Below are 57,671 nucleotides of genomic sequence, written 5' to 3'. Positions count from 1 at the left end.
CGATGGGAGTGCCCACCAGGGCCGTCAAGGGGTGGGAGCAGACCATCGAGCTGCTCGACGAACTGATCCCCACGCTCGCGACGCCCGCTGCCGGCTGAGCGCCCACCAGCTCGGTGCGCCTGTGTACCGAAGTGACGCCTGCTGCGACCGCGCAGAGGACCGCACCGAGGAGGGCGCTGAGGGCGGTGCTGAGGACGACGCCGAGACGACGATCAGCGCCGTTGCGACGCATACCAGCGCGATCACTCCTGCGGCGACGGTGAATCCGGTCGCGAGAAGGATCAGAACGCCGATCACGGCCAGCACGGGCGAGACGGATGCCGCGACTCGACTCGTGACACGTGTCGGTTCCGGCCGCGACCGGCCCACGGCCTCCCATCGGCCGGCACCCCAGGTCACGAGTGCGACCGCGACCACCACCCACGCCAGCCACAGCGGCCGCGATTCCCACCATGCCTGGCTGAGCGGCTGAGGGAGCCAGGCGTGGACGAGTAGCAGCCCGCCTGCGGAGAGCACCAGCACCAGCATGTGCCAGAGGTAGATCGTCATAGCCCGCGCATTGATCGCGGTCGTGGCGGCTCCGAGCCACCACAGCCCGTGCATCCTGCGCAGCGTCGGCCGTGCCAACTCGAACAGGGCGAGCTGGCCGACACCGAGCAGCACGAGCGCGCAGGACGGCGGGTTGAGGTCGGAGAGCAGGTCGAACGAGAACACTCCTGCACCGCACAGCACCGCGAGCGTTCCGTACGCCGCGACCGCGATGGCGGCCACAGCGACACGCGAGCGGGGAAGCCGTCCGTCTGCGAGCCAGAACCCGAACTGCTGCACCAGCAGCCACACGAACGCGAGGTTGAGGAAGCCGATCGCCGTCAGCCCGGTGGACGCCCCGAGAGCATCTACCGCGGCCGCCGTCCCGACCAGCGCGACGACGGTGCCCACCGGAGCCCGCCTGTGCGCAGCTGCCATGACGGGAACGAGTGCCGTGGTGCCCGCGTACACCCCGAGGAACCACAAGGGCTGACTCAGCCGGAACCCGGCAATCCCCACCAGGTCGGCCGGCACCCCGAACATCGAGAGCGCCGCGAGCACGACGACCATCGCGCCGATGGCCACGACCGACGGCCCGAGCAGTCGTCGCATGCGTATGCCGACGTAGCCGGACGCCGACATCCCTTGCTCGCTCAGGCGCGACCACTGCGTGAACGCCGAGAAGCCGCCGAGCACGAAGAAGAGGGGCATCACCTGAGCAAGCCAGGTGAAGGGCGCCAGCCCCGGCCAGCCCTCCAGCGCGTTCTCGAGTACCGGACCGCCGGCGCCCACCATCACGCCCACCATGAGTGCGTGCAGTACGACGACGACGCAGAGGCACCACGCCCTGGCGAGGTCCACGGCGGTGTCGCGGCCCGCAGGCCTACGTGGTGCGGCCTGCGGTGCTTGTGATCGGATGTCGACGGACACGGTTCGTTCTCCTCCCGGTCGACCCGATCGGGCCGCCGAGGAGAACGTACGAACGGGGTGTCGTCGCCCGAATCACCGCGTGGAGCCATTCCCCACCCGTACCGCGGTATTGCGCGCGCACCCGCCGAACGAGTACCGCGCCGCGCAGCGGCCCGCACCACCGCCGCTCGAGTAGCGCATCGCGCAGCGGCCCGCTACGAGGCCGGCTCGACCAGCCCTGCGTCGTACGCGAGGATGACCGCCTGCACGCGATCCCTCACGCCGAGCTTCGTGAAGATGCGGCTGACGTGCGTCTTGACGGTCTGCTCGGCGATGAACAGCTGCGACGCGATCTCGCCGTTCGAGAGGCCCTTCGCGATCAGCACGAGGATCTCCCGCTCGCGCTCGGTGAGATCGGCGAGCGCCTGGGCTTTGCGCGGTGCCGACGGCCGCTGCGATGCGAACCGCTCGAGGAGCCGGCGCGTCACGCTCGGCGCGAGCAGGGCGTCCCCTGCAGCGACCACCCGTACGGCGTGAACGAGTTCGTCGGGGAGGGCATCCTTGAGCAGGAACCCGCTCGCCCCCGCCGCGAGGGCGTCGTACACGTAGTCGTCCGCGTCGAACGTGGTGAGCACGAGGATGCGGGGCACATAGGGCTCCCCTCGGCTCGGATTCACGAGCTCGCGAGTCGCATCTATGCCGTTGAGGTTCGGCATGCGCACGTCCATCAGAACAACGTCGGGTCGCAGCTCTCGCGCGAAGTGGACGGCCTCGACGCCGTCCGCAGCCTGTCCGACGACCTGGATGCCCGGCTGGGCGCCGAGGATGGCCGAGAATCCGGCGCGCACCATCGCCTGGTCGTCGGCGACGAGCACGGTGACCGTCATGCGTGTCCTCTCACGGTCGGGTGGGGATGGTGGCGCGCACCGCGAATCCGCCGTCGTGCGTGCCCTCGGCTTCCAGCGTGCCACCGTGCAGACCGACACGCTCGCGCATTCCGCGGATGCCGTGTCCTCCGCCCGTCTCGCTCGCCCCGCCGGCCGCATCCGGCGCCCGATCCGGCACGCCGTTGCGCACTTCGATGTTGATGACGCCGTCGGTCTGCCGCAGCGTCACGAGCGTGTCGGCGCCGGTGGCATGCCGAGCGACGTTGCTGAGGGACTCCTGCACGACGCGGTAGACCGTGAGCGAGGTGACCGGATCGAGCGAAGCGACGTCGTCGGGCGACATCCCGTCGTCCAGACTGACCCGAGCACCTGCGCGGCCCGCCAGTTCGACGAGCCGAGGGATGTCGGTCACGCCCGGCTGCGGCACCGATTCAGTCGTCGTCTCCTCGTTGCGCAGCACGGCGAGCAGGGTGCGCATCTCAGCCATCGAGGTGCGGGCCAGCGCGGCGATCGCGTCGAACTCGGCTGCTGCGTCGTCGGGCAGCGACGGCATGCGGTAGCGGGCTGAGGATGCCTGCACCTGGATGGCGCTCATGCCGTGCGCGACAACGTCGTGCAGTTCACGTGCGAGCCGCGTACGGTCCTCCGCCGCCTCACGACGCGCCAGCTCCGCCGCGGAGACCGCTCGCTCCTGCACCAGCTGTGCGCTCACCGCCGCCCACTGATTGACGAGCGCGCCGACCAGCAGGGATGCCCCGCTGAGCGCCGTGAAGACGATGAGGTCGGCCGTCACCGCGCCCGGTCCCGGGTGCGAGACCACCAGCGCGATGACGAGCGCGCCACCGGCACCGACGACAGCGGCGACGAGGCTCAGCCACCATCCGGTGCGCACGGCCACGAGAAGGATGACCAGACACTGGGCGATCATCGACATGACGGCCACCGGCCAGGGCTGCAGCGGCGTCGACAGCACCGAGAAACCCAGCAGGCCGACGACGCTCAGGATGACCGCGACGAGCGGCTGGATCAGGCTGAGAACGATCGCCGCACCTTGCACAGCCGCCAGAACCAGGGCGATGACGACGGGGACACCGTAGTACGTGGTCCCCAGCGTGGCCTGCACGGGAACGGTCACCGCGAGGCCGCACACGGCGACGGCCCAGAGCAGCGCTCGGGGTGCGTCGAGACGACGCCTCGACCGCACCGTTGTCGCGTTCGTGTCGCTCATTCCACCTCGCTGTATTCCGCAGCACGCGTCGGCCGCACCTCCGCCGCCCGCTCGGGCTCCTCAGCGCGAGCCCGGCGACGGGAGGCGATCCGCATCACCAGATCGATGATCAGACCGGTAGCCACGCCTGCCGCGATGCCGACGAGCATACCCAGGGCAGGGTTGCCGTGAAGCCAGTGGCCGGCGATCAGTCCGATGCCGACCGAGTACACGGCCCAGGTCACACCGGCGATCACCGACAGCCCGAAGAACCGACGACGCGGGAATCCGGAGGCCCCCGCGACCAGGTTGACGGCGACCCGGCCGACCGGGATGTAGCGCGCGGTCATCAGAATCACCGCAGGACGCCTTGCCATCCCGCGCCCGGCAGCGCCGAGAGCAGCCTGCATGCGACGTCCGCGCATCCAGGCGAATCTGTCGATGCCGACCAGGCGGCCGATGGCGAACGTGATGTTGTCTCCGGCGATCGCGCCGATCGCGGCGCACGCGACGACGAGGGCGATGTCCGGCCTGCCGAGCGACACCGCCGCCGCAGAGGCAGCGATCACGACCGACTCGCTCGGCACGGGCGGCAGGAAGGCGTCGACCAACACGAAGAGCACGATCACGACGTAGATCCACGGCGTGCTGACCGCTGACTGGATGAAGGCGTTGACGGCGTCGATGATGGTGTCCCTCCTCGATGTGCCACTCTCTGACGTCATCCAGCCTTCCGAATCCGCACTCCTGAGTCGTCCACCCGTGGTATCAATCGCCCCTTACCTCAGAGGGATCTCTTCGAGGGCGCCGGCGCCGGATACCCTGATCGAATGAGCACGACCGAGGTGCGAGAGGGCATCGCCGACCGACTCTCGCGCATGGTGCAGGTGCCGACGGTCTCCGCACTTCTCGAGCAGACAGGGCCGACCGTCTTCCACGACTTCGAGGCGCTGCTGCGGGAGCTCTACCCGTTGGTCCACGAGCGTCTGGAGCTCGAGAAGGTCACCGACTTCGGGCTCCTCTTCCGCTGGGCGGGCGCGACGAGCGGTTCGCCCGCCGTGCTGATGGCTCACTACGACGTGGTCCCCGTCGGCGACGAAGCTGCATGGAGCCGCCCGCCGTTCTCCGGCCTGATCGCCGACGGCATCGTGTGGGGACGTGGAACGCTGGATGACAAGGGTGCGGTCTGCGTGCTGCTCGACGCAGCCGAGAACCTGCTCACCCAGGACTACACGCCCGCCCGCGACGTCTACCTCTGGCTCGGCGGCAACGAGGAGACGTACGGAACGGCGGCGAAGACTGCGGCCGCGTTGTTCGTCGAACGGGGGATCCGGCCGTGGATCGTGCTCGACGAGGGCGGAGCCGTCGTCGACGAGCCGCTCGCGGGCATCCGCATGAACGCCGCCATGGTCGGGGTCGCCGAGAAGGGCACGGCGACCCTGCGGCTGACGGCCCGATCGCAGCCCGGCCACGCGTCTGCTCCCCCGAAGCTCACCGCGACGGACAGCATCGCCAGGGCGGTCGGCCGCTTGCGCTCGCACCCCTTCCCTGCACGGATGCCCGCGGTCGCCCGCGACATGCTGCGAGCCTTCTCCTCCGGCACCACCGGCATGCGGCGTCGTCTCCTGCGGCTCGCGGCCGCGGCGCCCTGGCTCGGAGCGCGCGTGCTCGCCCTGATGGGCGGCGAGGCTGCCGCCGTCGTTCGCACGACCGTCGCCGTGACCGTGCTCGACGGCGGGACCGCCTCGAACGTGCTTCCCGAGCGGGCGTCGGCCGTGCTCAACGTGCGGATCGCACCGGGCGACTCCACGGCGAGTGTAGCGCGGCGGGTGCGCAGGGTCGTCCGCGACGCCGGCATCTCCGTGCGGGTCGAGGACCATTCCGACCCCTCACCCGTCTCGGCAACCGACAACGAGCAGTTCGCCATCGTCGCCGAGGCGGTGGATGACGCGTATCCGGCCACCCCGAGCATCCCGTACATCCAGCTGAGCGCCACCGACGGCAGGCACTTCCACGCGATCTGCGACGCGACGTACCGGCTCGCCCCGCTGAGCATGACGGGAGCGCAGCGCGAGAGCATCCACGGCATCGACGAGCACGTCACCATCGACGCGCTGCAACGCGGCGAGCGCTTCTACCGCTCGCTGATCCGATCCCTTCCCTCCGCGGGTTGAGGAGCACGCCGAAGGCGCGCGTCCCCCCACCGCCGGTTGAGGAGCACGCCGAAGGCGTGCGTCTCGAAACCCGCCCGCAAACATCGGGGTTTCGAGACGCGCCGCTTCGCGGTGCTCCTCAACCCACGGCAAGACGCGCGCGGCTACCCCGCGAGCTCCTCAACCCACGGAACGCCCCGCACGCGCTGGTACGGCTAGGCTGCTCCGGCAAGCCTCGATCGGCGAAGGAGCCGCTGCATGTCATCCGCGCTTCCCACAACACGGGTCGGAATGCGCTCGATCGCCGCCGTGGTCGGGTTCCTGGTCTTCGTGGAGTTCACCTCGGGCGTGATCCAGGGGTACTACACGCCGCTGTACCACGACATCGCGATCTTCCTCGGCGTGCCAGACCCCGAGCTGAACTGGCTCGAGGCCGCGCAGCTCGCCGCGTCCGCCATCGCTGTGCCCGCGTTCGCGAAGCTCGGGGATCTCGTCGGCCACCGCCGCATGCTCCTCATCTCCACCGGCATCACCGCAGTCGCGTCGCTCATGCTGGCGTTCTCCGGGGTGTTCTGGCTCTTCCTCATCGCCTGGGCCGTGCAAGGCTTCTACACGGTGTGGCTGCCGCTGGAGATCGCGATCGTCTTCACCAGGAGCCAAGGCCACGAGGCGCCATCGGCTCTGACCCGCCGTTCGGCGGGTTTCCTGGTCGGAGCCCTCGAGATCGGCGCGATCGCCGGCGCACTCTCCTCAGGCGCGCTCGACGGGGCGTTCCCGCTGCCCGTGCTGCTACTCGTTCCCGCGGTCGCCGTCGTGCTGTGCTTCTTCGTCGTGCTCTTCGGCATCAAGGAGTCGTCGGACGCCGTCGCACGCCGCGCCGCCAAGGCCCCGTTCGACACCGGCGGCCTCGTGCTGATCACGCTCGCCCTGCTCGGCGTGACGGGTGGCCTCAGCCTTCTGAGACTCGACGGGGTGGCCTCGCCCTGGCCGTGGATCGCGCTGCTCATCGGCGTGCTGCTCTTCGTGCCGTTCTGCATCTACGAGCTGCGTCAACGCGAACCGCTGATCGACGTGCGGCTCTTCCGCTCGGCCTCGCTGTGGCCGGTGTTCGTCACCGCGGGCCTCTTCGGGGTGAGCGTGCTCGGCGCACAGGTCCCGCTGTCCACATTCGCGCGAACGGATGTCGATACGTACGGCTACGGACTGGGAGCGTCGGCAGGCCAGACCTCCATCCTCGTCGGGGTCTATCTCATCGCCCTTGTGGCCGGCGCGATGCTCCTCCCCGTCGTCACGAGGTGGATCATGCCGCGCATCGCCCTGATCGGCGCGAGCGTGCTCGTCGCCATCGGATACCTGCTCTTCATCCCGTTCCACACCGGCTACACGCAGGTGCTGCTCAACATGGTGATCGCCGGCCTCGGCTCCGGAGCGCTCGTCGCCGCGTTGCCGGCCGCTGCGGCATCCGCTGCTCCGCTGCACAGCACGGGCGTCGCGACCGGGCTGACCAACTCGGTGAAGACCGTCGGAGGGGCCATCGCTTCAGCCGTCTTCGGCATAGCGCTCGCCAACCCGAACGCCTCCTCGACCGATACGGCCGGCACCCTCAGCGGGTACTACACCGTGTGGATCGTGTGCGGCCTCACGGCCGCCGTGTGCGCCGTGCTGCTGCTCTTCGTGCCGAGGAATGCTTTCGCGGATACGGCCGACGTGTGACGGCTCGCAGCTTTCCGCCGTACCAGAGTGACCTCGGCATCAGCCATGAGCCGTTATTCTTGATTGGCTCCTCGCCTTCCGCGATCTGATGGGAACCCGGCTTGACACACACATTTGAGAACGATGTCGTCGTCGTGGGCGGTGGTGGGCACGTCGGTCTCCCCCTGGCCATCGCGCTTGCGGACCGAGGCTCGAAGACCGTCGTCTACGACATCAACCCGACCACCGTCGAGACGATCCTCCGCGGCGAGCTGCCGTTCAGCGAACCGGGCGCGGAGCCCGTTCTGCGCAAGGCACTCGACGCGGGCACTCTGACGGCATCCATCGACCCGGCCGTCGTGGCGACGGCACGCAACGTGGTCGTGGTGATCGGCACCCCCGTCGACGAGCACCTCAACCCTGATCCCAACGCCATCCCCAGAGCGTTGATGCTGACGAGCGACTTCTTCCGCGACGGCCAGCTGCTCATCCTGCGCAGCACCGTCTACCCGGGGGTCACTGCTCTGGTCGAACGCACCATCGCGGGGCTCGGACTCGACATCGAGGTCGCATTCTGTCCGGAGCGCATCGCGGAGCACAAGGCGATGGAGGAGCTGTTCTCCCTCCCCCAGATCGTGTCCTCGCACTCGGAGGACGGCCGCCGCAGGGCCGCCGAGCTGTTCTCGACGCTGACGGATGAGATCGTCGATCTCGAACCGGAAGAGGCGGAGCTCGCCAAGCTGTTCACGAACACGTGGCGCTATCTCAAGTTCGCCGCGGCCAACCAGTTCTACATGATGGCCAACGATCGAGGTCTGGACTTCGAGCGCATCCGCAAGGGTCTGACGCACAACTATCCGCGCGCCAAGGACATGCCTGGCGCCGGCTTCGCCGCTGGTCCGTGCCTGTTCAAGGACACGATGCAGCTGGCGGCGTTCAGCGACAACAAGTTCTCGCTCGGGCACTCGGCCATGCTGGTCAACGAAGGCCTGCCGCTGTACGTCGTCACGCAGCTCGAGAAGGCGTACGACCTCGAGAACCTCACGGTCGGCATCCTCGGCATGGCCTTCAAGGCCGGCTCTGACGACATCCGGTCCAGCCTCTCCTACAAGCTGCGCAGGGTGCTCAAGTTCAAGGCGAAGGCGGTCATCGCGACCGATCCGCACGTCACGGAGGAGACCGACGACACGCTGCTGCCGTTGGACGCAGTGCTCGCCAAGGCCGACATCCTCGTGATCGCGACTCCTCATGCCGAGTACCGCGGCCTGCGCACCGAGAAGCCCGTCGCCGACATCTGGAATCTTCTCGGCGACGGAGTGCGGGTGTGACGGAGTCCGCGCGTCCGCGGGTCTCCATCGTCATCCCCGCCTACAACGAGGGCACGGCGATCATCCCCGGCTTGGAGCGCATCGTCGAGGCGGTCACTCTGGACTACGAACTCCTCGTGGTCGTCGACACCCCAACGGACACCACGGTGGAGGCCGTCGACGCCTTCCACACAGACCACCCGCAGGTCTCGATCGCCATCAACGACTACGGCCGAGGTCCGGCGAACGCCATCAGGTACGGAATCGACCACGCATCAGCGAAGACCACGGTCGTGACCATGGCCGACGGGTGCGACGACCCACGGCAGATCGACGACCTCGTGCGTCTGGTCGAGCGAGGTGTCGTCGTCGCTGCCGCGTCGCGCTACATGGCAGGCGGACAACAGGTGGGCGGGCCCCGCCTCAAGTCCTTCCTCTCGCGAACGGCAGGCAAGTCCCTGCATTTCTGGTGCGGCATCGGCACTCGCGACGCCACGAACTCGTTCAAGGCCTACAACAGCGAGTTCGTTCGCGAGGTCGGCATCGACAGCCGCGACGGCTTCGAGATCGGTCTCGAGCTGACGGCGAAGGCCAAGCGACTGCGTCGGCCGGTCGCGGAGATCCCCACCATCTGGCTCGACCGCACGTTCGGCGAGTCGAACTTCCAACTCGGCAAGTGGATACCCAAATACCTGCGCTGGTACCGCTTCGCCTACGGCCCCCAACTCACGCTCGAGGAGTTGAGGGCCAAATCCCAGAACCTCGAAACAAAGGACGACGCGCAATGACGAAAGTACTGGTCACCGGCTCGAGCGGATTCATCGGCGGATACATCGTCGAAGAGCTGCTCTCCAAGGGATATGAGGTCGTCGGAGTCGACAACTACTCCAAGTACGGCGAGGTCAAGAAGTCGTACGACGACCACCCCGACTACAAGCTGGTGGTCGGCGATGTGCAGGACACCGCGCTCATGACGGAGCTGCTCGCGGATGTCGACCACTTCATCGCGGGAGCCGCGCTGATCGGCGGCATCTCGTACTTCCACACCTACGCGTACGACCTGATCGCCCAGAACGAGCGCATCATCGCCTCGTCGGTGGATGCCGCGATCGCCGCGCGCAAGAAGACGGGCCGCCTGCAGAAGGTCACCTACATGTCGTCGTCGATGGTGTTCGAGTCGACCGACCGTTGGCCGAGCAAGGAGGGTGACGAGCGTGAGGTGCCGCCGCCGCTCTCCTCGTACGGATTCCAGAAGCTCGCCGTCGAGTATTTCGCCCGTGCCGCATGGGACCAGTACAAGCTGCCGTACACGATCCTCCGTCCCTTCAACTGCGTCGGCATCGGAGAATCCCGTGCGCTCGGCGATGTCGAGATCGACTCCGGCAACGTCAAGCTCGCCATGAGCCATGTCGTCCCCGACCTGGTGCAGAAGGTCCTCAAGGGTCAGGACCCCCTGCACATCCTCGGCAACGGAGACCAGATCCGTCATTACACGTACGGCGGCGACCTCGCGCGAGGCATCGTGCTCAGCCTCGAGCACGATGGCGCCTACAACAACGACTTCAACATCTCCACGGCTGAGGGCCACTCGGTGACCCAGCTCGCCGATGTGATCTGGCGCAAGATCAAGGGACCGGATGTCCCGCTGCGTCTCGTGAACGACCCCGGCTTCGAGCACGACGTGCAGAAGCGCGTTCCCGATGTATCGAAGGCCAAGGAGGTTCTGGGCTTCGAAGCGACGACGACACTCGATGAGATGCTCGACGAGGTCATCCCCTGGATCACGAACGCGGTCGACGAGGGCACGATCTAGCACCGCGACGTTCTCTGTCCACCATCAACGTGAGGGCGACGACCAGCGAATGAGCACCGCAACGTCGGAATCGACCGTTCCCCGGGCTACCCGGACCACCGCAAGGTCCAGGCTCCGCACGGTGGTCCAGTGGCTGGGCACCGCCACGGGCGTGCACTACGTCATCCTGGTCGTCGCGGCGCTCTTCCTGCTGTACGAGTCCCGTCATCAGGGGCTGTTCTACGACGACTGGACCTTCGTCGTCGCCGATCATCCGAGCATCTGGGCACCGCACGTCGGGCACTGGAGCACCGTCCCGATGCTGCTCTACCTGGGCATCCGCAACATCTTCGGTCTCGACAACTTCCTTCCCTTCGCGATCCCGGTCATCATCGCGCAGCTCGGTCTCGCGACGCTGATCTGGCGCATCATGCTGAAGGCAGGCGTCGCACCGTGGATCGCGACGGCGGCCAGCGCGCTGATCTGCTTCCTCGGCGCAGGAGGAGAGAACATCCTCTGGGCGTTCCAGGTCGGCTTCATGGGAGCGATCGCCCTGTCCCTGATCGTGATGCTCCTCCTCATGCGCGAGCGCTTCGGGGTGGGAGAGACGATCGGGGTGATCGTGCTGTCCATCCTGGCGCTGGCGACCTCGGGGACATCCCTCCCGATGCTCGTGGGCGCCGGCGTCGTCGCCATCGTCTATCGAGGTTTCTGGAAGGCGGTGCTCCTCTTCGTTCCCGGCGTTCTCGCCTACGGAATCTGGTACGTGGTCGTCGCGCTGCACAGCCCGTCGAACGACTTCCACGCCACCTCGCTGTTCCAGTACCTGACGAAGGGGCCGCCGTACATCCTGAGCATGCTCGCCGGCGGCACCGGAAACGTCGTGGGGATCGCCGCGCTCGGCGAGGTGGTGTTCGGCGTCGTCGTCGCGTGGTCGTTGTTCCGCTTGCCCACCGCTCCTCGACGGTGGACGGCGACCTACGCCTGTCTTCTCGCCGCAGTCCTGTTCGCTGCGCTCACCGCCTACAGCCGGCTGAATCTCGACAGCGCGACGGCCAGTCGGTACGTCTTCATGGTCACCGTGCTGTTCCTGCCCATGGCGATGCTCGCACTGAGCACCCTTCGCGACCGGCTCGGCCTGCCCGTCGTCGGCTTCGTGATGGTCATCGCGCTCGTCGTCGGCTACAACTTCACCGTGCTCATGCCGATGCTTGCCGGTAGGTCAGCGGAGGTCGCCCAGGTGAGGCAGGAGTTCTCGGCGGCCATGGACATCATCAAGAGCGGCCAGGGCGGCTATTCGTCGAGCGCCACCCCTGCAGCGACCTGGGCACCCCAGGTCACGATGGCGGAGCTGAAGCAGATGATGGATCGCGGATGGCTGCACCCTACGGACTTCGACGAGGCCGCACGTCTCACGGTGCAGGCCGCGCTCTTCGTGCAGATCAAGCCGTCGTCGGCGCCTCTCACCACGCTCGGATGCGTCACGGCTCCCGCGAACACCGACAACATCGATCTCGGATCCACGGCCTATCTGCAGGCGCCGGGGCCCAATCAGATCCAGTACACCGTGACCGACGGCGCGAACATCGGACGACAGGTGACCGTCACATTGGCCGGAGGGTGGAACAAGCTCACCTCCACGACGGGGAACGTGCGCCTGCTGGGTTCCGCTGGATCGATCCGGGTCTGTCCGCGCTAGCCCGGAGGACTCAGAGTCGAGCCGGACTGGGCAGAGGCTCCTACGGTTTCGGCGTCGCGGTAGGCGGGCTGACCGCCTTCTTCACCATGGCGTGAATCTGGTCGAAGTCCGGGTTCGCCGGATCCACCGTCGGCGGAACAAGCTCGAGGTTCTGCACGGGCAGCGTGCGGGTCTTCATGCCCAGGTCGACGAAGTACCCCAGCATGGACTGCGGGATGTCGGTCTTCACCACCTGCTGCCCGGCTTTGGCGATGTCCTGGAACTTCGTCACCACGTTGACGGGCGTGAACTGTTTCAGAATCGCGTCCTCGAGAATGCGCTGACGTGCCATGCGGTCGTAGTCGCTCGTCGACTCCCGAGACCGGGCGTACCACTGCGCGGTATACCCGTTCATGTGCTGAACTCCGGGCTCGATCCATCCGGTGACGCCGACGAGGTTCTCATCACCGCCGATCGGAAGCTTCTCCTTCACGTCGATGGTGACGCCGCCCAAGGCATCCACCAGCTGCTGGAAGCCCTCCATGTCGATGAGCACGTAGAACTGGATCTTCAGCCCGGTGACGCCCTCGAGTGCATCGCGCATCGCTTCGATGCCCGGCTGGCTGTTCTGCTTCGTGGCGTTCGGGTAGAGCTTCGGCTTGTACAGCTCGACCTCGGTGTAGATGGAGTTGAGCTGACACACGTCGACGTCGCACGTGTCGTTGTAGCCGTAGCCGTTCGGGTAGATCTTCTGCATCGGCGAACCGTCGCTGAACGGCACCGGATCGAGGTCGCGCGGAACGCCGATCGAGACCGCCTGACCTGTCGCGGCGTCGATGCTGAGAACCGACATGCTGTCGGGCCGCATGCCATCACGGCCCGGGCCGGCGTCGCCGCCGAGAAGCATGATGTTGTAGCGTCCGTCGACGGGGGCCACGGATGCCCCGGCCGAGAAGATCCCGGACAGGGCCCCACGCGCACTGCCTGCCAGCACCGCGCCGTACGCGGCCGTACCCGACACGGCGACGAGCAGCACGACGGCGAAGGCGGCGATACCGGCGCGTGCGGCGGGCCGCGCCCTGACGAGGCGCACAAGTCGCAGTGTGTCGAGAGTCAGCACGATCCAGAGGATCGCGTAGAGCGCAAGCAGAACCTGCAGCACGAACAGCGCGAGGGTCTGCGTGAAGAAGCCGACCACCGCCGTCGGCTTCACGAGATAGAAGATGAACACCACGATCGCGGCGGCCCAGAGCACGAACGTGCAGATCAGTCCGAATCGGCCGAGCTTGCGGTTGCCTGCGAGCACCTGCACGCTTCCCGGCATGAGCAGGTTGAGCACCACGAGCCACCAGCCCCGTCGCGTCATCACGTCGCGAGACTTGACGTTCGGGTACCGCATCGGGTTAGCGATGGTCATAACGTCGCCTTGAGGTCGGCGTTCTTCTGTTCGACCAGTTCGATGAGCCCTGCCGCGTAGTCCGCCAGACGCTCGGACAGAGCGGCATCGCTCGTGCCCAGAATGCGCGCTGCGAGGATGCCCGCGTTCTTGGCGCCGCCGATCGCGACGGTGGCGACGGGGATTCCGGCGGGCATCTGCACGATCGAGAGCAGGGAGTCCAGGCCGTCCAGCTTGGCCAGCGGCACCGGAACTCCCACGACGGGAAGCGTCGTCATGGAGGCCAGCATGCCGGGCAGCGCGGCCGCACCGCCCGCTCCTGCCACGATGACCTTGACGCCCCGAGCTGCTGCATCCTTGCCGAAGGCGATCATCTTCTCCGGCGTGCGATGCGCAGAGACCACCTCGACCTCGTACGGCACGTCGAACTCGGCAAGAGCGTCTGCCGCTGCCTTCATGGTGGCCCAGTCGGAGTCCGACCCCATCACGATGGAGACGAGCGGGGACGCCGGGGAGTTCACGCTGGGCATGCCTTCCAGGCTAGGTGTCAGTCCTGGAAGAACCCCGCTGCGCCACGCGCCTGGTAGGCGACCTCGTCCAGATCGTCGCCGCAGACGGTGACGTGACCCACCTTGCGGCCGGGACGCGACAGCTTGTCATAGCTGTGGAACTTGGCTGTCGGATGCTCCCGCATGGCCTTCTCGTAGCGGTCGACCATCGTGGCGTCATCCGGCCCGCCCAGCACGTTGATCATCATCGACCACGGCTCAAGGGTGCCCGTGGAGCCGAGCGGGAGGTCGAGCACGGCACGCAGGTGCTGCTCGAACTGGCTCGTCGTCGAGCCGTCGATGCTCCAGTGCCCGCTGTTGTGCGGACGCATCGCGAGCTCGTTGACCAGCACGCGGTCATCCGTCGTCTCGAAGAGCTCGACAGCGAGCATCCCCGTGACACCGAGCCCCTCGGCGACGCGCACCGCGATGTCCTCGCTCACCTGGGCGACGTTTCCGGCGGAGTTGGGAGCCGGGGCGACGACCTCGGCGCAGATGCCGTCGCGCTGCACTGTCTCGACAACGGGCCACGCCACGATCTCGCCGGACGGGCGCCTCGCCACCTGCTGGGCGAGTTCGCGGCGGAAGTCGACGAACTCCTCCACCAGGAGGGCTCCGCCGTTGCCGTCCTCGGCGAGCGCGGTGAACCAGTCGTCGACATCGTGCGGGGTGCTGATCACCCGCACGCCCTTGCCGTCGTAGCCGCCGCGGGCGGTCTTCGCCACGGCACGGTCGCCGTGGTCGGCGAGGAACTCGGCCAGCTCGGCCGGCGTCTCGACGGCCGCCCAGTCCGGCACGGGGAGCCCGAGCTCGGAGAGCTTCGCCCGCATCAGCAGCTTGTCCTGCGCGTACAGCAGCGCATCAGGTCCTGGATGCACAGGGATGCCCGCCTCGACGAGAGCCCGAAGTACCGGCTGTGGCACGTGCTCGTGGTCGAACGTCACCACGTCGACCGTGCGTGCGAACGCCAGCACCGTGTCGAGATCGCGGTAGTCGCCGACAGCCGAGGCGGCGATGGCTGCCGACATCCCCTCGGCCTCCGCGAGCACGCGGATGCCCACACCGAGCTCCAATGCAGCGGGGATCATCATCCGCGCGAGCTGTCCGCCACCGATCACACCGACTGTCTTGGCCACCGTGAAAGCCTATCCGGGCAGGGACGAGACGGTGGATGCGCGAGGCGCACCTTAGAATCATCGAGGCCTCCAACAGAAACGATCCCCGATCCATGCGATTCCTCAAGAGCGTCTACGACCGCCTCGTGCGCTATGCGCTGAAGTTCGGCGTCGTGGGGATCATCGGATACGTCGTCGATGTCGGCGTCTTCAACCTTCTGCGTCTGGGGTCCGCGGGTACCGACAACTTCTTCCACAGCCCGCTCGGCGCGAAGACCGTGTCGGTTGCGATCGCGACGCTCGTGACGTGGTTCGGCAACCGCTACTGGACCTTCCGCGAGCACCGCCGCAAGAACTTCATGCTCGAGCTGTTCGAGTTCACCGTGATCTCTGTCGCGGGGCTCGGCATCAGCCTTCTGTGTCTCTGGATCTCGCACTACGTGCTCGGTTTCACCTCGCTCGCAGCAGACAACATCTCGGCGAACGTCATCGGCCTCGCACTCGCGACCCTGTTCCGGTTCGTGATGTATCGGTACTGGGTGTACGGCCATCACCGCAAAGACGGCCTGACCGCCATCAAGCAGCGGGAGGCCGAAGCCGCCGCCCTCTCCATCTATGAAGACGATGAGGATGCCAGCAAGGATGCTGCCGGCCTGAGCTGACGCGAACGCGTCTCAGTGCGCACGCTTAGAGCAGTCTTCGCAAACGCTCAGCAACGCCACCGCGTTCCAAGGCGCCTCATTGGCCGCCTCGATAGGCTCGCCGCTCGGGGCTTGGAATCGCACGCCCCTCTTCAATCGGACGGGTGGACACCATGACAGAAACGGTCGACACCCGCACAGGCGAGGTCGAAGCCCCTCGTCGCGCCGGGTGGCTCGCTCAGCTTCTGCAGCTGATCAAGTTCGGTGCCGTCGGCGGCGTCGGCTTCATCGTGAACTTCGCGGTCTTCAACTTGCTGTGGCTCACGGTCTTCAATCCGTCGCGCATGCCGCACGGCCCGCTTCTGGCCACCGCGGTGGCGACACTGGTCGCGATCGCCGTCAACTGGGTCGGCAACCGCTACTGGGCCTTCGCCTCCGACCGTCAGTCGAACACGACACGCGAGGGCATCGAGTTCCTGCTCGCGAGCTTGATCGGCATGTGCGTCCCGCTGCTGTGCATCGGCGTCTCCCGATACGTCCTCGGGCTGCACTCCCTCCTCTCGGACAACATCGCGAGCAACGTTGTCGGACTCATCCTCGGCACGGTCGTGCGATACGTGCTCTACCGGTTCTGGGTCTACTCACCGCGACGTGCACACCGGTCACCGAGCATCCCGCCGCGGCGCCGCGAGGAGCCAGTGCGGACTACCGCCGACTCAGCGGACCGGGCCTTCTGAGCTCACTTGGCCGCCGGCAGGCCTCGGCGCGAGCTCGGAATCGGACGGCCAGCCGACACCGTACTTCCGTTGGCTGTTCTCCATCAGGTCGTGCAACGCCTCGGTGACCATGTGCGCACGTGGCACGTCGCGCAGCCTCGCAACTGTGGTCTGATCGGTGGCGGTGATGACGATGTTCCCGCTCCGAAACGCCGACTGCAGCCATGAGGTGCGAACGGTCACGCTGTAGCCGCGGCTGTGCAGCAGCTCCCGGCGCTCGCGCACGAAGAGCCCGGTGCGCACGATGAGGCGACGGGTGGTCACGGTGTATCGCGTGGTCAGCCACTCGCCGAGGGGGAGCAGAAAGAGCAGCACCGCGAGCAGTGCTGCTCCCGCCCAGATCGCGATGGAAACCCAACCGTCGAAGACGGTGCCGAAGTAACCTGCCGCACCGCAGATCGCGATCAAGGCGACCGACGGCCAGAACATGTGGCGGGCGTGCCGACGCAGCCTGGCCACCACGCGTTCGGCGGGCGGCACCGCGTACCCGTCGGTCAGTGCCATAAGCCCATTAATACCGCAGGTGAGTCACATCACCCGCGGCAACAGGCGTGCGACGACCATCCACGTTCACGACGATCCGTCCGCTGGTGTCGAGTCTCTCGGCGACGCCGATCACGGGGGCGCCTCCCGGCAGCTCGACACGCACGGTCTGACCGAGAGTGCTGCACGCCGAGCTGACGGCATCGAGCAATCCTGCGTCGTCTGCCGCGCCGGCCGCCGCGGCGAATGCCCGGTAGAGCTCTCGAAGTTCGGAGAGGTAATCGGCGAGCACGTCGTCTCCACTCGCCGTGGCTCCCTCGATCGTCATGGAGGTCGCGGTCGGCACCGGCAGCTCAGCCTCGCTGAGGGTCAGGTTCACGCCCGCGCCGACGACAACCGCACCGTCGCCGTCGCTGACGAGTTCGCTGAGGATGCCGCAGAGCTTCTTGTCACCCACCAGCACGTCATTCGGCCACTTGAGCCCTGCCGCGACTCCGTGCTTACGCACGCTGCGGGTCATGGCGACGCCGGCCATCAACGGAAGCCAGCCAAGGGAATCGGGCCGCGTGATTCCTGCTTCACGCGGCCAGAGCAGCACAGAGATCGCCAGCATGGTTCCCGGAGGAGCGGTCCATGCGCGCCCGAGACGGCCACGTCCTGCTGTCTGCGTGTCGGTCACCACGACACTGAACTCCGGCCACTCGTCACGACCCCCTTCACGAGCTCTTCTCGCGAGCTCGTCATTCGTGGATCCCGCGCTGGCGAGCTGCACGAATCGGGCGGCAAATGGCGTTGATCTGGTGAATTCCATGCTGCAATCTCCTACGAACGTGCTTCGCTACCGGTATCACGCTCAATTCACCCTAGGTTTAACACTGCCGTTCGGGATCGGCATAGGGGGACACTCGTGGCTGTTCGGGGCTCAAAACGTCGCATAATGACACTCGCGTTCGCGTGCTGCAGCGCTGCAGCGCTCGGCTTCGCGCCGACTGCGGCCATGGCGACCACCGCGCATACCGATTCGACGCCACCTGCCGTCTCCTCCACCGACGGTGCTACCAGCGCACCCACCGACACACCGCCCGCCACGGTCGCACCGACCCCGACGCCAACGCCCACCAGCTCCCCCACGAGCACACCAAGCGCGACGGCGACGGCTACTCCCGACGAGACCACTCCGACTCTCGCTGAGATGAACGCGACTCACAACCACACGATGGGGTCGACCATCCCCCGTGATTCGGCTGCGGCGCCCAAGGCGAATGCGAGATTGTTCGCGGCGGCCGCTGCCCCGGCTGGCGTACAGGGGCTCGACGTGAGCGGATGGCAATCGCTGACACGGGCCAATTGGACGACGATCTGGAACAACGGCGCCAGATTCGCCTACATCAAGGCGACGGAGAGCACTGACTACACGAGCGGCGAGTTCTCCGAGCAGTACAACGACTCCTACGCAGCCGGACTGATCAGGGGCGCCTACCACTTCGCAACGCCGAACACGTCTTCCGGCAACGCGCAGGCGAACTACTTCGTCGCACACGGCGGGGGGTGGTCTGCCGACGGCAAGACCCTGCCGCCCCTGCTCGACATCGAATACAACCCCTATGGCGCCACCTGCTACGGCCTGAGCCAGGCGCAGATGGTGTCGTGGATCACCGACTTCTCGAACACGGTGCAGGCGCTGACGGGACGACTCCCTGCGATCTACAGCACCACCGACTGGTGGACGCAGTGCACAGGCAACAGCGCCAACTTCTCGAAGAACCCCCTGTTCATCGCCCGCTACACGTCGAACCTCGCAGGGGGTCCTGGCACCCTCCCCGCCAGCTGGTTCCAGTACACGTTCTGGCAGTACGCCGACTCCGGCACGTTCCCGGGCGATCAGGATGTCTTCAACGGCTCGCTCCTCAACCTGCAGACCTTCGCCAAGACGAATCCGGTCAAGACGACTCAACCCGCCGTCGCGCCGGCAATCGGACGCAACGTCGCCACCGCAGAGACCACTGCGGGCAAGGTGTACGTGTTCTGGAAGGGCAACAACGGCGACCTGTGGATGAAGACGAAGTCCGGCTCGACCTGGTCGAAGTCCACCGATACCGGCAAGTGGATCGGGCCGGGCACCGGCCTCAGCGCTGCGGTGAATGCCTCCGGCGAATTCATCGTCGGATGGCGCGGCGGTGACTCCGGCGTCTGGGTCACGACCAGCACGAACGGCAGCACGTGGACCGCGATCGTCAAGGTCACGGCGCCCGGTGTGGCGGCGACCACGGCCGGCCCGACCTTCGACATCGCGAAGAATGGCACGGCGTACGTGTTCTGGAAGGGCCAGAACAATGGGCTCTACCAGTCCATTCGTACCAACGGCAAGTGGTCCAACTACTACTCGATTCCGGCGGATGTCGGCCCAGGAGCAGCGCTCTCCTCGGGCATCGACGGCGCGGGGTGGACCTACGTCTTCTGGCGAGGCGGAGACAACAATCTGTGGGAAGCCAACTGGACGGGCAAGGCCTGGACGACCCAGCACCGCATCATGACGACGGGTGCTTCCGGCGGGGTGAATTCGGAGGTCGGCGTGGCCGTCACGGCAGGTGCCGTGCAGTACGTCTTCTGGCGGGGCAACGACTCCCGCCTGTACCAGACCTTCTGGGATGGGAAGGCGTGGAGGGGCTACTACCAGCTGCCGGCGAACGTCGGTCCCGGCACGGCGGTCTCTGCTTCACTCGACGCCAAGAACGCGACGTCGGTGTACTGGCAGGGCGGCGACAACGGAATCTGGGGTGCGTACTGGACGGGAACCGCGTGGACGGGCGCCCAGGCCGTCCCGGCCGGCTGACATACGACCCGGCGTGCGCGGGATCTCAACAGGTAACGGGCGCCTTTTGTGCGATTCCGTCAACGAGATGCGCCAAACGCCTGCTTGTAAGGTGAACGGGTGACCGACATCTCCACCACGGACGCCGACAACACCGCAGACAGCGAGGCCGTCTCGCAGGACGCCGGGCCCGACGTCTCGACGGCAGGCAAGATCGCCGACCTGAAGCTGCGCTACCACGAGGCCGTCACTGCCAGCGGGCAGGCGGCGATCGAGAAGCAGCACGCGAAGGGCAAGCTCACCGCGAGGGAGCGCATCGACCTGCTGCTCGACCCCGGCTCCTTCGTCGAGTTCGACGAGTTCGTGCGGCACCGCACCCATGCGTTCGGCATGGAGGGCAAGCGTCCATACGGCGACGCCGTCGTCACCGGCATCGGCACCGTGCACGGCCGCAACGTCGCGGTCTTCAGCCAGGACTTCACGATCTTCGGCGGATCGCTCGGCGAGGTCGCGGGCGAGAAGATCATCAAGGTCATGGACCACGCCCTGAAGATGGGTGTGCCGATGATCGGCATCCTCGACTCCGGCGGAGCCCGCATTCAGGAGGGCGTCGTCGCGCTGGGCAAGTACGGCGAGATCTTCCGGCGCAACACCCTGGGCTCCGGCGTCATCCCGCAGCTCTCCATCGTGATGGGGCCGGCCGCGGGCGGTGCCGTGTACTCCCCCGCCCTCACCGACTTCGTGATCATGGTCGACAAGTCCAGCCACATGTTCGTCACCGGCCCGGATGTGATCAAGACGGTCACCGGCGAGGATGTCGGCTTCGAGGAACTCGGCGGTGCACTCACGCACAACAAGGTGTCAGGGGTGAGCCACTACTTGGCATCCGACGAGCAGGATGCCCTCGATTACGCCCGCGCGCTGCTGAGCTTCCTCCCCGACAACAACCTCACCGATCCTCCGGTCTACGACGCGGAGTCGGAGCTCGAGATCACCGACGCCGACCGCAAGCTGAACGAGATCATCCCCGACTCGCCCAACCAGCCGTACGACGTGACGACCATCATCGAGCACATCGTCGACGACGCCGACTTCCTCGAGGTTCAACCGCTCTTCGCGCCGAACATCGTCATCGGCTTCGCCCGCGTCGAGGGCCGCTCGGTCGGCATCATCGCGAACCAGCCCAACGCCATGGCGGGCACGCTGAACATCGACGCCGGTGAGAAGGCCGCGCGGTTCGTGCGCTTCTGCGACTCGTTCTCGATCCCGATCCTCACCCTCGTCGATGTGCCCGGCTATCTGCCCGGCACCGATCAGGAGTGGACCGGCGTCATCCGCCGCGGCGCGAAGCTGCTCTACGCATACGCGGAGGCGACGACGCCGCTGGTCACCGTGATCACGCGCAAGGCTTACGGCGGCGCGTACATCGTGATGGGCTCCAAGCAGCTCGGCGCCGACATCAACCTGGCCTGGCCGACCGCTGAGATCGCCGTCATGGGCGGGCAGGGTGCGGTGAACATCCTGTACCGCGGCGAGATCAGGCGCGCTGAGGAAGCGGGAGAGGATGTCGCAGCCGTACGCGCCAAGCTCGCGAACGAGTACACGTACAACGTCGCGTCCCCCTTCCTTGCAGCAGAGCGCGGCGAGCTCGACGGCGTGATCGAACCGGCAGCGACGCGTATCGCCGTGGTGAAGGCGCTGCGGGCACTGCGCTCCAAGCGGGCGACGCTGCCGCCGAAGAAGCACGGGAACATTCCGCTGTGAGCAGGGATATGTCCTTCAGGAGTGCCGTCTGATGGCCAAGCATCGCGCGGCATCCGAGCTGGATGCCTCACAGATCGTCTTCACGACCCCTGGGCTCTCCGACACCGAGATCGCCGCCGTCACCGCCGTTCTCACCGCCGCCGTGCACGAGCAGGCCGCCGGGGACGAACCGCAGTCGGACGAGTCCGTGCAATCCGCCTGGCAACAGAGCCAGCGAGCCCTCCGCGCCCCCCTCCATCGCGGAGTCGGAGCCTGGCGGAGCTTCGGCTAAAGGGAGCCTGGCGAGACCGCTTGTTGAGGAGTACCGCGAAGCGGCGCGTCTTGCCGGCGAGCTCCTCAACCAACGAATGTCGAGCACTCCGAGCGCCCCGCGGAATTGTCCCCCGGTTGTCCCCCAAAATGACGACTATCCCTCTTGCGAAAACCCGGCGATCATAGAGATTGCTAGGTGTCTCTCTTCTGAGATTCACGGCCATTCATTCGCCGACTAGGGTAAGCGGGCGAGTGTTTTGGGGGCGAGTCGGGACGATATTCGGGTTGTCGTCCCGACTCGGGACTTAAGAAAGCCGCCGGTCGCAGACCGGCGGCTTTCTTCCATTTCCGGAATCGTTCTACCGCCGCGATGGCTCGTGACGAGGAATCTCCAGCCAGAGTTCCACCTCGTCGTCGGCGCCCTCCGAGTCGGCCGCAGCCGTGTCGATCGCATTCCTCGGGCCGACGCTGCCGTCGGTCGGCGCTGCGATCCGCAAACCCGACCTGAGGCCGACGACGGTCACTGCCACCGGAGACGCGCTCTCGACGGTGCGCACCACGAACTTGTCCGCATTCGAGCGTCCGATCGCCTCAGCCAGGCTCGTGTGGATGCGGGTGAGGTCGCCGGCATCGAGCTGGTCGAGTCCCCCGTCATCCAGCAGCACGACGTTCGCCCCCCTGCGCCTGGTCTCGAGGATGGCCCCCCGAACGGTGTCGTCGAGCAGTGCACGCCCGCGGATCTCATCACGCATGCCCGCCTCCAGCAGCAGGCACTCCGCACGCTCCTCGTCGGTGAGCACGCCGCCACTCTGTGCGATGCGGATGAGCATCGGGGCAGCCCGCTGGTAGGTCTCGTCCAGGCGCCGCTGACGCTCGATGACGTGCGCCTCCTGTTCGGCATGCCACTCGACGACCTGACGCTCTGCGCGGGCGAAGCGTGCGGCATCCCTCGTCATCGCACCGAGAGCCCTGGTGACGACCGCCGCCGCCGCGACCCAGACCACGCTGCCGATCACCCCGTACGAGCCCAGCGCGACCACGCCGGCGACCGCGACGGTGTATCCGGCGAGGAATGCGATGCCGATCCAGGCGAACGGGCTTCTCCTGCGCACCGTGACGATCGTGAGCAGGGTCCCGATCGCGGCCACGTACCAGGTGGCGTATCCGTTCTCCTTCGCGGCATCCAGCTGACTGGAGACCAGCAAGGGCATGGCGACCGACACGGCGAGGTCGAACGCGGCAACCCACACGGCCATCACGATGGTGCTCGTGCCGAGCAGCGAAAGTACGGTGGCGACGGCGTACAGGGCAATCGCCACGATGACGGGCGCGGGATGCCGGTATGCGCTCATCGACGAGACGCCGAGAACGATGTGGTACGCGGAGAAGAGGGCGGTGAGCGTCACCAGCACGCCGCGAGACACGGTGATCACGGTTGCATCGCCTCATCCGGTCGGGGCTGCCAGCGCAGCTCGACGGTGGTCCCGCGCCCCGGCACCGAGTCGATGGATGCCACGCCACCGGCGAGCGCGACCCTCTCGCGAATCGACACCTCGAGCCCCAGCCGCTCAGGAGGTATGCGGCTGATGTCGAAGCCGTGGCCGTCATCCGCCACCACGATGCGTACCCCGTCGTCGACCGCCTCGATGGCGAGGCTGCGACGCACGAGCACCCCTCCCGCGTGCTGTGCACTGTTCACCATGGCCTGCACGGTGGCCGAGTACAGCGCCTCGGCGACGCCGACCGGGACGAGAACGTCCCCCGGCACGCGCGGCACGATCGAGAACGGAACCGTGAACGATCGGGCGGCAGAGACGATGCGATCACGCAGCCTGCTCATCGGGATGGCGTCGAGCGATCGGCCCGGCTGCGCGAGAGGAGCTGACGTGTCGAGGTGTCCGAGGGCGTCCTGCGCCATCGACGCCGCTATCCGCATCGCCTCCGGGGTGTGGGCGTTGGCCGCCGAGAGCAGAGTTGTCAGCACGCTGTCGTGCACGATGGCATCCACTTCGACGCGTTCTGCTTCGAGCGCGTGGGCGCGAACCGCGATCTCGTAACGTTCCAGTGCAGCGGCTTGGCGGTCATCCACCTGACTTGCGGCCTGGCGGATCATCGTCATGATCGCCAGCAGCAGCGAGGCGAAGATCATCGCGTAGAGCGCATCCAGCACTGCGAGCGTCACGGAGTCCGCGCCGCTCGTGATGATGAGCACCGCACCGTAGAGCGCGGGCACGACAACGGTGTACACCAGCGCCCAGGCGAACGGCATCGCCAGTGCCGCGCACGCCGTCGCCACGGTCAGCAGATACCAGAGCCACGGCCGCATGCCGTTGAAGTAGGCAGCGTCGGTGATGCCGCACACCCAGAACGCCAGGGCGCCGACATAGGCGAAGCAGAACGTCAGCGCAGCGGCTCGCACGGTGCGGCCGAACACGGAAGCGACACCGAGCCAGGCGAGCGAGGCGAAGAGCACCACGGCCACGGTCGTCGTGTACGCGGGATGGAGATACTGCGACTGCACGACGATCACGGGGATGACCTGCAGCCCGAACACCCAGCTGAACCCTGCGATGGCACGCGCCGCAAGACGCTCCACCCGAGCCCTGGTGAGTGGGCTCGCCGTCACCGCCGCCGGGATGACCGGGGCCGCGTCGGTGTCAGTGTCGGCCATTCGCCGTGCCGGCGGCACCCGGTCCGTCAGGGGCGAGGCCAGGCAGGATGCCGTCCTCGACGGCCCGACGCAGCAGGTCGACCTTCGTGGGGGCCGGCCTTCCCACCTCGACGTACTTGGTGCGCACACGGTCAAGGTACTCGCGCGCCGTCGAGTGCGCGACGCCGAGCTGCTCGGCCACCGCCTTCAGCGGCAGGCCGGATGCGTAAAGATGCAGCACATCCCGCTCACGACGGCCGAGTTGCGCCTTGGCGAACTCGCTGTCGGCGTCGATGGCGCTCGCCCACTCGAGGTTGTTGAGCACCTCTCCCGCCGCGACCGACTTGATGGCGGCGATGAGCGTAGTGGTCGGCGCAGACTTCGGGATGACCCCTGCAGCACCCGCAGCGAGCGACTCGCGCACGCTGGCCACCTGATCGGCGATGCTGTGCACGAGCACGCCGGCGCCGGTCGCCTGCACCTGCTTCACGTTCTCCGTGATGCTGGAGCCGTCGCCGAGCGACAGGTCGAGAACGACGACGTCGCATCCCACCTCGGGCAGCGCGTCGAGCACGGCTCCGACGGTCGCGCCGGTGGCGACGACCTCGTAACTCGCGTCGCGACAGGCGGCCTGAAGGCCGAGACGGACGGACTCGTGATCATCGACGATCGCCACCCGCACCATAGACAGCAGTCTATTCGTCCGGCACGCCCGTCCCCGCCGGGCATGCCGCGGTCGACCGGCCGCGTGGTTGCGATCGATGCGCCGTCACGGCCGCCGCATCTGTGCCGGTCCGGCACGCCCGTCCCCGCCGGGCATGCCGCGGTCGACCGGGTGCACGGTTGCGATCGATGCGCCGTCACGGCCGCCGCATCGGCGAGCGTGTTGCGTTGTGAGATGGCTGATGTGCGACGGAGGTGCGCTACTCGACCAGCGAAGACTCAGTCGGCGCGGACCAGGGAGGCGACCATTTCCACGTGGTGGGTGTTCGGGAAGAGGTCGAAGGCACGCGCCTGGCGCAGCTCGTATCCACGGTCACGGAACCAGCGAAGGTCGCGGGCGAACGCGACAGGGTCGCAGGCGACGTAGACCAGCTGTGCTGGCGCCAGGCCGGAGAGCAGGTCGACGACCTCGCGTCCCGCACCGCTCCGAGGCGGGTCGAGCACCACCGTCGCGTCGCGCAGGCGCGATCGCTCACCCTCCGTTGATCGGTTCGCGAGCTCGCGCAGGTAGTTCTCGACCCTCGAGGTCACGGTCTGGGCACCGATCCAGTCCGCGAGGTTCGCGGCTGCGTGGTCCGTGGTGTCCTCGTCGGACTCCACGCTCGTGATGCGCGTCGTCGGGCCGAAGCGGTCCCCCACCGCGGCGGCCAGCAGGCCGACGCCGCCGTAGAGGTCGAGATTGAAGGCACGGGGGTCGAAGAGTGCGGCATCCACTGCGTCCTGCACGGCCTCGGTGAGCACGCGTGGCGCGTGCCGGTGCACCTGCCAGAATCCCGTGGCCGAGAGCGCGAAGCGGCGGTCGCCCACTCGTTCGTGGATCTGTTGCGGACGATGCGTCGGCGTGCGCGAAGCATCGCGACGCACGACGGAGACGAAGCCCTCGCTGGTCACGGTCACGTCGATCGAGCCCGCGCTGCTCCGCGGCTCGTCGAGCGGGGCAGCCCGCTCGACGGCCTCCGTCGCCAACGGCAGATCGTCGACCGGGATGACCCTGTGCGACCTCGCCGCGAACGGCCCTACCGTGCCCGACTCGCCGATCTGCAGCCTCACGCGAGTGCGCCAGCGGGTGCCGTCGCGCTCGTCATCGCCAGCGACAGCCTCGACCTCGGGCGCATCGTCGACGCCGGCCATGCGCGAGAGTGCATCGGAGATCACGCTGTGCTTGAGCTCGCGCTGGTGGGCCAGGTCGATGTGGCCGAACTCTGCGCCGCCCGGTCGCTCATCAGGACTGCGGTCGATCGAGGCCGCACCCCAGACGTGAGGCCGGCGGTGGTCCGACGGTTGCAGGACCCGAATGGTCTCAGCCCGCCAGAATCTGTCGTGGCTGGTGTCCGACACGCGCGCGAGCACCCTCTCACCCGGAAGGGTGTCGCTGACGAAGACAACGCGGCCCTCATGCCTGGCGACGAACACGCCTCCGTGCGCGACCCCCGTCACGTCGAGCTCGAGCTCGATCGACTCGGCGGGCGGTCGAGGAGCGGGTCGACGAGTCGGGCGGCGGCGGTCGGGGCGGGGCATCCTTCGATGCTCGCATATCGGCGCGTCCCGTCGCGCCGCGAGAAGACGGTCGGCGTGGCGCATCCCGAGCTCTGCGAGTCCGTTCACCCAGGCACACCGGACGCCCAGTGCAGGCTCACCCGACGCCCAGTGCGACCTCGTAGGGTCATCCTCTGCGCCGCGCGACCATTGGGCACCTCCATGGCAGCCGAGTGACCGCGGTGACCGCGCCAGGGGGCGAGACACGGTCGGAGAGACGAGGAGCGCACGTGACGTATTACAAGAACGGACGCCCGATCGATCCGAAGAAGCTCGCCAGGGTGAACAAGCCCCGCGACCCAGGATCGCGTGCCGCCAAGGACAGTCTCGATGAGGAGGTCCGCGTTCCTCGTGATACCCGTGCTCCCGCAGCGGCGGGTGGTCCTGCGCCTCGCACCTCGGCCCCTCGCGCATCTGTTCCCCGCGGACCTGCGCCGGACCGACGCGCACGCGTCCGACGCCGCAGGCGCATCGCGGGAGTCATCGCAGCGTGCGTCGTGCTGCTGCTGATCGGCACCGGCGTGTTCGTCTATTCGCAATACCAGCAGCTGTCGAACGGCATCCACCGAACGAGCCTCGGGCCGGTGCAGAACACGGCCGAGACGAACATCCTCGTGATGGGGCTCGACAGCCGCCTCGACGAGAACGGCAACCCGTTGCCCGCCGACGTGTACAACGCCCTGCACGCCGGTACTGCCGACGACGGTGGCTACAACGCGAACGTTCTGATGCTGCTGCACATCCCGGCCGGCGGCGGGCATCCTGTAGGCATCTCGATCCCCCGCGACGACTGGGTCAGCCTGCCCGGCTCCCCCGACGGCACGTCGATGGGCAAGATCAAGCAGGCGTACGGGCTGCAACTCGACGACACCCTCACCCACCTCACGCAGACCCAGCCGAACCTCTCGCATGCCGACGCCTACCAGCAGGCGCGTTCTGCCGCACGGGTCGAAGAGGTGAAGACGGTCTCGCAGTTCCTGAACGTGCACATCAACCACTTCGTCGAGGTGACGATGGGTGCGTTCTACCAGCTTGCGGTGGCGGTTCAGCCGATCCAGGTCTGCCTCAACGAGGCGACGGCCGACAGCTACTCCGGCGCGAACTTCGCCAAGGGACTGCAGCAGATCTCGGCGGCACAGGCCGTCGCCTTCGTTCGGCAGCGGCGCGACACGACGAGCTCCCCCGTCAACCTCACCGATCTCGACAGGGAACGTCGTCAGCAGGCGTTCATCATCTCGCTCGCCAACAAACTCGGGCACGAGAACGTCTTCAACCAGTTCGGCGTCATGGAGAAGATGCTCGGCACCGCGAAGAACGACATGGCTGTCGACACCGGCCTGAACCTGCTCAGCCTCGCGTCGGACGCGAAGCGGTTCAGCGGAGGCGGCATCAGCTTCGAGACACTGCCGATCTCGTCCTTCGGCTATGTGGACGGTCAGGATGTCAACCTCGTCGACCTCGGCCAGGTGAGGGCGACGACAGCGCAGCTCATCGCGGCGTCAGACGCTTCCGCCTCGCCCCCCACTCACCCGGCGACCTCGGGCGGGCAGGGCAAGAGCTCGGCGGCACCGGCGAAGACCCCTGCACCGTCGAACACCTTTGGAACGAACGGCGTCATCTCGTCGTCGTCGATTCCCTGCGTGAACTGAGATTGTTGCGCGAGCCCAGAGCACTGCATGAGCTCAGCTGCCTGCATGAGCGCAGCCGCGGGCACAATGGGTCAGGTGCGCCTGTATCTCGCCTCCACCTCGCCGGCCCGTCTCGCCCTTCTGCGCTCGGCCGGAGTCGAACCGCTGACCATCTCGCCGGGCGTGGACGAACCAGCAACGGTCGCCGCCGCGGAGGCCGAGCTCGGGCCCCTTCCCGCCGCCGATATGGTGCAGCTGCTGGCACGGGCGAAGGCGGAGGCCGTGGTGGGTGGCAGCGTCGGAGGTGAGCGGATCGACGGGCTCATCCTGGGCGGCGACTCCGCGTTCGACATCGACGGGGTCATCCACGGCAAGCCGCACGAGGCGTCGGTGGCTCGAGCGCGCTGGCACGCGCAACGCGGACGCACGGGGGTGCTGCACTCCGGACACTGGCTGATCGACCACACGGGCGGTGAGCCGCGGGCAGCGGTCGGAGCGGTCGCCGAGGCGTCGGTGACGTTCGCGGACGACATCGACGACGCCGAGATCGACGCGTACGTCGCCACAGGGGAGCCGCTCGAGGTGGCCGGTGCCTTCACGATCGACAGTCTCGGCGGGCCGTTCATCACGCGGGTCGCCGGTGATCCGAGCACGGTCGTCGGGCTTTCGTTGTCGACGCTGCGCGCGCTGGTGAAGCAGCTCGGATACGAGTGGACGGACCTCTGGAATCGCGGCTCGTCTTTGTAACCCGTTGTAGGCATCCGAAATGCCTGCGAGTCAGGTTTGTGCACACCATTCAAACCCTCGTTTACTCGTCTCAATAGGCTTGGAGACTGTGCCAGACATCTCGAAGGTCCTGATTGCCAACCGCGGCGAGATCGCCGTACGAGTCATCCGGGCCGCCCGCGACAGCGGGATCGCGTCGGTGGCGGTCTACGCCGACCAGGATCGTGACGCCGTGCATGTGCGCCTCGCAGATGAGGCCTTCGCCCTCGACGGAGCGACGAGCGCCGACACCTACCTCTCCATCGAGAAGCTGCTCTCGGTCTGCCGTCGTTCCGGTGCGGACGCCGTGCATCCCGGCTACGGCTTCCTCGCCGAGAACGCCGACTTCGCACGCGCCGTCATCGATGCAGGCCTGATCTGGATCGGCCCGAGCCCCGAGGCCATCGAGCGTCTTGGCGACAAGGTCTCCGCACGTCACGTTGCCGAGAAGGTCGGTGCGCCCCTTGCTCCCGGCACCCTGAACCCGGTGGAGAACGCGCAGGAGGTGCTCGACTTCGTCGACGTACACGGCCTGCCGGTCGCCATCAAGGCGGCGTACGGCGGGGGCGGACGAGGACTGAAGGTCGCGCGTGATCGCGACGAGGTGGCCGAACTCTTCGAGTCGGCGACGCGTGAGGCGATCGCGGCGTTCGGTCGCGGAGAGTGCTTCGTGGAGAAGTACCTCGACAAGCCCCGACACGTCGAGACCCAGTGTCTCGCGGATGCCCACGGCAACGTCGTCGTCGTGTCGACCCGCGACTGCTCGCTGCAACGACGTCACCAGAAGCTTGTCGAGGAGGCGCCTGCGCCCTTCCTCTCCGACGAGCAGCGCGAGCAGCTCTACACGTCGTCGAAGGCCATCCTCAAGGAGGTCGGCTACCTCGGCGCCGGCACCTGCGAGTTCCTCATCGGCCAGGACGGAACCGTCTCGTTCCTCGAGGTGAACACGAGGTTGCAGGTGGAGCATCCCGTGTCCGAGGAGGTCACGGGTATCGACCTGGTGCGCGAGCAGTTCCGTATCGCGGAGGGCGGAGTGCTCGACTACGACGACCCCGCGCCGCGCGGCCATTCGTTCGAGTTCCGCATCAACGGCGAGGACCCCGGGCGCGGCTTCCTACCAGCTCCCGGACCGGTGCACGTCTTCAAACCGGCCTCGGGCCCTGGGGTTCGCGTCGAGTCCGGCGTTCAGTCGGGCGACGTGATCTCCGGTGCGTTCGACTCGCTGCTCGCGAAGCTCGTCGTCACCGGCTCGAGCCGCGAGGAGGCACTCGAGCGCTCGCGCCGTGCGCTGGACGAGTTCGAGGTGGCCGGGCTGCCGACGGTGCTGCCGTTCCACCGCGCGATCGTGCGCGACCCGGCGTTCGCACCGGAGGACGGGCATTCGTTCAGCGTGTACACGCGCTGGATCGAGACGGAGTTCGTGAACGAGCTCGAGCCGTGGAGCGGTGAGTCCGCGGACTCGCCAGAGGCCGAGTCGCGACACAGTGTGGTCGTCGAGGTCGGCGGAAAGCGCGTCGAGGTCAGCCTGCCGACCCGTCTGCTGATTTCCGGCGGCCGGGCATCCGTCGGGCATGCGCCGAAGCGCAAGTCCGCAACCCACTCGGTCGCGACTGCCACGGGCGACTCGATCACGGCGCCGATGCAGGCGACCGTCGTGAAGCTCGCCGTCGGCGAGGGCGATCAGGTCGTCAAGGGCGACCTCGTGCTCGTGCTCGAGGCGATGAAGATGGAGCAGCCGCTCACCGCCCACAAGGACGGAACGGTGACGGGCATCAACGCCGAGGTAGGGACGACGGTCTCGAGCGGCCACCTCCTGCTCAACATCGTCTGACCCGTCCCCGGCCTCGTCTGACCCGGCCCGGGTAGTGACCCGTCCCGGCCGAGCGCGGGCCCTGCCCTCACTAGCGCCATTTGCGCTCTATTGCGCCACTCGTACTGGCGCAATAGAGCGCAAGTGGCGCCGTTGTCGGCACGGGTCACTCGCGACCGGGAGCACACGCGACCGTGCGTCAACGGATCGTCCTGGGCCGACGAACGATAGGAAGGCCGGCGTCGAGAAGGATGGCCCGCATGGGCGCTCGGTTCCAGGCATCGGCCCAGTCCCAGTGCGCCGGGGTCCACTCCATGCGGCGGATCGCATTGTCGCGGCGTTTCTCGGCCTTGACCCGTTCCTCGAGCGTGCCCGCTGACGGATACCGAGGGTTCACATACTTACCCCACCCGTCGGCCTCGCCCCCGACATGCCACTCGGGCCACCCCAAGTCGAAATAGACGGTCTCGCCGTTTGCGAGAACAAGCGGGAATTGCAGTTCGGGCTCTGGAAAACCGAGCTCCTCCGATGTCACACGACTCATGGTCTCGAACGGGCTGGCAGCCTGAGTCGTCGACGCGGCGAGAACGCCGCGCACACGGGCCGAACCGCGGTAGGGCATCCGATCGTTGTGAGCCGCCATCAGCTCATCGAGGGTGACGAGCCCAGCCCCATTGCCGAATCGCTCGATGTGAAGCGCCGCGTCGACCATCACGAGAGCCGTGATGAACGGCGCGGTCCTGCAGACCTCGATCAGGGTGTCGACGAGGTCTGTCGTCCGGAAACCGTCCAGTTCGATCACGCGTTCATGGCCAGTCCGTGGGATCTCGACCACTCCGTTGCGCCGACGCCCGCTTCGACTCGGCGACAGAAGGAACACGGTTTCGGGAACGAGGCCGACCAACGGCAGACCATGGCGAACCGCGGCCGAGACGCCCGCAAGTATGGCGTCCTTGCGAACCGCGACGGCTGCCGCGATGCGCATCAGATACTGATCCTCGCGGGAAAGCTGTCGAAAGACCTGCGCGTCTGCGTACGCTCCTCGTCGAAGACGGATCAGGCCTCCTCGGCCCTGGTCCGCCCGGAGTGCCGGGTACAGCCCAAGAGCCTCGCGCTGGGCGGATACGACCACGGGAAGTCCGAGGCCATCGGCTGAAGTTGTCACGCGGTAAAGCCTCGCCAAGAGCGAGGTCTGCTGTCCTCGTAGCCCACGAGTGCGGGAGTACGCGTCCGATCGACGCCCTGGGGACGAAGAGACAGTCAGGACCGACCCAGCCCCGCTGGATCGGTCCTGAAGTTTGCGTCAGCCCGCCAGCCGGCCGTGTCGGCTGGCGTCGCGCTCTATTGCGCCATGTGCGCTCTATTGCGCCAGCAAAAGTGGCGCAATAGAGCGCACATGGCGCTATTGGTAGTGGGGGTCGGCCGGTTCTTGCCGGGAGGGGTCGGGCAGAGGTCAGCCCTGGCGAGGGTCCGCCGGGTGAGTGTCTGGCTGCTGGGGTCCTGCGACGGCGGGGCCGGAGCCGCCGGGTCGGGTTGCCGCGAGCGCCTACAACACGATGTGCATCGCGCGCGCGGCGTCCGTGATGGAGCTGGACAGCGACGGGTACACGGAGAAGGCGCGCGCCACCTGGTCCACCGTGAGCCGGTGCTCGACGGCGAGCGCGACCGGCAGGATCAGTTCGCTTGCTCTCGGCGCGACGATGACGCCGCCGATCACGGTGCCGCTGCCCGTGCGGGCGAAGAGCTTCACGAATCCGTCCCTGATGCCCTGCATCTTGGCGCGAGGGTTCGAGTTGAGGGCGAGCTTGTAGATGTCGCCCTGCGCGATGCCCTCTTCGATCTCGCGCTGGTTCCAGCCGACGGTGGCGATCTCGGGGATCGTGAAGATATTGGAGGCGACGTTGCGCAGCTCGATGGGCGTCACAGAGTCGCCGAGCGCGTGGAAGATGGCGGTGCGCCCCTGCATCGACGCGACGGATGCCAGAGGCAGTACGTCGGAGCAGTCCCCGGCCGCGTAGATGCTCGGCACCGACGTGCGCGCGACGCGGTTCACACGGATGTGCCCGCTGGGCGTCAGCTGCACGCCTGCCTCTTCCAGCCCGATGCCTGCCGTGTTGGGGATGGACCCCACGGCGAGCAGACAGTGCGAGCCTTCGATGGTCCGTCCGTCGGAGAGGGTCGCGATCACGCCGTTCTCGGTGCGCTCCACCTTGTCGGCGCGCGACTTGGAGAGCACCGTCATGCCCTCGCGCTTGAACACCTTCTCGAGCACGGCCGCGGCATCGGCATCCTCGCCTGGCAGCACGCGATCGCGGCTGGACACCAGCGTCACCTTGGCGCCGAGGTAGGTGTACGCGCTCGCGAACTCGGCGCCGGTCACCCCCGAGCCGACCACGATCAGGTGGTCCGGCACCGTCGTCAACGAATACAGCTGGGTCCAGGTCAGGATGCGCTCGCCATCCGGCATCGCCGTGGGGAGCAGTCGGGGGCTGGCGCCGACCGCGACGACCACGGTGTCGGCCTCGACGCGGTCGAAGTCGGTTCCGTTGTCCTTCGACGTGGAGACGATCACGGCGCCCGTGCCGTCGAGCCGTCCCTCGCCGGTCACGATGCGCACGCCGGCGTGCACGAGGTCGCTGCGCATGTCTTCCGACTGCTGACGCGCGAGTCCGAGCAGCCGCTTGTTCACCGCAGAGAGGTTCACGGCGACCTCGGGGCGCATCGGCTTGCCGCTCTCGTTGCGCGTGAAGAACTGCACGCCGAGATCGGCTGCTTCGCCGATCGAGCGGGTGGCATCGGCGGTGGCGATCAGCGTCTTCGACGGCACGACGTCGGTCATCACGGCCGATCCGCCGACGCCGCCACGCTCGACGAGCGTCACCTCGGCGCCGAGCTGAGCGCCTGCGAGGGCGGCTTCGTATCCGCCTGGCCCTCCCCCGAGTACGGCGATGCTCTGCTTGCGCTCGAACTCAAAGGCCATGCTGGCAAGTTTATTCGCTACCTCGGCAGGCTCATTCGGTCGGCGACCTAGGCGGGTGTCGTTCGACCATCGTTCCCCTGCTGTTGGTGTCGTCCCTGGGCGGCTCACGCAACAAATGCGCATCGTGCGCGACGCACGTTCTGCGCTGTTTAGAGTGGTCTGCATGGCATCCGACGACGCATCCAACCCGTTCGACGATCCGGCGGCCGACCCGTTCGAGATCGCGCGTGTCGCGGTCGAGCAGATCGCGCTTCGGAGCGGAGTCGAGCGACACGACATCGCTCTGACGCTGGGCAGCGGCTGGGGCAAGGCCGCCGACCTGATCGGCGAGACGGTCGCGACCATTCCGGCCACAGACATCCCGGGCTTCAGCCGATCGGCCGTCCCCGGCCACGTCGGCACCATCAGGTCCGTGCGGCTCCCGAACGGCAAGCACGCGCTGGTGCTCGGCGCCCGCACGCACTTCTACGAGGGACACGGGGTGCGCCGAGTGGTGCACGGTGCGCGCACGGCGGCAGCGGCCGGGGCATCCGTCATGATCCTCACCAACGGCGCCGGCGGCATCAAGGAGACCTGGGGTCCTGGCACACCGGTGCTGATCAGCGACCACATCAACCTGACCGCGGCGTCTCCTCTCGAGGGCGCGACGTTCATCGACCTGACCGACCTGTACTCGCAGCGGCTGCGCGACCTCGCACACGAGGTGGATGCCTCGCTCGACGAAGGCGTGTACGTGCAGTTCCGGGGGCCGCACTACGAGACCCCGGCCGAAGTGCAGATGGCGAAGACCATCGGCGGACACATCGTCGGCATGTCCACGGCGCTCGAGGCGATCGCCGCGCGGCAGTCCGGCATGGAGGTGCTCGGGATGTCGCTCATCACGAACCTCGCCGCAGGCATCTCGCCCACGCCGCTCAGCCACGCAGAGGTCATCGAGGCCGGCAAGTCCGCCGAACCGGTGATCAGCGACCTGCTCGCGCGCATCGTGGAGCGACTGTGAGCGGCGCGGTGGAGAACGTCCCTGTGGAGGATGGCACGCTGGGCGGCGCCGTGAACGGCGTCATCGCGGCGGCACGGGCCTGGATCGACGACGACCCTGACGCCGAGACCCGCGCCGAGCTGCAGGCCATCGTCGACGAGGCGGCCAGGGGGTCGGCGGAAGCCGAAGCCGAGTTGCACTCGAGGTTCGATTCCCGTCTCGCGTTCGGCACCGCCGGCCTGCGCGGCGAGCTCGCAGCGGGACCGAACCGCATGAACAGGGTGCTCGTCGCCCAGGCTGCTGCGGGTCTCGCAGCGTTCCTGACGGAACGGGCATCCGCCGGCACGACACCGTCCATCGTGATCGGCTACGACGGCCGCAAGAACTCCGCGGTCTTCGCCACCGACACCGCCGAGCTGATGGCGGGCGCCGGTGTGCGAGCCGTGCTGCTCCCCCGCCTGCTGCCGACGCCCGTGCTCGCCTTCGCGGTGCGACACCTGGACGCTTCGGCCGGCGTCATGGTCACCGCCAGCCACAACCCGGCACGCGACAACGGCTACAAGGTGTACCGCGGCGGCGCGGACGACGGATCGCAGATCGTCCCGCCGTCCGACGCGCAGATCGCGGCGCACATCGAGCGGATCGCGCAGGGCCGGGTTTCGGACCTCCCGCGTTCGGACGCATACGAGATCGCCGACGAATCTGTGGTCTCGGCGTACGTCGCAGCGACGGCATCCCTCGCCGGGACGCTCCCGTCGCCGAACACCACGACGGAGCCCTTGAAGGTCGTCTACACCGCGATGCACGGTGTCGGCTGGCAGACGGCCCGGTCGGTGTTCGAGGCCGCGGGTCTCCCCGCCGCGACGTCGGTGCCGCAGCAGCAGGAGCCGGATCCGGACTTCCCGACCGTCGCGTTCCCCAACCCAGAGGAGCCGGGCGCGCTCGACCTGGCCTTCGCGCTCGCGAACGACACCCGCGCCGATCTTGTGGTCGCGAACGATCCCGACGCTGACCGTCTGGCCATCGGCATCCCCGATCCCGACACCGGCGGATATCGCCGGCTCAGCGGGAACGAGGTCGGCATGCTGCTCGGCTGGGATGCTGCTGCGCAGGCCCGCGAGTCGAGGAGAGCAGGTGCGTTGGCGGCATCCATCGTCTCCTCGCCTGCACTGAAAGCCGTTGCGGATGCCTACGGCTTGGGATTCGCAGAGACCCTCACGGGCTTCAAGTGGGTGAGCCGCGTTCCCGGGCTGCTGTTCGGCTACGAAGAGGCGCTCGGCTACCTCGTGAACCCGCGGACGGTGCGCGACAAGGACGGCATCTCTGCGGCAACGGCCGTGATCTCGCTCGCCGTTCGGCTGCACGCCGACGGACGCACGATCGCCGACCGGCTGGACGAGTTCGTCGAGCGGTTCGGCGCCTACGCCTCGGACCAGATCTCGATCAGGGTGACCGACCTCGACAGGATCGGCCGCATCATGGCCGCCCTGCGTGCCCAGCCGCCGACCGAAGTGGCCGGTGTCGCCGTCACACGGATCGACGACCTCAGCGCCGGATCGCCCGAGCTGCCGCCGAGCGATGTGCTGCGCATCCTGCTGGCAGACGGTTCCCGCGTGATGGTGCGTCCGAGCGGCACGGAACCGAAGCTGAAGATCTACATCGACGCGTTCGATGACAGCGGCGCCGATGTGGCGTCACGTCGTGCCGTCGCACAGGCGCGCACCGCGGCTCTCGGCGACGGCATGCGGGCACTCACCGACGCAGCGTAGTCAGCCCCCGTGGGTTGAGGAGCCGGTGGCGAGAACAGCGTCAGCCTAGGGCCTCGTCGAGCTTGCGCTCGAGCTCCTCGGTGTCGAAGTAGTTGTCGATCACGACGATGTCGGCGTTGGTCGGCGGAATGCGTTCGACGAGCTCCGGCGAGGTGAGGATGACCTGGGCATCCGCTCCCGTCGTGGCGACGCTGGCCACGTCGGACGCGCTCACATCGGCCGAGATGCCGAGCCGGTCGAGCACGCGCTCGGCGTTGAGCTTGAGAATCGCCGACGTTCCCACGCCGGCGCCGCAGATCGCGACGATCTTCACGTGAAGCCTCCTTGGCGTTCGCCCGCGAGCATGCGGGAATCCGGGGCTCAACGGCCCCGCTGTCTGCTGTCTAGCGAGCGGGTTGCGCGACGTCGTCTGCGGCGTCCGCGACACCCAGCACCCGCCACACCTCTGAGGCGCTCGTCGCGCCGGCGAGGGCCGGGATGGCTTGGGGGTCGTTGAAGACGTTCGCGAGCTCGGCAACCGAGTTGACGTGGGCATCCGCCGTCGCGACGGCGAGACCGACGACCACACTCACAGGGTCGTTGTGCGGGTGCCCGAAGGTCACCGGAGTGGCCAGCGTGACGACAGAAAGCCCGTCCGTCAGCACGTCGGGACCGGGCCGCGCGTGCGCGAGAGCGAGCCCAGGAGCGATCACGATGTACGCGCCGAACTCGTCCACCACCTGGATCATGCGATCCGTGTAGCTGCCGCGTGTCGCGCCCGACCGACGCAGCGCGTCACCGGCGAATCGCACCGCGGCACGCCAGTCCCCAGCGTGCACACCGAGGTCGATGGCAGCGTCGGGCAGCGGCGGAAGCGACATGAACACAAGCGTATCGCTCCACTGGTTCAAGGCTTGCTGAAAGTGTCGTGCTCCGGCTTCAGCGAGCCTCAGGATGCCCGGTGCCGAGCCTCACGAGAACCGACCTCAGGCGGCCTCGAACCCTGCCGAGATCGCCTCAGCCAAGTCCTCGCGGTCCTCGATGGGCAGGAAGGCCGAGCGGGCGGCGTTCAGCTGGAAGGTCTCGAGGTCGTCGAGGTCGTAGCCGAACGCATCGGCGAGCAGCGAGAGCTCCCTGGTCAGCGTGGTGCTGCTCATCAGGCGGTTGTCGGTGTTCACCGTCACGCAGAACCCGAGCTGGTAGAGCAGGTCGAACGGGTGGTCGAGCAGATCATCGCCCCACGCCTCGATCGCTCCGGTCTGCAGGTTCGACGACGGACTCAGCTCCAGCGCGATCTCCCGGTCCTTGACCCACTGCGAGAGCCGTCCGAGCGAGACGTAGATGTTCTCGTCATCCTGCCGTTCGACCGTGATGTCCTCCGCAAGCCGAACGCCGTGACCCAGCCGAAGCGCACGACCGTCGATCAGAGCGCTCTGGATGCTCGCGAGCCCGTCCGCCTCACCCGCATGCACCGTTGTGGGGAAGTACTGCTCAGCGAGGTAGTCGAACGCCACACGGTGGTTGGCGGGCGGGAACCCGGCCTCGGCGCCGGCGATGTCGAACCCGACGACGCCGGCATCCCTGTGCCGCACGGCGAGCTGAGCGATCTCGAGCGCGCGGTCGGCGTGGCGCATGGCCGTGACGAGCTGGCCGACACGGATGCTCATCCCATTCGCCCGCACATCCGCGACGCCCTGGTCGAGGCCGCTCTGCACCGCTTCGACGGCATGGTCGAGGCTCAGGCCCCTCGCCAGGTGCTGCTCCGGAGCCCAGCGGATCTCGCCGTAGATCACGCCGTCGGCGGCGAGGTCGAGCACGAACTCGCGCGCGACGCGTGCCAGGCCGTCGCGGGTCTGCATGACCGCCGTCGTGACGTCGAAGGTCTTCAGGTATTCGACGAGGGAGCCGGAGTCCGACTTCTCGGCGAACCAGTCCCTGAGCGCGTCGGGGTCGGTCTGCGGCAGGTCGAGTCCGATGTCGTCGGCGAGCTCCACGATGGTCTCGGGGCGAAGGCCTCCGTCGAGGTGATCGTGAAGCGACACCTTGGGAAGGGTTGACACGTCCACCCCGTCCACGAGGTAGGCGTTGGTGCTCGAAGGCTCTGCGGTGCCGGATCGGTCTGCGCTCATGCACCAAGGCTATCCAGCGCGTGGGGCCGGCACACCCCCGGCGCCATCACCGTCACCGAGCCACCACCGAAGCGTCGAGCCACCACGCGATCCGCGTGGATCAAGTGGTGGCTCGGCGAGAAGGTGGTGGCTCGGCGAGAAGGTGGTGGCTCGCCGAGAAGGTGGTGGCTCACGGAGGAGGGGTCGGAGGTGGAGCGGAGGTGGATGATGGGGGGGGTCGGCGGCTCAGCCGACTCGGTCGACCACGAGGGGGCCGCGCGGCGGGGCGCTGTCCCCGATCTCCCATGCGCCGTCCAGGGCGTCCAGGGCACGTTCGAAGCGCACCGGGTCATCCGTCGACAGCGTGAAGAGCGGGGCGCCCTCGACGACCGACTCCCCCACCTTCGCGTGCAGGTCGATGCCTGCGGCGTGGAGAACGGGGTCCTGCTGCCGCGCCCTGCCGGCGCCGAGGCGCCACGCAGCAACACCGAAGGCAAGGGCATCCTGCCGCGACACCACACCTGACCGTGATGCGGTGACGACGTGCGTCTCGCGGGCGTGCGGCAGCGGGGCATCCGGGTCGCCGTCCTGAGCTCGGATCAGCGCACGCCAGGAGTCCATCGCCCGCCCGGAGCGTAGCGCCTCCTCGACGTCGGCGTCCGGCTGCCCGACGAGCCGCAGCATCTCTCGCGCCAGAGCCAGGGTGAGCTCGACGATGTCGGCCGGCCCGCCTCCGGCGAGCACTTCGACCGACTCGCGCACCTCGTTCGCGTTGCCGATCGCACGGCCGAGCGGTGCGTTCATGTTGGTGAGCAGCGCGGAGGTGGCGACACCGGCATCCTGACCGAGCTCCACCATCGTGCGGGCCAGCTCGCGCGCCTTGTCGAGGTCGCGCATGAACGCGCCGGAGCCGAACTTCACGTCGAGCACGAGGGCCCCGGTGCCCTCCGCGATCTTCTTGCTCATGATCGACGACGCGATGAGCGGGATCGCCTCGACAGTTCCCGTGATGTCACGGAGGGCGTAGAGCTTCTTGTCCGCTGGGACGAGTCCAGGGCCCGCCGCGCAGATCGCCCCGCCGACAGCCCTCAGCTGAGCGAACAGTTCCTCCGTGGTGAGCGCCGCGCGCCAACCGGAGATGCTCTCCAGCTTGTCGAGTGTTCCCCCGGTGTGGCCGAGCCCGCGACCGGACAGCTGAGGAACCGCGACACCGAAGGATGCCACGAGCGGCACCAGCGGCAGCGTGATCTTGTCTCCGACGCCCCCGGTCGAGTGCTTGTCCACCGTCGGCCTGCCGAGGTCGCCGAAGCTCATCCGCGCGCCGCTGGCGATCATCGCGAGCGTGAGGTCGCGGATCTCGCGTCGCGACATGCCGTTGAGGAGCACCGCCATCGCCCATGCCGACATCTGCTCATCCGCGACGTAGCCACGGGTGTAGGCGTCGACGAGCCAGTCGATCTCGGGCGTCGACAGCTCGCCGCGGTCGCGCTTGGTCCTGATCAGGTCGACGGCATCGAATTGCTCAGCCATGGAACTCCTTGAGGTCTCGCGGGCCGAAGGCGTCGGGCAGCACCTCGTCGATCGTGCGGATGCCCGACACGGTCTCGAGCATCATGCCGGGCACCGAGTGCTCGTAGAGCAGCTGTCTGCAGCGGCCGCACGGCATGATCACGTCGCCCTCCCCGTTGACGCAGACGAAGGCGACGAGGTGACCGCCTCCCGTCATGTGCAGCATCGAGACGAGCGAGCACTCCGCGCACAGGGTGAGCCCGTAGCTCGCGTTCTCGACGTTGCAGCCGGAGACGATCCGGCCGTCCGTCGCCAGCGCCGCCGCGCCAACCGGGTAGTGCGAGTACGGCACGTAGGCGCTGCCCATGGCGCTCACGGCCTCGGAGCGCAGCGCTCCCCAGTCGACCTCGCCGTTCAGGGGCGTCGTCTCGTCATCCATGGTTCTCGATCGTTCCTTACGCGACATGCGGGCGACGCAGCATCGTCACGACTTGATGTAGGGCTTTCCGGATGCCGCCGGCCCACGCACATAGCCCACGAATCCCGCGACCGCGAGGATGGTCACGACGTACGGCAGCATGAGCAGGAACTCGCTGGGTACAGGGGATCCCACAGCCGCGAGGGTGTACTGCAGGTTGCTCGCGAAACCGAAGAGCAGCGCGGCGAGCGTCGCCCTGATCGGATCCCATCGGCCGAAGATGACCGCCGCGAGGGCGATATATCCCTGACCGCCCGTCATGTCCTCGCTGAACGAACCGACCGAGCCGAGCGTGAAGTACGCACCGCCGAGTCCGACGATGGCGCCCGCCAGCGACACGTTCCAGAAGCGCGTGCCCGTGACGTTGATGCCGACAGTGTCGGCGGCCTGAGGATGCTCGCCCACCGACCGCAGACGCAGTCCCCATCGCGTGTGGAACAGACCGATGTACACGGCGGCGACGGCGATGTACATGAGGTACACGATGACCGACTGGTCGAAGAGCACGGGCCCTATCACGGGGATCGCGCTGAGACCGGGGATCGGCACGGCAGGCAGCAGCGGCGGGTTGTTCAGGAACGACGCGTCCTTGGCCAGCACCTGGCTGTAGAAGAAGTTCGTCAGGCCGAGCACGAGCACGTTGATCACGACGCCGACGATCACCTGATCGACGTAGTACTTGATCGCGAACGCCGCGAGGATGAACGACACGAGCACGCCGGCGATCAGGGCGGCGACGAGGCCGAGCCACACGGACCGCGTCATGCTCGCCACGACTGCGGCGAGGAACGCGCCACCGAGCAGCTGACCCTCTATCGCGATGTTCACGACACCGCTTCGCTCCGAGATGACGCCGCCTAGCGCACCGAAGATGTACGGAACGCTGAGGCTGACCGCGCCGAGCAGCAGGCTCGTGATCGGCAGCGGGCGCGAGTTGTCGCCTGCCGCCCAGGTGAGGAACGCCACGACGAAGATGAAGGCGAACACGCTCGAGAACCACAGCGGCACCTTCGCGTTCCTGCTCACGAGCCACCAGCTGAGGCCCGCCATCAGGACGAGCACGATGGTCAGGATGACGCAGGTCAACGTCGTCGGAACGACGAGCTGCGGCAGGCTGGGTGCAACCCGTCCGCCCGCGAACGTGAAGGTCGTGTCTCCGCCGCGGCGGAACACGATGAACAGCACGATGGACAGCAGTGCGACCACCGACAGGATGATCGGCGTCTTCCAGCTCTTGACGACCGTCTTCTCGAGAACGATCGGCGCGGCATCCGGCACGATGTGTTCGGTCGTGGTGGTCACTTGGCCGTCGCCTCCTGTGTTGCGGTCGGAGCGGGAGTCTTCTTGCGCGGCTTCGCGCCTGGAGTCGGGAGCCGGAAGATGGCGCGCACCAGGGGCGGCGCGGCGATGAACAGCACGATCAGCGACTGCACGACGAGCACGATGTCGATCGGGATGCCGTTGGCCGCCTGCATGAGGAATCCGCCGGCTTTGAACGCGCCGAACAGCACGCCGGCCACGAAGATGCCGATCGGTCGGGAACGTCCGAGCAGCGCGACCGTGATGGCGTCGAATCCGATGCCCGCGTCGATGCCCGAGCTGAACCCACCGGTCGTCGTGCCCAGCACCTGGTCGGCGCCCGCGAGACCGACGAGTCCGCCGCTGATCACCATGGCCCAGATGATGGCCGAGTTCACGCTGATGCCTGCAACGCGTGCCGCGTTCGGGTTCTCGCCGACTGCGCGGAACTTGAAGCCGAGGCTCGAGCGTTCGAGAAGCCACCAGACGACGATGGTCGCCACGACCGAGACGATGAAGCCCCAGTGCAGCTGATACTGCGGGCCGAACAGCGGAGGCAGGATGGCGTTCGGCAGGATCGCGGGCGACTTCGGGTTGTTCGTGCCGTGCTCCTGCAGGGCGCCGGGTGTGCGCAGCAGGTAGCTGATCAGGTAGAAGGCGATCCAGTTCAGCATGATCGTCACGATGACCTCGTGCGCACCGGTGCGCGCCTTGAGCACGCCCGCGATGCCCGCCCAGATCGCGCCACCGACGAACGCGGCGAGGAGCGCGACGACCAGATGCAGAACGGGAGGCAGGTTGAACGACCAGCCGATCCAGCCGCAGAAGGCTGCGGCGATGAGCATCTGGCCCTGACCACCGATGTTGAAGAGACCGGTGCGGAAACCGAGACCGACACCGAGACCGGCGACGATCAACGGCGTCGCATAGGTGAGGGTGTCCATGAACGGACGGATGCCAGCGGCGAACGTCGGCCGCCCGAAGTTGTAGATCGCGCCTTGGAAGAGCGATGAGTACGCCCCGGAGACCACATTCCAGATCGCCTGGAAGGTGTCGCCCGGGCGGGCGAAGAAGTAGCCGGCGGCGTGCTGGACGCCAGGATCGGTGACCGCGATCAGGATTGCGCCGACGATCAGTGCGAGAACGACAGCGAGGATCGAGATGACGACGCTGCCGCCGACGACCTGCCGAAGCGCGTCGTTCCAGCGGTTCGAATCGGGATTGGGCGCGTCGGGGGCTACCCCTGCGCCGGTCTCGAGCGCGACGTCTGCCGAGCCCGCGGCGTTGGCGGATGCCTGCGCGTTGCCCTGCTCGCTCACGCGGCCTCTCCTCTCGTGGCTGATCGGCCTTGCGCGTCATCGTGCGGTGCCGGGTCCTGCGGGTCTGGCGTCTGGGGGTCGGGAGCCTGAGGCGGAACGTCCGGATGCTCGCCCGCCATCATGATGCCGAGGGTCTCGCGGTCGGTGCCGCCGGGGACGATGCCGACGATTCCTCCGCGGTACATCACGGCGATGCGGTCGGCGAGCGCGTCGACCTCGTCGAGTTCGGTCGAGACGACGATGACCGGGATTCCCGAGTCGCGTGCCTGAACGATGCGCTTGTGGACGAACTCGATCGACCCGACGTCGAGCCCGCGGGTCGGCTGCGCCGCGACGAGCAGTCGGAGCTCACGACTGAGCTCGCGGGCGAGCACCACCTTCTGCTGATTGCCGCCGGAGAGCGTGCCGACGTGGGTGTCGATGCTCTGCGCACGCACGTCGAACTCGGCGACCTTCTCGGTGGCGAAGGTCGAGCGGTAGCCGAGCTGCAGGCTGCCGCCTTTGACGAAGGGCGCGCTGTCCGAGCGATCGAGCATGAGGTTCTCGGCGATGGAGAATTCGCCGACGAGGCCGTCTTCGTTGCGGTCTTCAGGCACGAAGCCGACGCCGGCATCCAGAACACGGCGAACGCTCAGCCCGTTGAGCTCCCTGCTGTCGAGCTCGATCTCGCCCTCGACGTGCGCCTGCAGCCCGAGCAGAGCCTCGGTCAGCTCGGTCTGGCCGTTGCCTTGGACTCCGGCGATGGCGAGGATCTCGCCCGCGCGCACCTCGAAGCTCACGTCGTTCACGACGAGCTGGCCGATGGGGTCGATCACCGTGAGACCGCGCACCTTGAGGGCAGCGTCGCCGGGTCGAGCCGCCTCTTTCTGCACGGTGAGCTCGACGGAACGGCCGACCATGAGGGATGCCAGCTCGGCGTTGCTCGCCGTCGGGGAGGCATCCCCAACGACCTTTCCGAGGCGCATGACCGTGATGCGGTCGGCGACCTCGCGCACCTCGCGAAGCTTGTGGGTGATGAAGACGATCGCCGTTCCCGCATCGCGGAGCTGACGCATGATCGCCATCAGCTCGTCGGTCTCCTGCGGAGTCAGCACTGCGGTCGGCTCGTCGAAGACGAGCACCTTCGCGTCGCGTGACAGCGCCTTGATGATCTCCACACGCTGCTGAACGCCGACCGGGAGATCTTGGATCAGGGCGTCGGGGTCGACATCGAACCCGAAGCGCGCAGAGATCTCGCGAACGCGTTTGCGCGCTTCCTTGAGGTTGAGGAAGCCGGCGAATCCGGTGCTCTCGTGGCCGAGCATCACGTTCTCGGCGACCGTGAACACGGGGATGAGCATGAAGTGCTGGTGCACCATGCCGATGCCGGCCTTCATCGCATCGCCCGGGCCGTCGAAGTGCTGCACCTGGTCGTCGAGCAGGATCTCGCCCTCGTCGGCCTGAAGCAGTCCGTAGAGCACGTTCATCAGCGTCGACTTGCCCGCGCCGTTCTCACCGAGGATGCAGTGGATCTCGCCGGGTTCGACGGTCAGTGCGATGTGATCGTTGGCGGTGAGGGAGCCGAATCGCTTCGTGATACCGCGAAGTTCGAGCTTCATAGGGGTCAATCTACCTTTCGGCGTTCTCGCCTTTGAGAACGGGATGGACGGCGGACGCGCACCGGCGCAATGCACCGCTAGCGCCATTTGCGCACTATTGCGCCACCACGAGTGGCGCGATAGTGCGCAAATGGCGCTGTAGGCAGAAGGTCAGGACTTCGGCGACGCCGGGGAGGTGACCTTGATGGAGCCGTCGATGATGCCGGCCTTGATCGCGTCGAGCTCGGACTGCAGCTTCGGGTTCACCTTCGACTCGAAGTTGTGGAACGGCGCGAGTCCGACTCCGTCGTTCTTCAGCGTGCCGACGTAGGGCGTGTTGTCGAACTTGCCGGCGGCCGAGCTCTCGATCACCGCGGACGTGGAGGGCTGGATGCCCTTCATGACCGAGGTCAGCAGGATCGGGCGCACCGTGGGGTCGGTGTTGTAGACGTCGGCGTCGACACCGATCATCGCGATGCTCTTGCCAGCGGCGTTCGCCTCGTCGATGGCCTGCGCGGCCGACTGGTAGATAGGTCCGCCGACCGGCATGATCACGTCGGCGTTTTGGTCGATGAGACCCTGCGCGACCTGCTTGGCGGTGTCGTTGGCGTCGAACCCACCGGTGAAGGAGCCCTTCTGGGTCGCGGTGTCCCAACCGACGACCTTGACGTCCTTGCCGTTCTTCTGGTTGTAGTAGTTCACGCCGTCGACGAAGCCGTCCATGAAGATCGTGACGGTCGGGATCTGCATGCCTCCGAAGGTGCCGACGACGCCGGTCTTGGAGTAGCTCGCCGCAGCGTAGCCGGCGAGGAACGCGGCCTGAGCTGTGTCGAAGATGATCGGCTTGACGTTCGGGGCATTGATCGAGTTGTCGTCGATGATCGCGAAGTCGGTGCCGGTGTTCGCGGCGGCCGCCGTCTTGGTGCCGTCGGCGAGGTTGAACCCGACGGTGATGATCAGGTTGCAGTTCTGGTCGATCATGCTGTTGATGTTCGGCGCGTAGTCGCTCGCGGTCTTGGACTCCGCGGTCTTGTACTTCGCGTTCAGCTTCTTCGCGCTGTCGACGAGGCCCTCATAGCCGAGCTGGTTGAACGAGTGGTCGTCGAAACCACCCGAGTCCGACACCATGCACGGCAGGAACTTGGATGCCGCCGCAGTCGTCGTCGACGTGCTGGTCGGCGCCTGGCCACAGCCCGCCAGCAGTACCAGTGCGCCCGCCGCGGCAAGCCCCGCGAACGCTACCTTGCGAACTTTGGATGTCACGTTGTCCTCCACATTGCAGATCCGCGCGAGCGCGCGAGACGTCGATGAGACGTTACTCAAAGTTACGAACCGGCTCGACGGCCGTTCGGAGTTCTTGGCGTCCCCGTTACCATCTTGTTTCTTTTGAGCATTATGAGCGAGCCTCATGCGCATTTGAGCGCAAGGCCGACCGTCATCTACTCAGATGTGCGCGCTGGAGCTGAAAGCGAAGGCCCGTTGGGCCTTCGCCGCGACGCCAGCGCGAGCGACGCGCCGCTTCGCGGTGCTACAGCACCTCGGTGGATCCCGTGAGCCGCAACGCCTCGACGACCGCCTTGACGCGCTGGGCGTTCTCGCTGGTCGTCACGAGCAGGGCGTCAGGGGTGTCGACGATGACGACGTTCTGTATTCCGATCAGGCTGATCACGCGCTTGGTCTGACTCACGACGATCCCACTCGAGGCGTCCGACAGCACTCGCGCGTTCTCGCCGAGGATGGCCAGATCGGATGCCCGCCCCGCGCTGTTCAGCTTCGCGAGCGACGCGAAGTCCCCGACGTCATCCCACGCGAAATGCCCGGGCACGACGGCGAGCTTGCCCGATGCGGCCGCGGGCTCCGCTACCGAGTAGTCGATCGCGACCTTCTTCAGCGTCGGCCAGATGCGGTCGACGGCCGGGCCACGCGTCGCGGGGTCATCCCAGGCGGCGGCGAGCTCCTGCAGACCCGCGAGGAGCTTCGGCTCCGTCTTGCCCAGCTCCTCGAGAAGAACGGACGCCTTGGCGATGAACATGCTCGCGTTCCAGAGGTAGTCGCCGCTGGAGAGATATCTGGTCGCCGTCGCGAGGTCGGGCTTCTCAACGAACGACGTGACCCTGCGCGCAGAACGCGCCCCATCGATCTCGAGCTGGTCGCCGATGTGGATGTAGCCGAACCCGACTGCCGGCTCGGTCGGCTGGATGCCGATCGTCGTGATGTAGCCTGCGCGCGCCGCAGCCACGGCCTCGATGACGGCCGCGCGGAACAACGGCTCACTGCCGATCACATGGTCGGCGGCGAACGACCCGATGATCACGCCGGGCTCACGGTGCTCGAGGATGGCGGCCGCGAGTCCGATGGCCGCCGTCGAGTCACGAGGTTCGCTCTCCAGCACGACATTCGCGTCGGCGAGCGCCGGAATCTGGGCCTCCACGGCCGCGCGGTGCGCTCTGCCGGTCACGACCATGACCCGCTGCTCACCCGCCAGCGGTGCGAGCCTGTTCCAGGTGGCGCGAAGCAGGGTGGATCCTGACCCGGTGAGGTCGTGCAAGAACTTGGGGGCATCCGCTCGCGAGAGGGGCCACAGCCTCGACCCGACACCCCCGGCCGGGATGACGCAGTAGAAGTCCTGCAGGGGCAGTACGCTCATGCCTCCCAGGATAAGAGGTGGCGGGTCGACGGGAACGAGAACCCGACGTGTGAACGACCGACCGGGTTCAGCGGGGGTTCACCCGGCCGCCACGACGCCTTCGTAGCGTGCACTGCATGAGGGTCGCCATCGTCAGCGAGAGCTTCCTCCCGACCGTGAACGGCGTGACAACGAGCGTCTGCCGCGTACTCGACGAACTGGCACGCGAAGGCCACGAGGCCATCGTGATCTGCCCTGGGCCGAACGCCCCGAGCAGTTATGCCGGATTCGCCGTGCACACCGTCCCTTCCATCGCATACCGACAGTTCCCTCTGGGCATGCCGAGCCCGCAGGTGCAGCAGTTGCTGAGCGCGTTCGCACCCGACGTGCTTCACGCGGCGTCGCCGTTCCTTCTCGGCGCCCAGGCCATCGCGGCCGCTGGCAGGCTGGGCGTCGCCACCGTCGCGATCTACCAGACGGATGTCGCAGGCTACGCGAAGCGCAATGGCCTCGGCCTCACCACGAACATCGCCTGGCGCTACGTGCGCTGGGTGCACAACGGCGCAGACCTCACGCTGGCGCCCTCGACGGCGTCGGCACACGACCTTGCGCAGGCCGGCGTGCTGCGCGTGCGTAGGTGGGGTCGCGGCGTCGACATCGAGCGCTACCACCCCAATAACCGCACGGCAGCCGACACCGTGGCACTCCGGGAGCTGCTTTCCCCCGACGGCGAGGTCGTCATCGGCTACGTCGGCAGGATCGCACCGGAGAAGCAGGTCGAGCGGTTCGCGGCGCTACGCGGTATGGACGGCATCCGCATCGCCATCGTCGGCGACGGCCCCAGCGAGGTCACCGTGCGCAAGGCTCTCAAGCGCATGCCCGTCTCGTGGCTCGGCCGCCGAGGGGGACGCGACCTCACCGCTGCCTACGCCGCCATGGACGTCTTCGTGCACACGGGCACAGAGGAGACCTTCGGGCAGACCGTGCAGGAGGCGCACGCGTCGGGCATCCCGGTCGTCGCACCGAATGCCGGCGGTCCGATCGATCTCATCGATCACGGCGTAGACGGCTTTCTCATCGACAGCGACCGCATGCTGCACGATGCCGTTGAGACTCTCGTGGATGACGGCGCCCTTCGCCGGCGCATGGGTGAGGCCGGACGGCGTGCGGTGCTCCGCTCCTCGTGGTCGGATGTCTGCGCCGGGCTGTTCGCGCACTATGAGGCCGCGATCGCGCATCGAGCCGCTTCGGGACGGCGTCTGCAGCGCGCGCTCGACCTCTGATCGGCTCCGGGGCGTCAGGGTTTCGTGAGGCCCGACCGGCGGTGGCACCGGTTCGGGCTTAAGGTGTCACCGGGCGTGCGCATACCGCCCACAACTTCCTGATGCCGCCGAACGGAGGCGAAGCATGGCCGAACGCAGGCGCCGAGTCATCCCGATCCCCTTCATGCCGCGAACACGCACGGCCGCGCCCCTCGAGCCGGTGCCCATCGAGGAGATCGCGCCGCAGTCGCGGAACACCATCGTCGACTCCGCCATCTACGCCGGCGGCAAGCGCATCTCGTCGCCCACCACCCTCGCCGACACGTACCGGGCGCTGGACGAGACGCCGGGCGGAGTCGCGTGGATCGGCCTCTACCGACCGAGCGAGGCCGAACTTCACTCCCTCGCTCGCGAGTTCAACCTGCACGAGCTGGCGGTCGAAGACGCGATCAGCGCTCACCAGCGCCCGAAGCTGGAGCGCTACGACGACGTGCTGTTCGTCGTGCTGCGCGCCGCGAACTACCTGGATGTACCAGAAGAGGTCTCCTTCGGAGAGGTGCACGTCTTCGTCGGGCCGAACTTCGTCATCACCGTTCGGCACAGCGAGTCGCCGGACCTCTCGCAGGTGCGCCACCGCATGGAGCACGACCTCGACCTGCTCGCGCTCGGGACTCAGAGCATCCTGTACGCGATCATCGACACGATCGTCGACGCCTATGCGCCGGTCGTCGCCGGCCTCGCCAACGACATCGACGAGATCGAGACCCAGGTGTTCGACGGCGACGCGAACGTCTCGCGACGCATCTACGAGCTATCGACCGAGGTGATCGACTTCCAACGGGCAACGCATCCGCTCAGCGATGTCGTCGAGCTCCTCGAGCTGGGGAGCCAGAAGTACGGAGTCACCCAGGAGTTGCAGCGCAACCTGCGCGACGTAGCTGACCACCTCACGCAGGTCAACGAGCGTGTCGACGACTTCAAGCGCATGCTGCGAGACATCCTGACCGTGAACGCCACGCTCGTCAGCGAGCGGCAGAACGCCAGGATGACCGACCTGTCCGAAAGCGCCAACCGACAGGGCGAAGAGGTCAAGAAGATCTCGTCGTGGGCTGCCATCCTGTTCGGTCCGACGCTCATCGCGGGCATCTACGGCATGAACTTCACCAACATGCCCGAGCTGCATTGGAAGTACGGCTATCCGATGGCGGTCGCGGCGATGGCGCTGACGAGCGTGATCCTCTACCTCGTGTTCAAGCGCCGGAACTGGCTCTGACGTTCAGCGGACGCTGATTCAGCCGGCTCTGAGCCGCTCGGCTGCGGCCTCGATGAAGCGCAGATGATCGTCGACCGTGTCACCCGGAGCGATCACCCTCAGCACCACCTCGTCGACGGCATCCCGGTACTGACGGATGCGCTCGTCGAACCTCTCCGCGTCCATCACCGTCTGCTGCGCGCCGATGCCGAGCCTCTCGAAGTTCGCCGCGTACGCCGGGTACCCGCCGTACCGCGCGGCCTCCTCGGCGAGCCTGCTTCCGGCCGAGGCCTCGAGCGCCGTGCGCACGTAGAGGGCGACATGGGATGCGGATGCCGCTCCTCGCGCCTCCCCGGCCTGCTCGATCGCGACGGCCGGCGTCAGCCAACTGAGCAGCACGCCGTCGGCCCTGCGTGCGCCGAGCCGACGCATCTTGGGGCCGAGCGCGCCGACCAGCACCCGTGCCGACAGACGGTCGTGCAGCACCTCGACCGCGTCACCGACCATGGCGAGAGCCCCGTTGCGGGTTTGCCCTGCGCCGATGCCGAGCACCAGGCGATGCTCGGGGAGCTCGGCGCGCCGCACTGCGGAGACGATGGCATGCGCGTGGCGGCGATCGACCGGGATGACCCCGGTCGCGAGAAGGAGGCTGCTCGTGACATCCGCTGCAGCTTCGAGCGCCGCGATCGAGTCGCCGCCCGGGGTGTCGTTGACCCAGAGCGAGCGGAACCCGGCCTGTTCGACCGCGGGCGCTAGCAGGGCGATGGCGTCAGGGCCGAGCGTTCCGGCCACGCCGATCGAGACATCTCCGTGAGACATGATCCGAGCATCCTGCCACGTTGGCGTGCTTTCCGCTGGTCGCGTAGCGCTGGCCTCGGGTCGACGCGTATCGAGACCTTGCGCCCCTTCCGGACGGGAAGGTCTCGATACGCGTGCAGCTTCGGCGCGCGCTACTCGACCAGCGAAAACGACCGTCCGAGGGCGTCGAGCTGGTCGGAGATGCCCTGCGTGCGGTACTCGGGCTTGTCGCCGCCGTCGAGGTAGACGCCGTGCTCGGTCAGCACGAGCGTCGTGCCCGAGTCGGTCGGAACGAACTCGACCGTGGTGAGCGAGACGGAGATGCGCGTGTCGCCGCGCAGCATGTGGTTCACGTAGACGATGCGCTCGTTCGGAACGATGTCGCGGTATTCGGCGTCATACGTGTAGACGTTGCCGTCGGGTGCCGTCGCACGCGACAGCTCGTGGCCGCCCACGCGGAAGTCCAGCCGGTACTCCGAGCCGTCGGCGGGTTCGCCGCCCTGGAACCAGACGCGCTTGGCATCCTGGTTCGCCCAGGCGTCGAAGACCTTCGCAGTGTCGGCCCGGTAGCGGCGCTCGAGCACCATCGTGTCGTGGGCGGTGGATCGTTCTGACATGGTCGTTCCTTCTGTTCAGCGGTCGTTCGTCGGGGAGTGGTCGTTCTTCTGGGGCGTCTCGTCAAGGAAGTCGCCGAGACGGTCGAGGCGCTCGTTCCAATCCGCCCTGCGTGCCGCGAACCACGACTGTGCCGCATCGAGAGCACGCTCATCGAGACGGCAGGTGCGCACACGACCGACCTTCGAGCTCGTGACGAGTCCGCTCGCCTCGAGAACCTGCAGGTGCTGGATGACCGCGGGCAGTGACATCGGAAGCGGCTTCGCCAGCTCGCTGACGGTCGCCTCCCCGCCCGCGAGCCGCTCGACCATCAGCCGGCGACTCGGGTCGGAGAGTGCGTGGAACACTTCGTCCAATTGGTTAAGCACTTACTTAAGTAAACACATCCGAAGCGTGCTGTCAACAGCCTCCGGCGAGCGAACGCGGCAGCGCAAAAACGAATCGCGCCGGGGAACTAGACTGACTTCGGTGCCGATCCCGCGTGTGAAAACGCCGCGTCAGGCGATCGGGCACCGAACTCGATCAGGGAGGGTTGTCCGTGCCAGCAGAAACGGCAGACACTCTCGAGCCGACCAAGACTCGGCCCGGGGGAACGCTGTATCGGGGTCGGGAAGGCATGTGGTCATGGGTGCTGCATCGCATCACCGGCGTGGCGATCTTCTTCTTCCTGCTCGTCCACATTCTCGACTCGGTCGTTCTCGGCATCAGCCCTCAGGCGTACAACGCGGTGATCGGAACGTACAAGAACCCGATCATGGGGCTCGGTGAGACCGCGCTCGTCGCGGCCATCGCGTTCCATGCTCTGAACGGCATCCGCATCATCCTGATCGACTTCTGGAGCAAGGGCGCCAAGTACCAGAAGGTGATGTTCTGGACCGTCATCGTGCTCTGGGTCGTGCTGATGCTGGGCTTCGCCCCGATCCATCTGGCCAACGTGTTCAGCGAGGGGAGCGCGTCGTGACCACCATCGAGGCACCCCGTACCCCGAGCCGCCCGACTCCCTCAAAGGGCGTCAACTGGGAGAAGTGGGGATGGCTGTACATGCGCGCCTCGGGCGTGCTGCTCGTCGTCCTGATCTTCGGGCACCTGATCGTGAACCTGGTGCTCGGTCAGGGCATCAAGGCCGTCGACTTCGGCTTCGTCGCCGGCAAGTGGGCCGATCCGTTCTGGCGCGTGTGGGACGGCCTGATGCTGTGGCTGGCCCTGATCCACGGCGGCAACGGCATGCGCACGATCGTGAACGACTACGCGCACAACCGTACGATCAACCGCACCCTGAAGCTGCTGATCCTCGCCGCGGTGGTCATCCTGATTCTGCTGGGCACCTACACGGTCACCTTCTTCGACCCGTGCCCGTCGGGCGCACCGGCGAACCTGCTGCCCGACTTCTGCTCGACCATCTCCAAGTAAGCCCGCGACGGCGCCGCACGTTGAACGGCGCACCACGAACCGAAAGCTACGGACACCCACGTGACTGAACAGATCGCAGACGGAGCCGTGATCGACGGCGTGCACTATCACCAGTTCGACATCGTCATCGTCGGCGCGGGCGGCGGCGGCATGCGCGCAGCCATCGAGGCAGGGCCGCACGCGAAGACGGCCGTCATCTCCAAGCTCTACCCGACGCGTTCCCACACGGGCGCGGCGCAGGGCGGCATGGCCGCCGCGCTCGCGAACGTCGAGGAGGACAACTGGGAGTGGCACACCTTCGACACCGTCAAGGGCGGCGACTACCTGGTCGACCAGGACGCGGCAGAGATCCTGGCGAAGGAGGCGATCGACGCCGTCATCGACCTCGAGAACATGGGCCTGCCGTTCAACCGCACGCCAGAGGGCAAGATCGACCAGCGCCGCTTCGGCGGGCACACCCGTGACCACGGCAAGTCGCCGGTTCGACGCGCCTGCTACGCAGCAGACCGCACCGGCCACATGATCCTGCAGACGCTGTTCCAGAACTGCGTCAAGCTCGGCATCAACTTCTTCAACGAGTTCTACGCGCTCGACCTCATCATGGGCGAGGTCGACGGGGTGCGCCGCCCTGCAGGTGTCGTCGCCTACGAGCTCGCCACCGGCGAGCTGCACGTTTTCCAGTCCAAGGCGGTCATCTTCGCCACCGGCGGTTTCGGCAAGATCTACAAGACCACGTCGAACGCGCACACCCTCACGGGCGACGGAGTGGGCATCGTCTGGCGCAAGCAGCTTCCGCTCGAAGACATGGAGTTCTTCCAGTTCCACCCGACCGGGCTGGCCGGGTTGGGCATCCTGCTCACCGAGGGTGCTCGCGGTGAGGGCGCCATCCTTCGCAACGCCTCAGGTGAGCGCTTCATGGAGCGCTACGCACCGACCATCAAAGACCTGGCGCCGCGCGATATCGTCGCCCGCTGCATGGTTCAGGAGGTCGCCGAGGGTCGCGGTGCGGGCCCGAACAAGGACTACGTGCTGCTGGACTGCACGCACCTCGGCGCAGAGGTGCTGGAGACGAAGCTGCCGGACATCACCGAGTTCGCGCGCACCTATCTCGGCGTCGACCCGGTTGTCGAGCCCGTTCCGGTCATGCCGACGGCTCATTACGCCATGGGCGGCATCCCGACCAACAACAACGCAGAGGTGCTGAGCGACAACACGACAGTCGTGCCTGGACTGTACGCCGCCGGCGAATGCGCCTGCGTCTCGGTGCACGGCTCGAACCGCCTGGGCACGAACTCGCTGCTCGACATCAACGTGTTCGGCAAGCGCAGCGGGCGCAACGCCGTCGAGTACGTGAAGACCGCCGACTTCGTGCCGCTGCCCGACGACCCGGCTGCCGGAGTGCACGACCTCATCGAGGGGCTCCGCAGCGGCACGGGAACCGAGCGGATCGCCGCGATCCGCAAGGAACTGCAAGACGAGATGGACCGCAACGCCCAGGTGTTCCGCACGGACGACTCGCTCGCCCAGGTGACCGAGACCATCCACGGGCTGCGCGAGCGCTACCGCAACGTGCAGGTGCAGGACAAGGGCAAGCGGTTCAACACCGACCTGCTCGAGGCCGTCGAGCTCGGCTTCCTGCTCGACCTCGCAGAGGTCGTCGTGTTCTCCGCCCGCAACCGCAAGGAGAGCCGCGGCGGGCACATGCGCGACGACTTCCCGAAGCGCGACGACGAGAACTACATGAAGCACACCATGGCCTACCTCACCGGCGACCCGCACTCGTCGAACGCGGCAGACCACATCAAGCTCGACTGGAAACCCGTCGTGGTGACCCGCTACCAGCCGATGGAGAGGAAGTACTAGATGTCCACCGTCGTCGCTGACGCGCCAGCACCAGAGGCCCCGGCACCGATCAAGTCGTTCATCGTGACCGTGATCATCCGGCGCTTCGATCCCGACGTGGACACCGAGCCGCACTGGCAGGACTACGACGTCGAGATGTATCCGACCGACCGCATCCTCGACGCGCTGCACAAGATCAAGTGGGAGCAGGACGGCTCGCTCACGTTCCGCCGCTCGTGCGCCCACGGCGTCTGCGGGTCCGATGCGATGCGCATCAACGGCCGCAACCGCCTCGCGTGCAAGACCCTCATCAAAGACCTCGACGTGCAGAAGCCCATCTACGTCGAAGCCATCAAGGGCCTTCCGCTGGAGAAGGACCTCGTGGTCGACATGGACCCGTTCTTCGCCTCGTACCGCGAGGTGCAGCCATTCCTGCAGGCCAACTCGGCACCGCCGGAGGGCAAGGAGCGCATCCAGTCCGTCGCCGACCGCGCCAGGTTCGACGACACGACCAAGTGCATCCTGTGCGCGGCGTGCACCTCGAGCTGCCCGGTGTTCTGGACCGACGGTCAGTACTTCGGTCCGGCGGCGATCGTGAACGCGCACCGGTTCATCTTCGACTCGCGCGACGACCAGGCGCAGGTGAGACTCGACATCCTCAACGACAAGGAAGGCGTGTGGCGCTGCCGCACGACCTTCAACTGCACGGATGCCTGCCCCCGCGGCATCCAGGTCACGCAGGCGATCGCCGAAGTGAAGCAGGCCATCATGCGCGGGCGCGTCTAGGCGAGGCACCCCCACCGCCGGTTGAGGAGCTCCGGGTAGCGGCGCATCTCGAAACCCGTGCCACGGCAGTCACGCCTAGGCGGGTTTCGAGACGCGCGCCTTCGGCGTGCTCCTCGACCCACGGCGATACGCGGGCCGGCGCTCAGTACCAGACGCTGAGGAACGGCGTCACGTCGGTTCGGAACGCCGCGTCGAAGCGCGACAGCGCGCCCCTCGTGTGCTCCGCGACGCGGCCGGCACGTGCCAGCGTCGTCGCCTTCGGGCCGCCGAGGTAGAGCGCCGAGAGCGTCGCGACGCCCATGGTCAGGTCCGGTGCGTCATCCGTGGGCGTGACGATCGCCGAGCCGTCGGCGGAGACCTCGAGCCGGAAGACGCCGCGCGCGAACCCGAGGTCGTCGTCGACACCGATCACCAGCGACCCGGGTGCGCCGTACGTGCGGGCCTCCAGTGCGGTCTTCGGGTCGAGGATGCGAAGCCAGTGGTGATCGTGGAGGATGACCGTTGCCGCACGGAGGTCGCGGAGCATCCATAGAACGGGCTCGTCTGCCGATGCGACCTCATAACGCACCGTGGCGACGAGGTCGAGCTCGATCAGGAAGCGCCAGATGGCGGCATACGCCTCGTCGGTGGCTGCGCGCAGGTAGCGGATGTCGACGGAGTTCTTCGTGAAGTCATCCTTGTTCTCGGTGACCTTGTAGACCACGAGACCCTGCGGCTCACCGTTCGTGTCGTCGTAGCGCACCGAACGCAGCGACGAGTTCTGCTTCTCACGGTCGCCGAGCACGCCGACGGCACCACCCCAGAGCTGGTCGTCGAGAACGAAGTCGCCGGGGGTGGTTGTGTGCGCCCGCTGTGCGATGCCGCGGGCGGTGTCGGCGAGCGCCTGCAGGGAGACGAAGCCGAGGCGTCCCCTCGCGCTCGGACCGTTCCATCCCGCACGCTTGGTGTCGATCGTGAGATCGGCGATCTGGGTTGCAGGGCCGAATCCGTAGCGACCGTAGATCGTCGCCTCCGACACGGTGAGTGATGCGAGCGGCACTCCGGCGGCGACCGCGGTGCGCAGCTCGGCCTCGAGGAGCGCACGGGCTATGCCGCGCCGCCGGTGGGTCGGCGAGACGGTGACGGAGCTGATCCCCCACGACTGCACGGTTCCGCCGGGCACCGAGAGCTGGTCTGCCCAGCTCGAGACCGTGGCGACCGGCACGTCCGGCTCGGGGATGGCGGCATCCCACACCCCGCTCGTGCGGCGGTATGCCGTGTGCCGCACGTGCTGGTCGATGACATCCTGCGTTGGCCGGGAGTCGTGGAAGCCGCGATAGTCGGCCTCGTCCCATGCCGCCAGTGCGACGGGATCCGTCGCGTCGACGAGGCCGAGCCTCAGGCCGTCGGCGGCCAGTCGTTCTGCCGACTGCTGGTCGATGGGAAGGTTCCGTACGTCCATTCCTCCAGCCTATGGGTGCGCGGGCCAGCCACGAAGGTCGGCTGCGACGCCTGGGCGGCTCAGGCGAGCGCGTCGGCGACGACGGCGCGCGCTGCGGCGGCACTCGTCTGCTGAAGCGTGCGTTCGGCCAGCTCACGGGCCTGGACCAGGGTCACGCGGGAAAGCGTCGCGCGCACATCGGCGAGCGCTCCCGGCGACATGGAGAGGTCCTCGGCGCCGAGCCCGACGAGCACGATCGCCATCAGCGGGTCGGACGCCGCCTCACCGCACACACCGACCGGGATGTGCGAGGTTCGGCCGGCATCCCCCACCATCTTGACGAGTCGCAGCACCGCCGGATGCCACGGGTCCTGGTACTGCGCGACCGAGCCGAGCATACGGTCTGCGGCAAGCGTGTACTGGGTGAGGTCGTTCGTGCCGATGCTCACGAAGTCGCAGAGCGGGAGCACCTGGTCTGCCAGCACAGCGGCCGACGGCACCTCGACCGTGACGCCGACCGTGCTGAGGCCGAGCGAGCGGGCGACGTTCATGAAGTAGACGGTCTCGTCGACGTCGGCCACCATGGGCGCCATCACCCAGAGGTCGGCTCC

The 57,671-nt window shown here is 67.4% G+C and carries 53 protein-coding genes (2 of these 53 running past the window's edge); 23 read left to right on the top strand and 30 right to left on the bottom strand.

The genetic code is table 11. From position 1 onward, the window contains the following. Window positions 1–98: the final stretch of an HAD family hydrolase gene (locus ACYVDN_RS00765; RefSeq protein WP_460567470.1), read on the top strand. The gene continues 679 nt to the left of window position 1, outside the view; 98 of the gene's 777 nt are visible here — the last part of the coding sequence; its start codon lies beyond the left edge, outside the window; it ends in the stop codon at window positions 96–98. On the opposite strand, the gene ACYVDN_RS00760 is transcribed toward ACYVDN_RS00765, so the two are convergent. From ACYVDN_RS00760 to ACYVDN_RS00745, 4 genes are all read right to left on the bottom strand, one after another. Then, complete coding sequence (locus ACYVDN_RS00760) at window positions 25–1,458, bottom strand: acyltransferase family protein (protein ID WP_460567468.1); 1,434 nt, start codon at window positions 1,456–1,458, stop codon at window positions 25–27. The two genes, ACYVDN_RS00765 and ACYVDN_RS00760, sit on opposite strands and share 74 nt — an antisense overlap. A gap of 194 nt (window positions 1,459–1,652) precedes the next feature. Then, the gene (locus ACYVDN_RS00755; RefSeq protein ID WP_460567466.1) at window positions 1,653–2,324 is read right to left on the bottom strand and encodes a transcriptional regulator; all 672 of its coding nucleotides are present in this window, start codon (window positions 2,322–2,324) and stop codon (window positions 1,653–1,655) included. Between the two features lie 10 nt (window positions 2,325–2,334). Beyond that, complete coding sequence (locus ACYVDN_RS00750; protein ID WP_460567464.1) at window positions 2,335–3,552, bottom strand: sensor histidine kinase; 1,218 nt, start codon at window positions 3,550–3,552, stop codon at window positions 2,335–2,337. After that, entirely contained in the window at window positions 3,549–4,256 is a 708-nt protein-coding gene (locus ACYVDN_RS00745; RefSeq protein WP_460567462.1) for a DedA family protein, read from the bottom strand. The genes ACYVDN_RS00750 and ACYVDN_RS00745 overlap by 4 nt, the downstream gene beginning before the upstream one ends. Window positions 4,257–4,361: 105 nt before the next feature. Here ACYVDN_RS00745 and ACYVDN_RS00740 point away from each other — a divergent pair, with 105 nt between their 5' ends. The 6 genes from ACYVDN_RS00740 to ACYVDN_RS00715 all read left to right on the top strand — a co-directional run bounded on the left by ACYVDN_RS00740 (window position 4,362) and on the right by ACYVDN_RS00715 (window position 12,174). Further along, entirely contained in the window at window positions 4,362–5,705 is a 1,344-nt protein-coding gene (locus ACYVDN_RS00740) for a zinc-binding metallopeptidase family protein (protein ID WP_460567460.1), read from the top strand. Window positions 5,706–5,942: 237 nt separating this feature from the next. Then, complete coding sequence (locus ACYVDN_RS00735) at window positions 5,943–7,397, top strand: MFS transporter (RefSeq protein WP_460567458.1); 1,455 nt, start codon at window positions 5,943–5,945, stop codon at window positions 7,395–7,397. Between the two features lie 101 nt (window positions 7,398–7,498). Further along, window positions 7,499–8,704, top strand: a complete 1,206-nt coding sequence (locus ACYVDN_RS00730) for a nucleotide sugar dehydrogenase (RefSeq protein WP_460567456.1) — start codon at window positions 7,499–7,501, stop codon at window positions 8,702–8,704. Beyond that, window positions 8,701–9,471: a glycosyltransferase family 2 protein gene (locus ACYVDN_RS00725; RefSeq protein ID WP_460567454.1), complete on the top strand. Its 771-nt coding sequence runs from the start codon at window positions 8,701–8,703 to the stop codon at window positions 9,469–9,471. The genes ACYVDN_RS00730 and ACYVDN_RS00725 overlap by 4 nt, the downstream gene beginning before the upstream one ends. Next, window positions 9,468–10,496, top strand: coding sequence for an NAD-dependent epimerase/dehydratase family protein (locus tag ACYVDN_RS00720; RefSeq protein ID WP_460567452.1), 1,029 nt, complete (start codon window positions 9,468–9,470; stop codon window positions 10,494–10,496). The genes ACYVDN_RS00725 and ACYVDN_RS00720 overlap by 4 nt, the downstream gene beginning before the upstream one ends. 121 nt (window positions 10,497–10,617) lie before the next feature. Next, window positions 10,618–12,174: a hypothetical protein gene (locus tag ACYVDN_RS00715; RefSeq protein ID WP_460567450.1), complete on the top strand. Its 1,557-nt coding sequence runs from the start codon at window positions 10,618–10,620 to the stop codon at window positions 12,172–12,174. Window positions 12,175–12,214: 40 nt separating this feature from the next. Here ACYVDN_RS00715 and ACYVDN_RS00710 read toward each other — a convergent pair whose 3' ends face one another. Genes ACYVDN_RS00710 through ACYVDN_RS00700 form a run of 3 tightly spaced genes read right to left on the bottom strand, consistent with a single transcriptional unit; the run spans window position 12,215 to window position 15,233 of the window. Next, a complete protein-coding gene (locus tag ACYVDN_RS00710; protein WP_460567448.1) occupies window positions 12,215–13,570 on the bottom strand; it encodes an LCP family protein in 1,356 nt (451 codons plus the stop codon). After that, window positions 13,567–14,079, bottom strand: coding sequence for a 5-(carboxyamino)imidazole ribonucleotide mutase (purE, locus tag ACYVDN_RS00705; protein ID WP_460567446.1), 513 nt, complete (start codon window positions 14,077–14,079; stop codon window positions 13,567–13,569). Before purE ends, ACYVDN_RS00710 begins: the two co-directional genes overlap by 4 nt. A gap of 17 nt (window positions 14,080–14,096) precedes the next feature. Next, on the bottom strand, window positions 14,097–15,233 hold the full coding sequence (locus ACYVDN_RS00700) for a 5-(carboxyamino)imidazole ribonucleotide synthase (RefSeq protein ID WP_460567444.1): 1,137 nt from the start codon (window positions 15,231–15,233) through the stop codon (window positions 14,097–14,099). A gap of 92 nt (window positions 15,234–15,325) precedes the next feature. On the opposite strand from ACYVDN_RS00700, the gene ACYVDN_RS00695 reads away from it, so the two are divergent. Further along, window positions 15,326–15,874, top strand: a complete 549-nt coding sequence (locus ACYVDN_RS00695; protein WP_460567442.1) for a GtrA family protein — start codon at window positions 15,326–15,328, stop codon at window positions 15,872–15,874. Window positions 15,875–16,026: 152 nt separating this feature from the next. Next, the gene (locus ACYVDN_RS00690; protein ID WP_460567440.1) at window positions 16,027–16,590 is read left to right on the top strand and encodes a GtrA family protein; all 564 of its coding nucleotides are present in this window, start codon (window positions 16,027–16,029) and stop codon (window positions 16,588–16,590) included. Here the strand turns inward: ACYVDN_RS00690 and ACYVDN_RS00685 are convergent. Further along, window positions 16,570–17,133, bottom strand: a complete 564-nt coding sequence (locus ACYVDN_RS00685; protein WP_460567438.1) for a PH domain-containing protein — start codon at window positions 17,131–17,133, stop codon at window positions 16,570–16,572. The genes ACYVDN_RS00690 and ACYVDN_RS00685 overlap by 21 nt on opposite strands. Before the next feature lie 7 nt (window positions 17,134–17,140). Beyond that, window positions 17,141–17,923: a biotin--[acetyl-CoA-carboxylase] ligase gene (locus tag ACYVDN_RS00680; RefSeq protein ID WP_460567436.1), complete on the bottom strand. Its 783-nt coding sequence runs from the start codon at window positions 17,921–17,923 to the stop codon at window positions 17,141–17,143. A gap of 126 nt (window positions 17,924–18,049) precedes the next feature. Here ACYVDN_RS00680 and ACYVDN_RS00675 point away from each other — a divergent pair, with 126 nt between their 5' ends. The 3 genes from ACYVDN_RS00675 (at window position 18,050) to ACYVDN_RS00665 (ending at window position 21,959) form a co-directional block, all read left to right on the top strand. After that, window positions 18,050–19,945, top strand: coding sequence for a GH25 family lysozyme (locus ACYVDN_RS00675; protein WP_460567434.1), 1,896 nt, complete (start codon window positions 18,050–18,052; stop codon window positions 19,943–19,945). A gap of 108 nt (window positions 19,946–20,053) precedes the next feature. Then, a complete protein-coding gene (locus tag ACYVDN_RS00670) occupies window positions 20,054–21,688 on the top strand; it encodes an acyl-CoA carboxylase subunit beta (protein WP_460572169.1) in 1,635 nt (544 codons plus the stop codon). A gap of 31 nt (window positions 21,689–21,719) precedes the next feature. Then, complete coding sequence (locus ACYVDN_RS00665) at window positions 21,720–21,959, top strand: acyl-CoA carboxylase epsilon subunit (protein WP_460567432.1); 240 nt, start codon at window positions 21,720–21,722, stop codon at window positions 21,957–21,959. A 340-nt stretch (window positions 21,960–22,299) separates the two neighbouring features. Here ACYVDN_RS00665 and ACYVDN_RS00660 read toward each other — a convergent pair whose 3' ends face one another. The 4 genes from ACYVDN_RS00660 to ACYVDN_RS00645 all read right to left on the bottom strand — a co-directional run bounded on the left by ACYVDN_RS00660 (window position 22,300) and on the right by ACYVDN_RS00645 (window position 26,831). Beyond that, window positions 22,300–23,373 (bottom strand): hypothetical protein, encoded by a 1,074-nt coding sequence (locus tag ACYVDN_RS00660; RefSeq protein WP_460567430.1) that lies wholly within the window; start codon window positions 23,371–23,373, stop codon window positions 22,300–22,302. Further along, complete coding sequence (locus tag ACYVDN_RS00655; protein ID WP_460567428.1) at window positions 23,370–24,611, bottom strand: sensor histidine kinase; 1,242 nt, start codon at window positions 24,609–24,611, stop codon at window positions 23,370–23,372. The genes ACYVDN_RS00660 and ACYVDN_RS00655 overlap by 4 nt, the downstream gene beginning before the upstream one ends. Beyond that, entirely contained in the window at window positions 24,598–25,275 is a 678-nt protein-coding gene (locus ACYVDN_RS00650; RefSeq protein ID WP_460567426.1) for a response regulator transcription factor, read from the bottom strand. Before ACYVDN_RS00650 ends, ACYVDN_RS00655 begins: the two co-directional genes overlap by 14 nt. Before the next feature lie 257 nt (window positions 25,276–25,532). After that, on the bottom strand, window positions 25,533–26,831 hold the full coding sequence (locus tag ACYVDN_RS00645) for a class I SAM-dependent RNA methyltransferase (protein ID WP_460567424.1): 1,299 nt from the start codon (window positions 26,829–26,831) through the stop codon (window positions 25,533–25,535). Between the two features lie 248 nt (window positions 26,832–27,079). Between ACYVDN_RS00645 and ACYVDN_RS00640 the strand changes: the two genes are divergently transcribed. From ACYVDN_RS00640 to ACYVDN_RS00630, 3 genes are all read left to right on the top strand, one after another. Further along, entirely contained in the window at window positions 27,080–28,498 is a 1,419-nt protein-coding gene (locus ACYVDN_RS00640; protein ID WP_460567422.1) for an LCP family protein, read from the top strand. A 45-nt stretch (window positions 28,499–28,543) separates the two neighbouring features. Next, complete coding sequence (locus ACYVDN_RS00635; protein WP_460567420.1) at window positions 28,544–29,224, top strand: Maf family protein; 681 nt, start codon at window positions 28,544–28,546, stop codon at window positions 29,222–29,224. Between the two features lie 88 nt (window positions 29,225–29,312). After that, window positions 29,313–31,073, top strand: coding sequence for an acetyl/propionyl/methylcrotonyl-CoA carboxylase subunit alpha (locus ACYVDN_RS00630; protein WP_460567418.1), 1,761 nt, complete (start codon window positions 29,313–29,315; stop codon window positions 31,071–31,073). 178 nt (window positions 31,074–31,251) lie between these two features. On the opposite strand, the gene ACYVDN_RS00625 is transcribed toward ACYVDN_RS00630, so the two are convergent. Beyond that, window positions 31,252–32,217, bottom strand: coding sequence for a hypothetical protein (locus tag ACYVDN_RS00625; protein ID WP_460567416.1), 966 nt, complete (start codon window positions 32,215–32,217; stop codon window positions 31,252–31,254). 381 nt (window positions 32,218–32,598) lie between these two features. Next, window positions 32,599–34,032, bottom strand: coding sequence for an NAD(P)H-quinone dehydrogenase (locus ACYVDN_RS00620; RefSeq protein ID WP_460567414.1), 1,434 nt, complete (start codon window positions 34,030–34,032; stop codon window positions 32,599–32,601). Between the two features lie 163 nt (window positions 34,033–34,195). Between ACYVDN_RS00620 and ACYVDN_RS00615 the strand changes: the two genes are divergently transcribed. Together ACYVDN_RS00615 and ACYVDN_RS00610 are read left to right on the top strand one after the other, a co-directional pair. Next, window positions 34,196–35,032: a purine-nucleoside phosphorylase gene (locus tag ACYVDN_RS00615; RefSeq protein ID WP_460567412.1), complete on the top strand. Its 837-nt coding sequence runs from the start codon at window positions 34,196–34,198 to the stop codon at window positions 35,030–35,032. A 38-nt stretch (window positions 35,033–35,070) separates the two neighbouring features. Continuing rightward, a complete protein-coding gene (locus ACYVDN_RS00610) occupies window positions 35,071–36,780 on the top strand; it encodes a phospho-sugar mutase (RefSeq protein ID WP_460572167.1) in 1,710 nt (569 codons plus the stop codon). A 40-nt stretch (window positions 36,781–36,820) separates the two neighbouring features. Here the strand turns inward: ACYVDN_RS00610 and ACYVDN_RS00605 are convergent, their stop codons facing one another. The 10 genes from ACYVDN_RS00605 to ACYVDN_RS00560 all read right to left on the bottom strand — a co-directional run bounded on the left by ACYVDN_RS00605 (window position 36,821) and on the right by ACYVDN_RS00560 (window position 47,696). After that, the gene (locus ACYVDN_RS00605; RefSeq protein WP_460567410.1) at window positions 36,821–37,093 is read right to left on the bottom strand and encodes a PTS sugar transporter subunit IIB; all 273 of its coding nucleotides are present in this window, start codon (window positions 37,091–37,093) and stop codon (window positions 36,821–36,823) included. A 70-nt stretch (window positions 37,094–37,163) separates the two neighbouring features. Beyond that, window positions 37,164–37,640, bottom strand: a complete 477-nt coding sequence (locus tag ACYVDN_RS00600; protein WP_460567408.1) for a PTS sugar transporter subunit IIA — start codon at window positions 37,638–37,640, stop codon at window positions 37,164–37,166. A gap of 105 nt (window positions 37,641–37,745) precedes the next feature. Next, window positions 37,746–38,888, bottom strand: coding sequence for an adenosine deaminase family protein (locus tag ACYVDN_RS00595; RefSeq protein ID WP_460567406.1), 1,143 nt, complete (start codon window positions 38,886–38,888; stop codon window positions 37,746–37,748). Window positions 38,889–39,113: 225 nt separating this feature from the next. Next, window positions 39,114–40,397 (bottom strand): thymidine phosphorylase, encoded by a 1,284-nt coding sequence (locus ACYVDN_RS00590; RefSeq protein ID WP_460567404.1) that lies wholly within the window; start codon window positions 40,395–40,397, stop codon window positions 39,114–39,116. Next, complete coding sequence (locus ACYVDN_RS00585) at window positions 40,390–40,815, bottom strand: cytidine deaminase (protein ID WP_460567402.1); 426 nt, start codon at window positions 40,813–40,815, stop codon at window positions 40,390–40,392. The genes ACYVDN_RS00590 and ACYVDN_RS00585 overlap by 8 nt, the downstream gene beginning before the upstream one ends. Window positions 40,816–40,860: 45 nt before the next feature. Further along, window positions 40,861–42,156: an ABC transporter permease gene (locus ACYVDN_RS00580; protein ID WP_460567400.1), complete on the bottom strand. Its 1,296-nt coding sequence runs from the start codon at window positions 42,154–42,156 to the stop codon at window positions 40,861–40,863. After that, the gene (locus ACYVDN_RS00575; RefSeq protein WP_460567398.1) at window positions 42,153–43,472 is read right to left on the bottom strand and encodes an ABC transporter permease; all 1,320 of its coding nucleotides are present in this window, start codon (window positions 43,470–43,472) and stop codon (window positions 42,153–42,155) included. Before ACYVDN_RS00575 ends, ACYVDN_RS00580 begins: the two co-directional genes overlap by 4 nt. Beyond that, a complete protein-coding gene (locus tag ACYVDN_RS00570) occupies window positions 43,469–45,070 on the bottom strand; it encodes an ABC transporter ATP-binding protein (RefSeq protein ID WP_460567396.1) in 1,602 nt (533 codons plus the stop codon). The genes ACYVDN_RS00575 and ACYVDN_RS00570 overlap by 4 nt, the downstream gene beginning before the upstream one ends. Before the next feature lie 150 nt (window positions 45,071–45,220). Continuing rightward, a complete protein-coding gene (locus tag ACYVDN_RS00565; RefSeq protein ID WP_460567394.1) occupies window positions 45,221–46,312 on the bottom strand; it encodes a BMP family lipoprotein in 1,092 nt (363 codons plus the stop codon). A gap of 265 nt (window positions 46,313–46,577) precedes the next feature. Beyond that, entirely contained in the window at window positions 46,578–47,696 is a 1,119-nt protein-coding gene (locus ACYVDN_RS00560; RefSeq protein WP_460567392.1) for a mannose-1-phosphate guanylyltransferase, read from the bottom strand. A 116-nt stretch (window positions 47,697–47,812) separates the two neighbouring features. Between ACYVDN_RS00560 and ACYVDN_RS00555 the strand changes: the two genes are divergently transcribed. Together ACYVDN_RS00555 and ACYVDN_RS00550 are read left to right on the top strand one after the other, a co-directional pair. Beyond that, entirely contained in the window at window positions 47,813–48,958 is a 1,146-nt protein-coding gene (locus ACYVDN_RS00555) for a glycosyltransferase family 4 protein (RefSeq protein ID WP_460567390.1), read from the top strand. A gap of 124 nt (window positions 48,959–49,082) precedes the next feature. Further along, window positions 49,083–50,210: a magnesium and cobalt transport protein CorA gene (locus tag ACYVDN_RS00550; protein WP_460567388.1), complete on the top strand. Its 1,128-nt coding sequence runs from the start codon at window positions 49,083–49,085 to the stop codon at window positions 50,208–50,210. An 18-nt stretch (window positions 50,211–50,228) separates the two neighbouring features. Here the strand turns inward: ACYVDN_RS00550 and ACYVDN_RS00545 are convergent, their stop codons facing one another. The 3 genes from ACYVDN_RS00545 to ACYVDN_RS00535 all read right to left on the bottom strand — a co-directional run bounded on the left by ACYVDN_RS00545 (window position 50,229) and on the right by ACYVDN_RS00535 (window position 51,970). Next, the gene (locus ACYVDN_RS00545) at window positions 50,229–51,008 is read right to left on the bottom strand and encodes an LLM class oxidoreductase (RefSeq protein ID WP_460567386.1); all 780 of its coding nucleotides are present in this window, start codon (window positions 51,006–51,008) and stop codon (window positions 50,229–50,231) included. Window positions 51,009–51,139: 131 nt separating this feature from the next. Continuing rightward, window positions 51,140–51,604, bottom strand: a complete 465-nt coding sequence (locus ACYVDN_RS00540; protein ID WP_460567384.1) for an SRPBCC family protein — start codon at window positions 51,602–51,604, stop codon at window positions 51,140–51,142. A 15-nt stretch (window positions 51,605–51,619) separates the two neighbouring features. Beyond that, a complete protein-coding gene (locus tag ACYVDN_RS00535; RefSeq protein WP_460567382.1) occupies window positions 51,620–51,970 on the bottom strand; it encodes an ArsR/SmtB family transcription factor in 351 nt (116 codons plus the stop codon). A gap of 170 nt (window positions 51,971–52,140) precedes the next feature. On the opposite strand from ACYVDN_RS00535, the gene sdhC reads away from it, so the two are divergent. From sdhC to ACYVDN_RS00515, 4 genes are read left to right on the top strand one after another with little or no spacing between them, the layout of a single operon-like run. Continuing rightward, the gene (sdhC, locus tag ACYVDN_RS00530) at window positions 52,141–52,563 is read left to right on the top strand and encodes a succinate dehydrogenase, cytochrome b556 subunit (protein ID WP_460567380.1); all 423 of its coding nucleotides are present in this window, start codon (window positions 52,141–52,143) and stop codon (window positions 52,561–52,563) included. Continuing rightward, on the top strand, window positions 52,560–53,012 hold the full coding sequence (locus ACYVDN_RS00525; RefSeq protein ID WP_460567378.1) for a succinate dehydrogenase hydrophobic membrane anchor subunit: 453 nt from the start codon (window positions 52,560–52,562) through the stop codon (window positions 53,010–53,012). The genes sdhC and ACYVDN_RS00525 overlap by 4 nt, the downstream gene beginning before the upstream one ends. Before the next feature lie 60 nt (window positions 53,013–53,072). Then, complete coding sequence (gene sdhA / locus ACYVDN_RS00520; protein WP_460567376.1) at window positions 53,073–54,875, top strand: succinate dehydrogenase flavoprotein subunit; 1,803 nt, start codon at window positions 53,073–53,075, stop codon at window positions 54,873–54,875. Beyond that, window positions 54,876–55,640 carry a succinate dehydrogenase iron-sulfur subunit gene (locus tag ACYVDN_RS00515; protein WP_460567374.1) on the top strand — a complete coding sequence of 255 codons (765 nt, stop codon included), beginning with the start codon at window positions 54,876–54,878 and terminating at the stop codon, window positions 55,638–55,640. Window positions 55,641–55,782: 142 nt separating this feature from the next. Here ACYVDN_RS00515 and ACYVDN_RS00510 read toward each other — a convergent pair whose 3' ends face one another. Both ACYVDN_RS00510 and ptsP read right to left on the bottom strand, forming a co-directional pair. Continuing rightward, complete coding sequence (locus ACYVDN_RS00510; RefSeq protein ID WP_460567372.1) at window positions 55,783–57,081, bottom strand: putative GNAT family N-acetyltransferase; 1,299 nt, start codon at window positions 57,079–57,081, stop codon at window positions 55,783–55,785. A gap of 59 nt (window positions 57,082–57,140) precedes the next feature. Beyond that, window positions 57,141–57,671: the end of a phosphoenolpyruvate--protein phosphotransferase gene (gene ptsP / locus ACYVDN_RS00505; protein WP_460567370.1), read on the bottom strand. 1,119 nt of this gene lie beyond the right edge of the window; 531 of the gene's 1,650 nt are visible here — the last part of the coding sequence; the start codon falls outside the window, past its right edge; it ends in the stop codon at window positions 57,141–57,143.

The sequence above is a fragment of the Humibacter soli genome (genome assembly GCF_054779035.1).
The sequence above is the reverse complement of the archived record's forward strand: the minus strand, read 5'-3'. Positions and strand labels throughout refer to the sequence as shown.

Bases quoted from the DNA above. Each gene is read 5' to 3' on its own strand.
- ACYVDN_RS00755 (WP_460567466.1), bottom strand. From the start codon at position 2,324: ATGACGGTCACCGTGCTCGTCGCCGACGACCAGGCGATGGTGCGCGCC.
- ACYVDN_RS00750 (WP_460567464.1), bottom strand. From the start codon at position 3,552: ATGAGCGACACGAACGCGACAACGGTGCGGTCGAGGCGTCGTCTCGAC.
- ACYVDN_RS00745 (WP_460567462.1), bottom strand. From the start codon at position 4,256: ATGACGTCAGAGAGTGGCACATCGAGGAGGGACACCATCATCGACGCC.
- ACYVDN_RS00740 (WP_460567460.1), top strand. From the start codon at position 4,362: ATGAGCACGACCGAGGTGCGAGAGGGCATCGCCGACCGACTCTCGCGC.
- ACYVDN_RS00735 (WP_460567458.1), top strand. From the start codon at position 5,943: ATGTCATCCGCGCTTCCCACAACACGGGTCGGAATGCGCTCGATCGCC.
- ACYVDN_RS00720 (WP_460567452.1), top strand. From the start codon at position 9,468: ATGACGAAAGTACTGGTCACCGGCTCGAGCGGATTCATCGGCGGATAC.
- ACYVDN_RS00710 (WP_460567448.1), bottom strand. From the start codon at position 13,570: ATGACCATCGCTAACCCGATGCGGTACCCGAACGTCAAGTCTCGCGAC.
- purE (WP_460567446.1), bottom strand. From the start codon at position 14,079: ATGCCCAGCGTGAACTCCCCGGCGTCCCCGCTCGTCTCCATCGTGATG.
- ACYVDN_RS00695 (WP_460567442.1), top strand. From the start codon at position 15,326: ATGCGATTCCTCAAGAGCGTCTACGACCGCCTCGTGCGCTATGCGCTG.
- ACYVDN_RS00690 (WP_460567440.1), top strand. From the start codon at position 16,027: ATGACAGAAACGGTCGACACCCGCACAGGCGAGGTCGAAGCCCCTCGT.
- ACYVDN_RS00685 (WP_460567438.1), bottom strand. From the start codon at position 17,133: ATGGCACTGACCGACGGGTACGCGGTGCCGCCCGCCGAACGCGTGGTG.
- ACYVDN_RS00680 (WP_460567436.1), bottom strand. From the start codon at position 17,923: ATGGAATTCACCAGATCAACGCCATTTGCCGCCCGATTCGTGCAGCTC.
- ACYVDN_RS00675 (WP_460567434.1), top strand. From the start codon at position 18,050: ATGACACTCGCGTTCGCGTGCTGCAGCGCTGCAGCGCTCGGCTTCGCG.
- ACYVDN_RS00665 (WP_460567432.1), top strand. From the start codon at position 21,720: ATGGCCAAGCATCGCGCGGCATCCGAGCTGGATGCCTCACAGATCGTC.
- ACYVDN_RS00655 (WP_460567428.1), bottom strand. From the start codon at position 24,611: ATGGCCGACACTGACACCGACGCGGCCCCGGTCATCCCGGCGGCGGTG.
- ACYVDN_RS00650 (WP_460567426.1), bottom strand. From the start codon at position 25,275: ATGGTGCGGGTGGCGATCGTCGATGATCACGAGTCCGTCCGTCTCGGC.
- ACYVDN_RS00645 (WP_460567424.1), bottom strand. From the start codon at position 26,831: ATGCCCCGCCCCGACCGCCGCCGCCCGACTCGTCGACCCGCTCCTCGA.
- ACYVDN_RS00635 (WP_460567420.1), top strand. From the start codon at position 28,544: ATGAGCGCAGCCGCGGGCACAATGGGTCAGGTGCGCCTGTATCTCGCC.
- ACYVDN_RS00620 (WP_460567414.1), bottom strand. From the start codon at position 34,032: ATGGCCTTTGAGTTCGAGCGCAAGCAGAGCATCGCCGTACTCGGGGGA.
- ACYVDN_RS00615 (WP_460567412.1), top strand. From the start codon at position 34,196: ATGGCATCCGACGACGCATCCAACCCGTTCGACGATCCGGCGGCCGAC.
- ACYVDN_RS00600 (WP_460567408.1), bottom strand. From the start codon at position 37,640: ATGTCGCTTCCGCCGCTGCCCGACGCTGCCATCGACCTCGGTGTGCAC.
- ACYVDN_RS00595 (WP_460567406.1), bottom strand. From the start codon at position 38,888: ATGAGCGCAGACCGATCCGGCACCGCAGAGCCTTCGAGCACCAACGCC.
- ACYVDN_RS00590 (WP_460567404.1), bottom strand. From the start codon at position 40,397: ATGGCTGAGCAATTCGATGCCGTCGACCTGATCAGGACCAAGCGCGAC.
- ACYVDN_RS00585 (WP_460567402.1), bottom strand. From the start codon at position 40,815: ATGGATGACGAGACGACGCCCCTGAACGGCGAGGTCGACTGGGGAGCG.
- ACYVDN_RS00570 (WP_460567396.1), bottom strand. From the start codon at position 45,070: ATGAAGCTCGAACTTCGCGGTATCACGAAGCGATTCGGCTCCCTCACC.
- ACYVDN_RS00560 (WP_460567392.1), bottom strand. From the start codon at position 47,696: ATGAGCGTACTGCCCCTGCAGGACTTCTACTGCGTCATCCCGGCCGGG.
- ACYVDN_RS00555 (WP_460567390.1), top strand. From the start codon at position 47,813: ATGAGGGTCGCCATCGTCAGCGAGAGCTTCCTCCCGACCGTGAACGGC.
- ACYVDN_RS00550 (WP_460567388.1), top strand. From the start codon at position 49,083: ATGGCCGAACGCAGGCGCCGAGTCATCCCGATCCCCTTCATGCCGCGA.
- ACYVDN_RS00545 (WP_460567386.1), bottom strand. From the start codon at position 51,008: ATGTCTCACGGAGATGTCTCGATCGGCGTGGCCGGAACGCTCGGCCCT.
- ACYVDN_RS00540 (WP_460567384.1), bottom strand. From the start codon at position 51,604: ATGTCAGAACGATCCACCGCCCACGACACGATGGTGCTCGAGCGCCGC.
- ACYVDN_RS00515 (WP_460567374.1), top strand. From the start codon at position 54,876: ATGTCCACCGTCGTCGCTGACGCGCCAGCACCAGAGGCCCCGGCACCG.
- ACYVDN_RS00510 (WP_460567372.1), bottom strand. From the start codon at position 57,081: ATGGACGTACGGAACCTTCCCATCGACCAGCAGTCGGCAGAACGACTG.